The sequence below is a fragment of the Aeromonas lacus genome (assembly GCF_000764665.1).
In the GTDB taxonomy this organism is placed as follows: Bacteria; Pseudomonadota; Gammaproteobacteria; order Enterobacterales; family Aeromonadaceae; genus Aeromonas; species Aeromonas lacus.
Genome location: NZ_JRGM01000021.1, coordinates 1 through 57,671 on the forward strand (window position 1 = coordinate 1; position 57,671 = coordinate 57,671).

Below are 57,671 nucleotides of genomic sequence, written 5' to 3' on the forward strand. Positions count from 1 at the left end.
AAACAGATAGGATATTGCGGTTTATTGCAGGAGATTAGCCTCGACTCACAACGGGAAGAGTTCCGCCAGGAAGGGGGGACAATCAACAATCCCAACGAGTTGCAACGATTTGGCCACGAACAAGAGCCCATGCCTTTCGAGATCGAGCTGCTGCAATATGTTCAGCTACGCAAAGAACAACGCTACATCCACAAAACGGAGATAACCATCAGCCACAATGGCAGATCCTGGCAGGGCTTAACCCGCGATATCTCCGCCCATGGTATGCAAATTGAGCTGGAAGAGGCCTTTATCGGTGAGAAAAACGATGTTGTGACCATTGCCCTGCCCCGTCTACAGGAACTGGCCAAAACAATGGACTTGCTGCATCTGCCTTACCGGTTGGTCAGCCTCAACATGACCCGCACGGTATTGCACCTTTGCATTGAAGGGGATACCGCCCGCCATATTGGCCGACAGTTCTTCACTCTGCTTATCGAAAGTAACCAGAAAAAGTTGAAAACAGCCCCGGAGCACCGCCGCTATCGCGGACTTGCCAGGGCTCTACGCAATATTTACACCAGCCATCTTTTCAACACCCCACTCTATGTCAACAAGCTCAATGGGAGTCCGAAGCCGGCATCTATTGGCAAATCTATCAAACCACGTTCATTGCAAAGAGTGCTCACTGTTTGTACTGCAAATCCGGAGCATGGCAACCTCTATCCACTGTTTCAGGGAGACTTGCTGAAAGAAGTGCTGATGACCCCGCTGCGTCATCAGGAACGAGATGACAAACCAAAGCAGGAAGAAGTCTACGTATCGTACGTGCAAACAAACTCAGGTTGGCCCCAAATCAAGAGCTGCCTCGCCAACTCGTTCAGCAATGTGCAAGAAAAGCGGCAATTTATCGAGCAGGCATTACAGCAGGGGGAGTTTTATTCAGTGCTGGTTGGCATATCCCGTACTGGCCGACCAGACATCAACTTCGTCGCCAACGAACTGGATACCATCGCTAAATTTGCTATCCACAAGGCAAAGAAGCTGGAGGAGGATCTTTGGAGCGTGCTCGGGGTCAGTGAACTGACTGATACGACAGAAGCAACTCTATTCCGACTTGGTATCACGCAACAATTAACCTAATAACCTAACGCCCCCTGTCCAAGAGGCCAAGGTGCTGTCGAACCAACAGAAGCCAGGGTTTCGCAACAGCTTCACGGGCCGTCAGCTTGTCTCGGGTATGCAGGGATTTTTTGATCTCTTTACGACTACCACAGGGGGCGTGGTGATTTTCCGGTAATACCAGATGCCGTGGGGACTGAGCCAGAGATTCATCAATGAGCTCCTCATCGTCCACACAAAGTGGATGACCAAGGGCTCTTGAAAGGTAACTTATTGAATTGCAGAAACAAGTGGTGGCCCTACCAGCCACATCCCGGCACTCAAGTCCCCCGCCTTGGCTGCTACCTTCCGGTCCTGACCAGGTCGACGGGTTATCAATGCGAGAGGACCAATAGGACCACCGGCGAGGAGAATAGGCAAACTGGGCGTTCAATGCAACGGCTTTCTGCCTTCCAACAGATCGTTTGCCTTATTTTTCAACAAACTGGCCAATGGTTCAGCTAAACAGCATGAATTTCGCCCCCACCAGCAGCATCAGCAGGGCAAATGCCTGCTTGAGTCGCTGGGGGGAGAGTCTGTGTGCCAGTTTGGCCCCCACCCGGGCAAACTGGGTGCTGGTGAGCACAATACCAATCAGGGCTGGCAGATAGATGTAGCCCACACTCCACTCGGGCAGATCCGCATGCCCCCATCCTGCATAGAGATAGCTCAGGCTACCCGCCAGCGCGATCGGCATGCTACAGGCGGCTGAAGCTGCTACCGCGTTGCGCATCGGTACGCTGTTCCAGCTCAGATAAGGCACGGTGAGCGAGCCACCGCCTATACCAAACAGTGCCGACATCCAGCCAATAACAGTACCTGCGATGCCAGTACCGAGCGCTCCCGGCAGATGACGTTCCGCTTTGGGCTTGAAGTTGAGCCCCATCTGCAGTGCCATGGTCCAGGCAAAGCAGCCAATGATGATGTTGAGGGTACTGGCACTAAGCAGATTGGCAGTCATGCCGCCGAGCCAGGCGCCAAGCAGCATGCCAGCCCCGAGCCTGCGGATCATCACCCAGTCGACCGCTCCCGCCTCCTGATGAGCCCGCAGCGAACTGAAACCGGTGAAAATCATGGTCGGCAGCGAGGTGCCAAGCGCCAGATGGGTGATGATATCGGGATCGACCCCCTGCGCATGAAAGCTCACCACCAGCACCGGCACTATGATAAGGCCGCCGCCGATCCCGAACAGTCCGGCCAGGATGCCGGCGAAAGCCCCCAGCAGCAGATAACCCATAAACAGCATAAAAATTCCTTCCGAGGCAACGCCGACAACTGTGACGCGGACGGCGTGTAAAAGAAGAGATGGCCCTTGGGCCATCTCTTGTCTCTGTCAGTTCAGGGGGATGGTGCCGTCCATCACCTTGTAGAAGGCCAGCACGGCACAGCCGAGCAAGGCCGCCGTCATCCCCTGCTCCAGCCGGTTGAGGCCGCGCAGACCGTGGTGTTGACGCGCCTTCCAGTAGATAAAGATACCCGGGCTGTAGAGCAGCGCCACCAGCAGCAGATACTCGACGCCGGCCGCATAAACCAGCCAGCAGCCATAGATGGTCGCCATCAGTGCCAGCAGCAGATCACGCTTGCGCTGATGAGGTTGACCCTGATAGGTCTCCCCTTTCAGTGCCAGCTTGAGACCATAGGCGCCTGAGAAGACATAGGGTACCAGCGCCGCCGAGGTGGCGATGTTGACCAACGCCAGATAGGTGCTGTTCTGGAAGTAGATGATGATAAGGAAAGTTTGCACCAGACAGGTGGAGCACCAGAGCGATACCTGCGGTGAGCCGTTCTTGTTCTCCTTGGCAAACCAGGCCGGGAATACCCCGGTCTTGCCCGCAATGTAGGGCACTTCAGCCGCCAACACGGTCCAGCTCAGCAGAGCCCCCATCACGGAGATGACCAGACCGATGTTGATGAGCCAGGCGCCCCAAGGGCCGACTACCGCTTCCAGGATCATCGCGGTAGAGGGGTTCTTGAGCTGAGCCAGTTCAGGCTGGGTCATCACCCCCAGCGAGAAGAGGGTCACCATCACGTAGAGCGCCAATGCCCCCAGCAGAGCCAGCACAGTCGCACGGCCGACATCCTTGCGATGGCGGGCACGGGCAGAGACCACCACAGCCCCTTCAATACCGATGAAGACCCAGAGGGTAACCTTCATGGTGGACTTGACCTGATCCATCACGGAACCAAGATCGCTGTTGCCATGACCCCAGAAGTCCAGAGTGAAGGTTTTCATGTTGAAGGCAAGCAGGATGGCCACGCTGAAAACGATGAGCGGCACCATCTTGGCGATGGTGGTCACGATGTTAACCAAAGCTGCCACCTGCACCCCGCGCAGTACCAGCGAGTGTACCGACCAGATCAGGATGGAGGCCAGCGTGATGGCCACCGGCGTATTGCCGTCGCCGAAGATGACGTGATCCGGCGTATCGAAGAAGTAGCTTAACGCGCTGAACACCACGATGGCGTAGGAGACGTTGGCCAGCAGTTGGCAGAGCCAGTAACCCCAGGCAGCGTTGAAGCCGATGAAGTCACCAAAACCGGCCTTGGCGTAGCTGAAGATACCGCCATCGAGATCCGGGCGACGCATGGAGAGGTTTTGATAGACCAGCGCGAGGCAGATCATGCCGACCCCGGTGATGGCCCATCCAAGAGCGACCGCCCCGGCGCTGGCATGTGCAGCAATATTCTGTGGGAGACTGAAGACCCCGGCGCCGACCATGGAGCCGATCACCAGCGAAATGAGGGCGCCAAGCCCTAGTTTCTTGTCCATCTCAATCCTGTTTAATTAGGCGGCGGCAGAGCGTCCGTATTCATACTGCGCGCGATATGGGAGGGGCTGAAAATCCGGACCCCATGAAAAAGGCGGCAACTATATTGCATGACTATTCCGACCGCAATCCCTCGCATCGTCAAACATGCACCACCTTGACCGCGCGCAATTTTACAGCACTGACCTCAAGGGCCTGTGAGCTGGTTCAAATTAACTGAGACCCATTGATATTTCTCATATTTCTGCCGCCATAGAGCGACCCGGATGGTGCCCATGCATCGCCATTCAGTACCTTGGTAACTCAAAAGAGTGCATAAAAAAGCCCTGACCACGAGGTCAGGGCTCAATGTAAATCTTGGTAAAGGTCTACAGACGCAGACCGCCGTCAAGCTCGATCATCCGGCCATTGAGGTAATCGTTGGCAAAGATGAAGGCAACGGTGTCGGCCAGCTGCTGCGCCTCACCCAGTTTGCCGACCGGAATAGCCTGCTGCATCCGGGTCATCGCCTCCGGCTTCATCGCAGCCGTCATATCGGTGGCGAATACCCCGGGGGCGATCCCCATTACCCGGATACCGTGGCGGGCAAGCTCCCGCCCCCAGGTCACCACCAGCGAGGCTACCCCCGCCTTGCTGGCGGCATAGTTGCTCTGGCCGATATTACCGGCACGGGCGATGGAGGAGATATTGATGATGACGCCCCCCTCCCCGCCGGTTGCCATCAGCGCGGCCCCCTCACGCCCGCACAGGAAGGTGCCGGTGAGGTTGACGTCGATGACGCTCTGCCACTGGGCCAGGCTCATCTTCTCTGCAACCTCCCCCTCTTTCACCTTGATCAACATGCCATCGCGCAGAATGCCGGCGCAGTTGATCAACCCATGCAACCGACCAAAGTGCGTCTTGATCGCGACAAAGGTGGTCTCTACCTCCGGTTCACTTGCCACGTTGCAGACGAAGATGGCCCCTCGCCCGCCACGGCTTTGTACCTCGGCCTGCGTCACGGCCAGATCGCTGGCATTCAGGTCGATCAACGCCAGCTCGGCCCCCTGAGCGGCAAGATTGAGGGCTATGGCCCGCCCCAGCCCTCGCCCGGCACCGGTAATGGCAATGACTTTCTGCTTGATATCCATTCTCTCTCCTTGTGATGCCAGCGGTAACGATAGTCTGACCCCATCAAGCCGCAAGATGGCGCCCGGCGACCACTACCCCTCTCTGCCTTTTTCCAGATAAAGCCGGACGATACTGGAAAAATCCAGCTCTCCCTCTCCGTTCGCCGCATGCAGATTGAACAGGTTGCGCGCAAGTGCCCCCATGGGCACAGCGCTGTGAGCATGCTCGGCCAGCGCCATGGCGAGGCCGAGGTCTTTCACCATCAGCCGGGTCATAAAACCCCCTTGATAGTTACGGGCAGCCGGTACGTTCTCCATCACCCCGGGCCAGGGGTTGTAACGCTCCAGACTCCAGTTGTTGCCCGAGCTCTTGCCCATGATGGTGGAGAGCACAGTCGGATCCAGCCCCTCCTTCACTCCGAGCGCCAGCGCCTCGGCGGTGCCCGCCATATGGATCGCAAGCAGCATGTTGTTGCACATCTTGGCGATCTGCCCGGCGCCAAGGGGGCCGGCGTGAAACAGATTCTGCCCCATGCAGGCCAGTACGGGCTTGGCCGCATCAAAGTCGGCTGGCTCGCCGCCAACGATAAAGGTGAGTGAGCCTGCCGCAGCCCCTGCGACCCCGCCCGACACGGGGGCATCGATAAAGCGCAAGCCGCGTGTACGGGCTGCGCTCCCCACCTGACGGGCAGAGGCCACATCGATGGTGGAGCAGTCGATCACCAGCACACCGGCAGGCAATGCTGCCAGCAGATCCTGCCCGCCCCGCTCACCATTGCTCTCGCCCAACCAGAGGGAGCGCACATGCTCACCGGCAGGCAACATGCTGATGACGACATCACTGCCGGTCACCGCTTCGCGGGCATCACCTGCCGCAATGCAGCCTGCGGCAATGGCGCGCTCGACACTGTGGGCAACCAGATCAAACACCTGCACCGTATGCCCAGCCTTGGCCAGATTGGCTGCCATGGGTCCCCCCATGTTGCCCAGCCCGATAAATCCGATCCTTGTCATTCTGCTTGCTCCTTGCGTTCTTGATAGCGCTGCGGCTGCCAGACCAAGACCTATATGCTGGCCAGCGGGTTGCGCCCATGGGGCCAGCGATAGAATTCGTCCAGCCAGTTACCCTCGGCAGGCTGATCCTGCCAGTGGGGATCCCTGTCCTTGTCGATAAGCAGCGCCCGCACCCCTTCCACAAAATCGCCCTTGAGCACGCAGTTGACCGAGAGGGTCAATTCGTCAGCAAATACCTCGGCAAGAGATTGACGGCGAGCCTGCCAATATTGGCGCCAGAGGATGGCACGGCTGATGGAGCTGCCGCTACGGCAGCTCTCCTGCGCCTGGGCCAACCCCCTCTCTCCCGCCGTTTCGTCAAATCGGGCAGCAAACAGCCTTGCCAAAACTCCAGCCAACGTTCGCCCTGCCAGCAGGTCATCGATTTTTGGTTGATGGGGCAGCAGGATGGGCGCAGGCAACTGCGCTGCAACGCCGCGATGAAGACTGCACAGCAGCTGATCGATCTGCTCACGGGACTCGCAACCGACTGACCAGTCGAGTGCCGCCAATCGGTGTAGCAGCTCGGCTCGCTCGCTGCTGGCTATAGCGTGATCCGCCAGCCCAAGGCCGATGGCATCGCTCCCGTTGAAACGGGCACCGGTGAGACCAAGCCAGAGACCGAGTCGCCCCGGCATCCGGCTTAAAAACCAGCTGGCCCCCACATCGGGGTAGAGGCCGATTGTCACCTCCGGCATGGCGAACAGGCTCTTCTCGGTCACCACCCGAAAATCGGCGCCGGCAAACAGACCTATCCCACCGCCCATGCAAATGCCATCCGCTACGCAGACAAGGGGCTTGCGGTAACAGTGGATGTGGTGATCGAGCCGGTACTCCTGCTCGAAAAAGTCGCGTGCATATCCGAACAGTTCCGATTCGCTCGCCTCCTGCTTGCGGTAATAGAAGGAGCGAATATCACCACCGGCACAGAACGCCTTCTCGCCCGCCCCCTGCAGCAGTACGCAGACGATGGCGGGATCCTGCTCCCAGCGGGTCAGTGTCTGTTGCAGGATCTGGATCATCGGCAGGCTCAATGCGTTGAGAGACGCAGGGCTGTCGAGAGTCAACACCCCGATCTGGTGGCCATCAGCCGTTGGATAGGTTGCGATACTGACTGGCTCACTCATGGGTTGCACCATCCGGCTTTTGGTACTGCCAGTGCGGGGCGCGCTTTTCGAGAAACGCTGCCACCCCTTCCCGCTGGTTGGCATCGTAAAACAGTTCGAGGAAGAGGCTTCGCTCGAGCGGCAAAGCCGCATCACGCGGGCCGCAGCGCCCCTGATTGATCAACATTTTGCAGGCGCGCAGGGCACTCGGGCTCTGGCGCTCCACCAGATGAGCCATCTGATAGGCGGCCTCCCACGCCTGCCCGGTTTTCACCACCTCCTCCACCAGCCCGATCTCATAGGCAAGGGCGGCACTCACCTTCTCGCCGCAGAGGATCATCCGCTTCGCCCAGCCAGGCCCCACCAGCTCGGTCAGACGCTGGGTACCCCCCGCGCAGGGTAACAGCCCCACCGAAGCTTCCGGCAACCCCAGCAGCGCCTGCTGCTCGGCGATGCGGATATCGCACGCCAGCGCCACTTCCAGCCCACCGCCCATGGCGTAACCGTTGATGGCCGCAATGGTAACGCCGTGAAAACGAGCCAGCGCTTCGAATGCACGACCAAAAGCGTCGGCTACATCGCGAGCCTGTTCGACATTGCCATCAGCAAACAGGTTGAGATCGGCACCGGCGCAGAAGAACTTCTCGCCAGCCCCGCGGATCACCAGCGCAACCACATCGGGGCGACTGTCGAGCTCCTCCATCATCCGCAGGAAAGCTTGCAGGCTGGCAAGCGTCCAGGTATTGGCTGGCGGATGGTCAAGGGTGATGTAGGCCACGTGGCCGTTATATTCGAGCCTGATCCTTGTCATTGCGTTTGTCCTTGTCAGTAGAGCGATAACCATGATGGCAGAGTTGCATGAAACCAACCTGTGACTGGCTCACAAAGCTGGCGCCATTGATAGGTCATCCGACACTACATCAGCGCCAATCCCTGCTCGGCCAGCAGCCGACGCGCGATGATGAGTCGCATCACCTCGTTGGTTCCCTCCAGAATGCGATGCACCCGGGTATCGCGCAGGTAGCGCTCAAGGGGATAGTCGCGGGTATAACCATAGCCACCAAAGAGTTGCAGAGCCTCATCACAGATCCGATAACCGACGTCGGTGGCAAACCGTTTGGCCATGGCGCACCAGGCACTCTTGTCGGGATCCCCGCGATCCAGCTTGTCTGCCGCTTGACGCACCAGCAGACGGGCGGCAGCCAGCTCGGTCGCCATATCGGCCAGGCGAAACTGCACGCTCTGGAATTCGCTGATCGGGTGACCAAATTGCTGGCGCTGCTGCACATAGGTCAGCGCATCGTCCAGCGCCTGCTGGGCGGTACCTACCGAGCAGGTAGCGATATTGATACGCCCCCCATCAAGGGCCTGCATGGCGAACTTGAATCCTTCCCCCTCTTCGCCCAACCGATAGCAGGCAGGAATGCGAACCCGATTAAAGACAACCTCCCGGGTCGGCTGGCTGTTCCAGCCCATCTTCTCTTCTGCCTTGCCATAGCTCACGCCGGAGGCATTAGCCGGCACCATAAAGGCAGAGATCCCCTTCGCACCTTCACCACCGGTGCGCGCCATCACCACCAGCACGTCGGTACTGCCCGCTCCCGAGATAAAGACCTTGGTTCCCTCAATGAGATAATTGTCGCCCTCGCGAATGGCTCGGGTCTTGAGCGCCGCCGCATCGGAACCTGCACCCGGCTCGGTCAGGCAATATGATCCCAGCAGCTCGCCGCTGGCCAGTTTGGGCACCCACTCCTCAGCAACCTCGGTGGGCAGCCAGCTGCCCAGCATCCAGCTCACCATGTTGTGGATGGTCAGATACGCCGTGGTCGAGGTACAGCCCATGGCGAGACGCTCGAAGATGAGGCTCGCATCGAGGCGCGGCAGCCCCAATCCGCCAAACTGCTCCGGGGTATAGAGACCGCAAAACCCGAGCTCTGCCGCCTGCTTGATGGTCGGAATAGGAAACTCGTGTTCTTTATCCCAGCGCGCGGCATGGGGTTTCAGCGCGTCGTCGGCAAAGGCGGCGGCCGCCTCCACATACGCCTGTTGATCATCGGTCAGGGTAAAGTCCATCTTGTCGTTCGCTCCCTTGTTGCCCCGCGCTTATTGTCCCGCGCTTATTTTCCCGCGTTAGCGCTTTATGACGCGGCGCCCAAACACTGGTCATTCGGATCTGCCACTATGGCGCTGTTGTCGTGGTAGCTGATGACGCTCTCACAACCACCTCTCTATCGACACACAACAGATTAACAATTGATTTACGTTTACGCTAACGTAAACTTGTGGCAGAAGTGAAGTACAAAATGGACCGACCACTGCCAGCCGTGACGCCGAGTCAGCCGGTCGAGCCAACCTTCCTACCCGACTGTCATATCCGCAAGGAGAGCATGGATGCAGATGGATGAGACCCTGAATGCCCTGACCGAACAGGTTGCGGCCTTCTGCCAGAAAGTGATCGCCCCGCGCGCCAGCGAGATTGATCAAAGCAACGCCTTTCCCCGTGATCTCTGGCCCCGGATGGGTGAGCTGGGTCTGCACGGTATCACGGTGGCAGAGGAGTATGACGGAGTGAACCTCGGCTATCTGGCCCATGTGCTGGTAATGGAGCAGGTGAGCCGCGCCAGCGCCTCGGTCGGCCTCTCCTACGGCGCCCACTCCAACCTCTGCATCAACCAGATCCACCGCCACGGCACACCGGAGCAAAAAGCCCGCTACCTGCCTCCGCTGGTGAGCGGCGAGCATGTGGGGGCGCTTGCCATGAGTGAACCCGGGGCGGGCTCCGACGTGGTGAGCATGCGCCTCACCGCAGTGCGCGAGGGGGATCACTTCGTGCTCAACGGCAACAAGATGTGGATCACCAACGGTCCGGATGCCGACACCTTCGTCATCTATGCCAAGACCGATGCCGCTGTCGGCCCCAAAGGAATTTCTGCCTTTATCGTCGAGGCGGGGACTCCCGGTTTTTCTACCGCCCAGAAGCTCGACAAGCTGGGGATGCGCGGATCCAGCACCTGCGAGCTGGTGTTCGACAACTGCCGGGTACCACAGGAGAACCTGCTGGGCACCTTGCATGGCGGAGTCAAGGTACTGATGAGCGGGCTCGACTACGAGCGGGTGGTACTGGCGGCCGGCCCCCTTGGCATCATGCAGGCCTGCATGGACGTGGTACTGCCCTATGTGCGCGAGCGCAAACAGTTCGGCCAGGCCATCGGCGAGTTCCAGCTGGTGCAGGGCAAGCTCGCCGACATGTATACCCGCCTCGCCAGCAGCCGGGCGCTGGTCTACTCGGTGGCGAGCGCCTGCGACGCTGGCCACACCAGCCGCAAGGATTGCGCCGCCGCTATCCTGTTTGCCGCCGAAAATGCCACCCAGATGGCGCTCGATGCCATCCAGCTGCTGGGAGGCAACGGCTACATCAACGAATACCCCACCGGTCGTCTGCTGCGGGACGCCAAGCTCTATGAAATTGGTGCCGGTACCTCGGAGATCCGCCGCTGGCTCATCGGCCGCGAGCTGATGGGAGAGAACGCATGAGCAAGATCCACTCCCGTCTCGACACGGCGAGCCCGGAATATGCGGCCAATCTGGCCGCCATGCAGGGGCTGGTCGACGATCTCCACGCCCGCATTGCCGAGCTCGCGCAAGGGGGCGGCGCGGCCAACAACGCCCGCCATCAGGCTCGCGGCAAGCTGCTGCCCCGCGAGCGCATCAACCAGCTGCTGGACCCGGGCTCCCCCTTTCTCGAACTCTCGGCGCTGGCTGGCTGGCAGGTCTATGACGAGCCGGTGCCCGCCGCTGGCATCATCACCGGCATCGGTCGGGTCTCGGGCAAGCTCTGCATGCTGGTGGTGAACGACGCGACCGTGAAGGGGGGCACCTACTACCCGCTCACGGTAAAAAAACACCTGCGCGCCCAGGCCATCGCCGAGCGGTTGCGCCTCCCCTGCCTCTATCTGGTGGATTCCGGCGGCGCCTTCCTGCCGATGCAGGATGAGGTGTTCCCCGATCGGGAGCACTTTGGCCGCATCTTCTACAACCAGGCCCGCATGTCGGCCCAGAACATCCCCCAGCTGGCGGTGGTGATGGGGCTCTGTACCGCAGGCGGCGCCTACGTCCCCGCCATGGCGGATGAATCCATCATGGTCAGGGAACAGGCCACCATCTTTCTGGCGGGCCCACCGCTGGTCAAGGCCGCCACCGGCGAGGAGATCAGCGCCGAAGCCCTGGGTGGCGCCGAGGTGCACTGCGCCCACTCAGGGGTGGCTGATCATATGGCCCGCGACGATGGCCACGCGCTGGCCATCGCACGTACCCTGCTCACCCATCTGGGCAGTGACCATGATCCGATCTCGGGCTTGGCATCGACCTACGATGAGCCAACCTACCCGATAGAGGAGCTCTACGGTCTGGTGGGCACCAGTCTCAAACGCCCTTACGACGCGCGGGAGCTGATTGCCCGACTGGTGGATGGCTCTGACTTTGACGAATTCAAGGCGCTGTTCGGCACCACGCTGGTGACCGGCTTTGCCCGTATTTGCGGTATGGAGGTGGGGATCCTCGCCAACAATGGTGTGCTGCACAGTGACAGCGCCCAGAAGGGGGCCCACTTTATCCAGCTCTGTAACCGGCGCGCCATCCCGCTGCTCTTCTTGCAGAACATCACCGGCTTTATGGTAGGGAGCAGCGCAGAAAAAGAGGGGATCGCCAAGCACGGTGCCAAGCTGGTCACCGCCGTGGCCTGCAGCCGGGTGCCCAAGATCACCCTGATCGTCGGCGGCAGCTTTGGTGCCGGCAACTACGGCATGTGCGGCCGCGCCTATGAACCCGATTTTCTCTTTAGCTGGCCCAACAGCCGCATCTCTGTTATGGGGGGCGAGCAAGCTGCCGGAGTGCTGGTGCAGGTGCGTCGGGACAAGCTGGCAGCCGAAGGTAAGAACCTGAGCGAGCAGGAGGCAGCAGCCATCCGCGCGCCGGTGATAGGGCAGTATGAGCGCCAGGGCCACCCCTACTACGCAAGCGCTCGCCTGTGGGATGACGGCGTCATCGACCCGGCCCAGAGCCGCACCGTACTGGCATTGGCACTGGCGGCCTGTCAGGGTGCCCGCATTGAACCCGAGCAGTACGGCATCTTCCGGATGTAAGGAGCAAACCTATGTCAGATCCACTTACTTACTCCCAGAACCCGTTTCGGCTGGAGCGGCACGGCCCGCTGGCCGAGCTGGTGCTGTCGCGCCCGGCCCGTCACAACGCCTTTGATGCCGACCTGATGCTGGGGCTGCTCGACTGCCTCGATGACCTGGCCCATCTCCATGGTCATGATCTCGCCGAACGTCCTCATGCTTTGCTGCTGCGGGCCGAGGGCAAACACTTTTGCGCGGGCGCCGACCTCAACTGGATGCGTAATCTGGCCCACGCCGATTTCGAGCACAATCGCGAAGACGCCCGGGTACTGGCGCGGCTGATGCAGACCCTCGACGAGCTCCCCTTCCCTACGGTGGCACTGGTACAAGGGGCTGCCTATGGCGGGGCGCTGGGGCTGATCTGTGCCTGCGATATTGTGCTGGCCAGCGATGATGCCCGCTTCTGCCTCTCCGAGGTGAGCCTGGGTCTGGTGCCTGCGGTGATCAGCCCCTACGTGGTGCGCACTATGGGGATGCGTCAGGCGCGCCGCTACATGCTCAGTGCCGAGCCGTTCGATGCCATTACCGCCTGTCGGCTCAATGTGGCACACCAACTCTGCAAACCGGATCAACTGCTGGCGGAGGGGCGGGCGCAGGCCCTTCGTCTGTGCCGCAACGGGCCGGAGGCGATGAAAGAGACCAAACGGCTGCTGGCGGCGATAGAAGCCCATCCTTCCCGCCTGCACGAAGAAAAAACCGTCGAGACCATCGCCCGGGTTCGGGTGGGGCTCGAAGCCCAGGAGGGGATGCAGGCCTTCTTCGACAAACGCCCTCCCACCTGGCGTCCCCGTTTCAAGGATGAGACATGACCCATCACACTCAAATTAAGCGCCTGCTGATTGCCAATCGCGGCGAAATCGCCGTGCGCATCATCAAGACAGCGAAACGCCTCGGCATTCACACCATCGCGATCTACTCCGATGCCGACGCCCATGCCATGCACACCCGTCTGGCCGATGAGGCCTGGCATTTGGGGCCCGCACCGGCCAGAGAGAGCTATCTCGACACCGGTAAGGCGCTGAAGATTGCCAAAGAGGCGCGCGCCGATGCCATCCATCCCGGTTACGGCTTTCTGTCGGAAAACAGCGATTTTGCCACCGCCTGCGAACAGCGCGGCCTGCGCTTTGTCGGCCCAAGCGGCGCCGCCATTCTCGCCATGGGCGACAAATCGGGCGCCAAGGCGCTGATGCAGGCTGCCGGTGTACCTGTACTGCCTGGCTATCACGGCACGGATCAACGGCCGGACTTCTTGCGCGATCAGGCGAGCCAGATTGGCTTCCCGCTACTTATCAAGGCAGCCAGTGGCGGCGGTGGCAAGGGGATGCGCCGGGTCGATCAGCTGGCTGACTTTGACGAGTCGCTGGCGGCAGTCAAACGTGAAGCCAAGGCCGCCTTTGGCGACGATCTGGTGCTGCTGGAGCGCTATCTGCCCCAGGCTCGCCATGTGGAGGTGCAGGTCTTTGCCGACAGCCTCGGCAACGCCATCTATCTGGGGGACAGGGACTGCTCCTTGCAGCGACGCCATCAGAAGGTGATCGAAGAGGCGCCCGCCCCCGACATCCCTCCGGCTCTGCGCCGCGCCATGGGGGAGGCAGCCGTGGCCGCAGCCAAAGCCATCCATTATCAGGGGGCTGGCACCATCGAGTTCCTGCTCTGCAAGGATGAGTTCTTCTTTATGGAGATGAACACCCGGCTGCAGGTGGAGCATCCGGTCACCGAAGCGGTGACCGGGCAGGATCTGGTGGCTTGGCAACTGGCCGTGGCCGAGGGCAAGCAACTGCCACTCACCCAGGATGAGGTGGTGCTGCGCGGCCATGCGGTGGAGGCGCGCCTCTACGCCGAGGATGTGGCGGCCGGTTTTCTGCCTGCCAGCGGGCCTATCCACTGGCTCCACTGGCCAGATGGCGTGCGTATCGACACCGGCGTCACCGCTGGCGATGAGGTGAGCCCCTATTACGATCCCATGATCGCCAAGCTGATCGCCCACGGCCAGAACCGCGCCGAGGCGTTCGCCAAACTGGCAGATGCGCTGGCGGCACTGGATCTCGGGCCGCTGGTGCACAACGGCCCGCTGCTGCTGCGCCTGTGTGAAGAGCCTGACGTCCTGGCCATGGGCCACCATACCCAGTGGCCCATACCCACCACAGCACGGCCCATTCCTGAGCTCGCCTGGCCGCTGGCCACCCTCTGGCTGGCGAGCCGCCCTGCGGGCACCTCCCCCTGGCAGCAAGCCTGCGGATTTCGGCTGGGGCCGGATCGCTGCTGGACTGCAGCGGTACGCATCGGTGATGAGCACCGGGTATTGACCCTTAACGATCATGGCGGCCAGTTTGAGTGGCAAGGGGAGACTCATTGCTACCAAAGAGGTGACGATCATATCCGGCTACAACAGGGTGGCGGCTGGCAACAGATCCCCATTCAGACGGCCGCAGGCTCGGAGGCAACCTTCATCATGACCCTGGGGGGCCAGCGCATCCGTTTCGCAGCCGATGATCAGCTGCACAGTCACCACCATGATCAGGCAAACGAGAAGGCGCAGGGCGCCATCGCCCCCATGCACGGCATAGTGGTAGCCGTGTTGGTCGAACCCGGCCAAAAGGTCAGCAAGGGACACCCCCTGCTGGTGCTGGAGGCGATGAAGATGGAACACCAGTTGCGTGCAGAGCGGGATGGTGTAATTGAAACCCTGCAGTGCAAACTGGGCGAACAGGTAAGCCAGGGAGCCGTGCTGGTGCGCTTTGCCGAAGAGACTGCTTCACAGGAGGAACACCCATGAACCGATCACAGGACGTCCGTGACGACAGGGTCAGTCTGGTGGAGATGGGGCCGCGAGATGGCCTGCAAAATGAAGCTGCGCCCCTCTCCCTGGTACAGCGGCTGGAGCTGATCCAGCGCCTTACCGACAGCGGCCTGCAACGCATCGAGGTGGGTGCCTTTGTCTCTGCCAAAAAAGTGCCGCAGATGGCGGACTCCGCAGCGCTGTTCGAGGCACTGCCGCGCAAGGGCTCAACCCGTTACGGCGCCCTGGTGCCCAATCTGCAAGGCTTGCAGGCTGCCATTGCCGCCCGCGCCGACGAAATTGGCCTCTTCACCGCCTGCTCCGACGGTTTTACCCGCGCCAATATCGGTATCAGCGTGGAGGAGTCGCTGGTGCGCTTCGCCCCGCTGGTGCAGGAGGCGCGCCGCCTCGGCATCAAGGTGCGCGGCTACCTCTCCACCGTCATCGCCTGCCCGTTCGATGGCCCGACCCGCCCGAAACGGGTCGCCGCCATGGCCGAGCAACTGCTGGATCTCGGTTGCCACGAAATTTCGCTGGGGGACACCATAGGCGTCGGCACCCCGGGCACGGTGGCCCCCATGCTGGATGCGGTGCTGCACGAGATCCCGGCGGGTCGACTCGCGGTCCATTTCCACGACACCTACGGTCAGGGCTTGGCCAACCTGCTACCCGCGCTGGAGCGTGGCATTCGCACCATCGACTGCTCAGTGGCGGGGCTTGGCGGCTGCCCCTATGCGCCGGGCGCCTCCGGCAATGTGGCGTCAGAAGAGGTGGTCTACCTGCTGCACGGCCTTGGCATGACGACCGGGGTGGATCTCGACAAACTGGCGGCCACCGGCCAGTGGGTGAGTGAGCTGCTCGCTCGCCCCAACGGCTCGCGGGTCGGTCAGGCCCTGCACGCCAATGCCGAGCGGCTGCGTGCGCGCCTCTGCCAGCCACACGCCCAGCAACAGGAGTCATGATCATGTCCCGTTCCCTGCCCGGCAAGGAGATCACCTACAGCATTTCGGAGCTGGCCCACGAGTTCGATGTCACGCCGCGCACCATCCGCTACTACGAGGATGAGGGGCTGCTCACCCCGCTGCGGGAGGGGCAAACCCGCATCTACAGCCACCGGGACAAGATCCGGCTCAAATTGACCCTGCGCGGCAAACGGCTGGGGTTTAGCCTGGCCGAGATCCGCGAGCTGTTCGATATGTACGACACCGACAAATCGAGCAAAACCCAGCTCCACTCCATGATCCAGCTGATCGAGACAAAACGCGGCGTGCTGCGCCAACAACTGGAGGATATCCAGATGGTGATGGCCGAGCTGGAAGCCGCCGAACAGCGCTGTGTTAATTCCCTTAACAGCTTGAAAACTGGCGCAGATTAACCGAATCTGGGAGCAAGCTATTGCCTTGGGGATCCCATGAGATATTGGTGCTGGTTTTTGCTCTTGTTCAGCCTCTCTGGCTGGAGCCATCCCCTCATCAAGGTTGGTGGATACCCCTATGCCCCCTTTGTGGTCAAACTCCCCGATTCCCGCTATGAAGGGCTGACGCTGGATCTCATCGCCAAGCTAAACGAGATCCAGCAAGAGGTAAGATTCGTGTTTGTTCCCACCTCGGCCGCCAACCGTTACAAGGCGCTCGATCTGGGCCGTTTCTCGCTGATGCTGTTTGAAGACAGCAAGTGGGGCTGGCAAACCGACAAGTTCAAGATGACCTCCCCCTTTCTTGGCGGTGGTGAAGTGTATGTTGCCCTCAAGGCCCCCGGGCGAGACCAGCGTTTTTTCGAGGATCCCTCCCTGCACCACCTTATCGGTGTAACCGGTTATCACTACGGTATCGGCCAGTTCAATGCAGATCCGGTCTATTTGCACAGCCATCTCGACATCACGCTGTTCAAGGACAACGTCAGTGCCCTGCAAGCCCTGCTCAAGGGACGCGGTGATATCGCCATCCTCAATATCTCCTATTTGAACCAGTATCTGCTCAGCAACCCCGAGGTAAAGGCGCAGCTGCTTGTGTCGCAAAAGTGGGACCAGCGCTACCAGCACCGCGCTATCTTTGATCCCGAGGCCAGCATTACCCCTGCCCAGCTGGAGCTGTGGCTGGCCAAGCTGCGCCAAACAGGTGATCTGGATCGACTTTGGACAAAGTACGGCGTATCAGAGTACGCAACCCCATGATTACTATCTGACTTTTCGGTACCATGACGGGAACCGAATGGGAGTGCATCAAATGGAGACCACCATGCCCGCATCCCCCCGAGCTCGCCGGTTGCGCTACCTGGTCTACGCACTCCTGCTACTCCTTATCCTCGTTTCCCTGTTGCTGTGGCAAACTCCGCGGCTGATCCAGCGCTACCTGCCCGGCTGGCTGGCCGATCGCTACGGCATTCACCTCACTCTGGGCGAGATCGATGTCAGCTTGCGTCACCCCGCTCTGACAATCGGCTTCAGTTCACTGCTCGATGACAAACAGCAGCCCATCGTCAACTTTGACCATCTACAGATTATCCCGGAACTGAAAACAAGCTGGCAGCAAAAACGCGTGGTACTCAGCGACGTCACGCTGACCAGGCCGGTGGTGCTGGTGCAGCGACTGAGCGACAAAAAGGGGGACGTTCGGCTCAACCTGACCGATGCGCTGGCAACTCTGCTTGCACCTACCCCCGTAGCCCAAGCAGAACCGGAAACTGCCCCTGTTATCGTTGATATTGGCCGTATTGCGCTGACCGATGGACAACTCGCCTACCTGGATAAACGCAAGGCGAGCGAACCCGGCTGGGTGCCCTCAGTCAAGCTCGATAAACTGGCGCTGCAACTGGAGGGGCTGAGTACATCCGAAGAACACCTCACCGCCTACCAGCTGGCTGCCACCCTCAACGGCAAGAGCACGTTGAGTGCCCAAGGCAAGCTGGATATCACCAGCGGCATGGGTCAGGGCAAGGCAAGCCTCAAGCAACTCGACATCAAACCCTTTGCCCCACTCTGGGCCCCCTATCTCAAACTGGCACTGACCCAGGGTAATGCCGGGGCAGAGGTGGAATATCAGCTGAAAAACGGCAAGAAAGGGATCGAGTGGCAATTGTCAAAAGGCAAGCTGACGCTCGATAACTGGCAAATGAAGCACGACAAGGGTGAGGAATTTGCCCGCTTCAGCCAGCTGGCCATCGCTGAACTTGCTGTGGATGGCAACAAACAATCCCTGCATATCGGCAAAATCACCCTGCAACAGCCACACCTCAAGGCCACAATCAATGAACGGCAGGAGCTGGATCTGGCCGAACTATTGCTCGATCAACCATCAGCCAAGCCGAGCAAAGAGAAAAAAGAGAAACCGGCCCCCGCCAGCAAACCATGGCAGTGGCAGATCAACCAGATCGCCATCAACAAGGGGGATATCACCCTCACCGAAGCGAGCAGTGGCAAACCACTGGCACGACAGCTATCCGACCTGCAGCTGTCATTAGGCCCGCTTGGCAGCAAGAGCGAACAGCAGAGCAAAGTGACGCTCTCGACCCGTTTCAACCAGAAGAGTCCCCTCGCCTTTGATGGCCAGCTGACCATGACCCCCTTTACCCTCAGTGGTGAGATAACCCAGCAGGCACTTCCTCTTGTGTTGGCCCAGCCCTATCTGAACGATCTGCTGCGGATCAAGGTGAAAGAGGGCGAGCTCAGCAGTAAAACCAAGCTGGCGCTGGCAACCACAGAGCAAGGGGAACTGAACAAGCTGACGCTGCAAGGGGGGCTCGATATCCATACCCTCAAGGTGGTCGATCGGGCCGATAACCAGAGACTGCTCGAAATCAACGACCTGAAGCTGACCGGCCTCGATTACGACGGCATCAGCCAGAAGATGAAGATCAAGGATGTGGCGCTGACCAAGCCTTTCGCCCGCATCGAGATCAACGAAAATGGCGTCACCAATATCCAGCAACTGCTGCTGACCGCCCCAGCGTCGGCCAAGGGTAAAGCCGAAGTCTCCCAGAGCAAGAACAACAAAGCAGCACCCGCGTTTCAATTCACCATCGATGAGCTGCGCACCGAGCAGGGCAACCTCCGCTTTGCCGACCGCAGCCTGAGCCAGGATTTCGTGGCCGATATTGCTTCGCTGGGCGGCCAGAGCCGCCACATCAGCAACATCCCGGGCCAGCGCTCCGAACTCTCCTTGAATGGCAAGGTGGATCGCTACGCCCCGGTAACCATCCGCGGCGGCACCAACCTACTGGTCGCCGATCCGGTGCTCGACATTGCGGTCGCCTTCAACAATCTGGAGTTGACCACCTTTACCCCTTACTCGGGCACCTATGCCGGTTACGCAATCGACAAGGGGCAGCTCTCGGTGAAGCTGCACTACAAGCTGGAAGGCAAACGGCTGGAAGGGGACAACGACATCACCATCAAGAAATTGCAACTGGGTGAGAAGATCAAGAGTGAGCAAGCAAAGGATCTGCCACTCGGTCTGGCCATCGCGCTGTTGAGTGATGCCAACGGCGTCATCCAGATGAACCTCAAGGTGAAGGGCAATCTTGACCAGCCCGACTTCAGCCTCGGCAATATCTTCTGGGATGTGCTTGGCAACACCCTGAGCAAGGCGATCACCTCCCCCTTCTCGTTGCTCGCCTCTCTGGCTGGCGGCAGTGAAGATCTCGACGAAATCACCTTTCTGCCGGGCGATCCGGATCTCACCCAGACCCAGCAAGAGAAGCTGACCAAGCTGGCGCAAGCTCTCAAAGATCGCCCCAAGCTCAGCATGAATATCCGTGGTAAGGTCAACTTCAATGAAGAGCGCCCCATCCTGCAGAGGCAAAAACTGGAGCGGGCCCTCGCCAAACTCACCGGCAATCAGGTCGATCTCGATCTGCTGGAGCAGGATAAGGATATGCAAGATGCCCTGGCACAGGCCTATGAAGATCGCTTCGGGGAAGATCTGGGAGATCTCGCCGACCGCCTGCATCTTGATGAAAAGAGCGCGGCGCTGCGGGCTCAGGCGGTTGCCCTGCTGCAGGAGCAACAGCTCATCACCGCCAAGTCCCTGCGCAATCTCGCCATGCGCCGGGCACAAAACACCAAGGAGTTTTTGGTGGATGCCCAGGGGATCACGCCAGAGCGGCTGTTTGTGCTGGACAGTCAGGTCAAGGAAGAGGACAAGGAGGCCAAAGTGGTACTGACACTGGATGAGTGAGCTTCTCCTCATCCGGTTCGCCTGCGCGTAATAAAAATACAACCCCTCAACTATTTTGACACCTTTTGCTCACGAAATCGGCTGGCCTGCTGAACAATTGGGCGTCATTGCAAATAAATACGTAATTTTTTTACGGTTTAGTCCCTTCCCCCCCTTGCGGCAGTTTTACAAGCTGCCTAAAATCGCGCGTCTTTTTGTTAACCCCACCTCTATTTTTGGAGAACGCCACGTGAGCGAAAAATTGGCCAACCCTGCCCCCCTGGGTCTGATGGGTTTCGGTATGACCACCATTCTGCTGAACATCCATAACGCAGGTTTCTTCCCCATCAGTGCCATGATCCTGGCCATGGGCCTGTGCTATGGCGGCATTGCCCAGATCATCGCGGGCATCATGGAGTACAAGCGCGGCAACACCTTCGGTGTAACTGCCTTCACCTCCTATGGCCTGTTCTGGCTGAGCCTGGTTGTCCTGCTCATCATGCCGACCATGGGTCTGGCCGAAGCGACTCCGCACGCCTACATGGGCTGGTACCTGCTGATGTGGGGTGTGTTCACCCTGTTCATGCTGATCGGTACCGTCAACTACCCGCGCGTGAAGCAGTTCGTGTTCGCTTCCCTGACCGTGCTGTTCTTCCTGCTGGCCGCCCGTGACTTCACTGGCAGCACCCTGATCGGCACCATCGCCGGTTTCGAAGGCATCATCTGCGGCGCCAGCGCCATCTATCTGGCCATGGCTACCGTACTGAACGAGCAGTATGGCCGCACCATCCTGCCGATCGGCGATCACAAGAAAGCCGCCGCAGTCCAGCTGAAAGCCGCTGCCTGATTGGCGCACGCTCAAGCTTGAAAAAAGGCACCCTCGGGTGCCTTTTTGCTATCTGCCATGTTGTTAATCCGGATTCACAACAGCATGCCCTCGCCATCCCCGGCCAACAGGCGGGTCGGCGGAAAACGGCGCGCCGGCTCCTGGCCAAACAGCAGTGTCAGTTGGCGGTAAACCTCGGGATAGACACTGCGCAGGCGCAACGGGTCGGTAAAAAAGTGCTCGCAGCAGACCGCGAAGAACTCGGCCGGATGCTCGGCCGCATAGGGGTCGATGGCGGGAGCCTCACCCTGATCGAGTTGCTGGCAGAGCACATCAAAAGCATGCTGGAACACCTGCTGCCACTCCTGCCGGCTCATATGCCCCGGCAGTGGCGGCGCTCCATCCGCCTCGCCCCCCAGCATGTCTATCTTGTGGGCAAGCTCGTGGATCACCAGATTGAAGCCATCCCAGTCACCATCCAGTTGCAGCTCGCTCCAGGCCAATACCAGCGGCCCCTGGGGCCAGGACTCACCGGCATTCTCCTCTTCCACCTCGCTCACCAGCCCAAACTCATCCTGCACCTCCTGCCGTCGGGTCACGGGCTCGGGAATAATGATGATCTCGTGAAAACCGCGATACCAGTCAACGCCAAGATGCAGGATAGGCAGAGCCGCCTGCAGTGCCAGAATGGCTTGCTGGCGCTCGCTTAAGGTAACACCAAGCTGGGTCAGAGTTTTGCGCTTGAGTAGCTGACGGCCCAGACTTATCAGAGTTTGTTGCTCACTCTCGGTAAGCCCCTGCAAGATCGGCACAACAGTAAGCGCACGTAGCCACAGCTCTTCCTCTTCTTCGCTCATTTTCACCGTGCCACGGCCACGAAACCAGTTGAACAATCTCAGCACGCCCACTCCTTCTCATTTTCTCTTTACAACAGTTTGACGAATCGTTTGGGCCGCTCCTGATATGCCTGCGCCAGATAGAAGCGGTGGGCATCTTCGCGCTTGAGGCTGCTGGAAAGCTCCAGCTGACTGCACCCGGCTTCGCGAGCCTGACGCTCGGCCTCACATAATAACGCAGCACCAATGCCCCCTCCCCTTGCACGATCATCGACGACCAGCGCCGAGATCAGGCCCCATGCAGGTGCAACATGCAGTGGTTGCAGCCAGTGCCATACCAGCACGCCGACCACTGTCTCAGCCTGCTCGGCCAGCAAGACGCGGGTGGCAGCATCCTGCCCCAACAGACGTTGCAGCAGCTCATCAACCTCTGCAGCATACCCTAGTTGGGTAAAGAGGTGGGCCATGGCAGTGGCATCCGACGGTAAAGGAGCGCGGATAACGAGTGGAGCAGGGAACATTTGCATGATTGGCCTTTTGTTTGCTTAACGGGATCCTGGCTGCTCCGGCAGACGCAGATCAGCATGGTAGCGGGTATCTCTGGTCACAGAAAATAGCGCATGCCATTATCGCAACGCAGTTGTCAATTCACAAAATTGCAACAACGCAACATTTTTCGCTGGGAAGCGCCGGAACAACTCGATATGTTACAGCCCATGCATGGCGCACTATCGTGCCCTGCCGAACACTTCACCACAGCGCCAACCTGTTAACTCATTTGTTAACAATTGGCGTAACACAATGACAGCGAGCGAGACAGAGATCTCGCCGGAAGTACAACACAAAACAACAAAGGAGTTGTTGTAGATGAATGAGATCGTCAATGCTATCAACGGTGTGATCTGGAGCCCTGCGCTCATCTATCTGTGTCTGGGGGTAGGCCTCTACTTCTCAGTGCGCAGCCGCTTTTTGCAACTGCGCCATATGGCCGAAATGGTCCGGCTGATGTTTGATGGCAAGAGCACGGATGCGGGGGTCTCCTCCTTCCAGGCGCTGGCCATGACCCTCGCCGGTCGCGTCGGCACCGGCAACATTGCCGGTGTTGCCACCGCCATTACCTTCGGTGGCCCGGGCGCCATGTTCTGGATGTGGATGGTAGCCTTCCTCGGCTCCAGCTCCGCCTTCGTGGAGTCCACCCTGGGTCAGGTCTACAAGGAGAAGATCAACGGCGAATACCGCGGCGGGCCGGCCTTCTACATCGAGAAAGGGCTTGGCATGAAGTGGTATGCCTGGACGTTTGCCATCGCCACCATATTCGCATGCGGTGTACTGCTGCCGGGCGTGCAAGCCAACTCCATCGGCGCCAGCCTGCAGACTGCGTTTGATATCGATCCGAACGTGACCGCGGCCGGTCTGGCACTGCTGCTCGGCTTCATCATTTTCGGTGGTGTCAAGCGCATCGCCAACTTTGCCAGTACCGTGGTGCCCTTTATGGCGCTGGGCTACATCATCGTGGCCTGCGTCATCATCGCCCTCAATATCTCTGCCCTGCCGGGCGTGCTGTTGCTGATCTGGAAAAGCGCCTTCGGTTTTGATGCCGGCTTTGGCGCCATTCTGGGTCTGGCCATCATGTGGGGGGTCAAGCGCGGGGTCTACTCCAACGAAGCGGGTCAGGGTACCGGGCCGCACGCCTCCTCTGCTGCCGCAGTGAGTCACCCGGCCAAGCAGGGTCTGGTGCAGGCGTTCTCCGTCTACATCGACACCCTGTTCGTCTGCTCCGCCACCGGCTTTATGCTGCTGATCTCCGGCCTCTATAACGTGCAAGGGCCGGATGGTACTGCCCTCTATACTGGTATTGCTGGTGTGGCGGCAGGCCCTGGGTATGTGCAGACCGCCATGGAGAGCATGATGCCGGGCTTTGGCAGCATGTTCGTGGCCATCGCGCTGTTCTTCTTCGCGTTCACCACCATCGTCGCCTACTACTACATCGCCGAGACCAACATCGCCTACATCAACCGTAAGGTGAACCGTCCCTGGCTGACTTTTGTGCTCAAGCTGACCCTGATGGCCTCTACCGTCTACGGTACCGTCAAGACCGCCGAGCTCGCCTGGGGCATGGGTGATATCGGGGTAGGTCTGATGGCCTGGCTCAACATCATCGCCATCCTGCTGCTGCAAAAGACCGCCTTTGCCTGTCTGCGCGACTATGAAGCGCAGCAAGCCAAAGGGCTGGATCCGGTATTCCACCCGGAGAAGCTCGGCATCAAAAACGCCGACTACTGGGCTGGCCATCGCTCCGAAGACAACCTGGAGCAGGAGAAATCTGGTCACCCCTTCGAGCCGGATCTGGATCGCAAGATCTCCTGAGACAAGCCTCTAACGCGCGTATAAAAAATGGCAGCCTCGGCTGCCATTTTCTTTTCCTGTTGTTCCACCTCAGAGTGCGTTGCGACGCGGCCCAAAGGGCAGCCGCCAACGAAACAGGCTGTTGAAGGTGGCGCGCCACTGATTAGGACGTCCCAAAATCTGCTTTTGCAAACGGGTCTCTTCTTTCAGCATCGCCTCATCACTGCGCGCCCAGGCCTGACTGTAGAGCTGCTTGATCCCCGCCAGCGCATCCGGCGATTTGGTGATGAGGGTGCGGGCAAACTCCCGCGCTTCCACCAACGGATCGGCGCAGACCCGGCTCACCATCCCGAGGGATTTCGCCTCAACCGCATCCAGCTCGCGCCCGCTCATGGCCAGCTCCATGGCGGTATCCAACCCCATCAGGTTGCGCATGGTGACGCTGCCGCTCATGTCGGGGATGATGCCCCACTTGATCTCCATCACCGAGAAGCGGCAATCGGGGGTGCTAAAGCGAAAATCGGCGCCCAGGGCAATCTGCAAGCCACCACCAAAACAGACCCCCTGGGTGACCGCAATCACCGGCACCGGCAGCTGATGCCAGCCATAGGCGACCCGCTGGGCCAGATTGGTCGCCTCGTCTGCCTCGCGTTTGAGAATATCGAGAGCGGCAACCGGTTGGCGCAGCATCGATTTCACATCCAACCCGGCACAAAAGGCCCGCCCCTCCCCGTGCAGAATCACCGCTCGCAATCCCTTCAATTGTGCAAGTTGCGTCAGCGTCTCATCAATGGCGCTGAACATAGCCCTGTCCAGCGCATTGAGTTTCTCTCCCCGCATCAGCATCACTTCGGCGATGCCGTCGTGGACCTCGCACTTGACCCTTGGTTTTTCCATCTCCCCTGTCCTCTCCTTGATCCCGATAATGAACACACTGGTCATACCACAAAGTTATCAGAGTGTGAACAGACGGTACAGCTGAGACTAAAGTCGGCTGGTCGGCGCGGTTCCCCTTTGTCACACTGGGCACAAGGGGTGCCATATCCCGCTAGAGGACGCAGTCATGTCAATTCTGTTCAATTTTGCCAGACCACCGTTTGACCGGCTGGATGCAGAGGCGCGTGAACAGCTCTCCCGCCACCTCTCGCTCTGCTACTTTCGCGCTGGCGATACTCTGCTCAACGCGGGAGATGAACCTCCCGGGCTCTATCTCGTCATCAAGGGGGCGGTGGAAGAGTCGGCTCCCCACCACCAGTTTGGTGACTACGGGGTCGATGACCTGTTCGATGTGCGGGCCCAATTTGACGGCCGCTGCCGCCATACTTTTATTGCGCTGGAAGACACCCTCTGCCAGCTTATCCCCCGCTCGGCCTTTCTTTCTCTCTGCGAACAAGACTCGCAGTTTGCCAGCTACTTCACCGCCAATCTGGCCGAACGCCAGCGCCAGCAGGAGCTGCGCGAACAGCTGGGACAGAAGAATCTGGCAGAATTTATCCTGACCCGCATCGAACCCGGTCATTTGCAAGCGCCGCTTATCGTCGACAGCAGGCTGTCATTGCTGGCAGCCACCGAGGCCATGGTCGCTCAGGGGACAGATTGTCTGCTCTACCCCGCCCACGACGGTTCGCTCACGCTGGCCACCCGCAAGACCCTGCTCCACGCCCTGACCCTCAAGGGACTGCCGCTGGAGGCGCCCCTCTCGGTACTGACCCCTACGCCGCTCATCGGTCTGCCGCTGGAGAGCTATCTGTTTGATGCCTTGCTGCTGATGACCCGCCATCGCATCAAGCGACTGGTGGTGTGGCGTGGCAACGAGGTGGCGGGCATCCTGCAACTGACTCAGGTGTTGGGGCTCTTCTCTACCCACTCCCACGTACTGACGTTGCGTATCGCCCGCGCCGACACTCTGCCCGCGCTGGAGGCGGTCGCCCGCGAACAGCAACAGCTGACCCGCTCGCTGTTTGCCCAAGGGATCCACACCGCCTTTTTGATGAAGCTCATCGCCACCATCAACGAGCAGCTGATCGCCAAGGCCTTTGCGCTGATGATCCCGCCCGAGGTGCAAGAGAAGGTCTGTTTGCTGATGCTGGGCTCGGAGGGTCGTGGCGAGCAGATCCTCAAAACCGATCAGGATAATGCCCTGATCCTGCCAGAAGCGCTGGCGTGGCCCACCCAGGGCGCCGATCTGGCCGCATTCAGTGCGCTGCTGGAGCGCCTCGGCTACCCCCTCTGCCCCGGCCAAGTAATGGTGAACAATCCGGCATGGGTAAAAACGGGTGAGGAGTGGCAAAGCGCCATTGCCAGCGCCTGCACCACGGCCAGTGAGGAGGAGCTGCTCTGGCTGGCCACGCTGGCTGATGCCCACCCCATCGCCGGAAATCGCCAGCTCCATCTGCCTGTTGCCAGAGCGCTGCGCGAGCAGCTGGCCGAGCGGCGGGATCTGCTGGCAGAGATGGTGCGACCGGCGGTGGCCTTTCACGCCCCCCTCACCCTGTTTGGCCGGCTTGAGCAGCGTCCCGAAGGGCTTGATCTCAAGCGCGGCGGCCTGTTCCCGCTGGTCCATGGCATCCGCATGCTGGCCCTTGAAGCGGGTATTCTGGAGACCTCGACCCTGGGGCGTATCGATGCGTTGGTAACCGCAGAGCGGCTCAGCGCCAGCTTTGGCACCAACCTGGCCGAAGCGTTTCGGCTCTTTATCCGGTTGCGACTGCGCAGCCAGCTCAAGGGGGGCAACAGCCGGGTACAGGTCAGCGAGCTCAGCCATAGCGAACGGGATCTGCTGCGTCAGGCACTGCATCAGGTGAAGAAATTCCAGCAGTGGCTCACCTTGCACTTTCGTCTGAGGCAATAGCCATGTTGAGCCATCTTCGCCGCATCTGGTATGGCCGGGACTTCCGGCAAGGGGAGTTCGCCCGGTTATTCCAGCCTCCTCCCGATGATGAGCTGGTCGCCCTCGATTTCGAGACCACCAGCCTTGATCCCGAGCAAGCCGAGATCGTCTCTATCGGTGCGGTGCGCATCCAGGGCAATCGACTGCTGACCGGCGAGGCGCTCACCATCAAGGTGCAAGCGCCCGCCACACTTAGCGAACAGTCGGTGGTGATCCACGGTCTGCGCCATCAGGATCTGCAACAGGGTATGACGCTGGAAGCCGCGCTGCGCCTGCTGCTCGACTTTATCGGCCCACGCGAACTGGTGGGTTATCACATCGCCTATGACCTGCGTATTCTCAACCTGGCTTGCCTGAAATTGTGGGGATTGACCCTCCCACAACGAGGCATAGAGGTGAGCCAGCTCTATCACGATCACCTCTATCGTCGTTATCCCGATGCCGTTATCGATCTTCATCTGGAGGCGATCTGCCGCCATCTGGCGCTGCCTGCCCTGCCCGCTCACGATGCGCTGGCCGATGCCACCACGGCAGCACTTGTCTATCTCTGCCTGACCCGGGGCTCTGCGCTGACTTATCCCAAAGTCTAATTGTCGAGCAATAACATTTAATTCACATTTTGCTTACATGAGCAGATTACCTGCTCGTCGGGGTTACCCCATCCACCGCTGACACTCATATGTCATGGAGAACTGCAATGGAACAGCAAAGCTATCTGAGGATCCAGCAAGATCCCACCTTCCAGGAGCTGGTCGCCAAGCGCCAGCGTTTTGCCTGGGCCCTCTCGGCTATGATGCTGGGACTCTACCTGGCCTTTATCCTGCTCATCGCCTTTGATCCCGGTTGGCTCGGCACCCCGCTCAGCGAGGGGTCGACCATTACCCGCGGCATCCCGGTCGGAGTGGGGTTGATCCTCTCCTCTTTCGTGCTGACCGGTGTCTATGTGTTTCGTGCCAACGGCGAGTTTGACGAGCTGAACCAGAAGATCCTCAAGGGAGTGAAAAAATGAAAGGCAAACTCTTGCTGCTGGCCTCACTGGCCTCTTCACCCCTGCTGGCCGCCGATGCGATAAGTGGCGAGGTGCATCGCCAGCCCCTCAACATCTCGGCCATTCTGATGTTCGTAGTCTTCGTGGCCGCCACCCTGTTCATCACCTACTGGGCCTCCAAACGCAACCGCTCGGCCTCTGACTACTATGCAGCGGGTGGCCGCATCACCGGCTTCCAGAATGGCCTGGCCATCGCTGGCGACTACATGTCCGCCGCCTCCTTCCTCGGGATCTCGGCGCTGGTCTACACCTCTGGCTACGATGGCCTCATCTACTCCATCGGCTTTCTGGTGGGCTGGCCCATCATTCTGTTCCTGATCGCAGAGCGGCTGCGCAACCTCGGTAAATATACCTTCGCCGATGTCGCCTCCTACCGCCTCAAGCAGACCGAGGTGCGTACCCTCTCCGCCTGCGGCTCGCTGGTGGTGGTCGCCCTCTATCTCATCGCCCAGATGGTCGGTGCCGGCAAACTCATCGAGCTGTTGTTCGGCCTCCAATATCATGTTGCCGTGGTACTGGTCGGTATCCTGATGGTGCTCTACGTGCTGTTTGGCGGCATGCTGGCCACCACATGGGTGCAGATCATCAAGGCAGTGATGCTGCTCTCCGGTGCCAGCTTCATGGCCATCATGGTGATGAAATCGGTCAACTTCGACATCGGCACCCTCTTTAGCGAAGCGGTGAAGGTACACGAGAAAGGGATCGCCATCATGAGCCCGGGTGGTCTGGTCGCTGACCCCATCTCCGCCATCTCGCTCGGTCTGGCACTGATGTTCGGCACCGCCGGCCTGCCTCACATCCTGATGCGTTTCTTCACCGTGAGCGATGCCAAGGAAGCGCGCAAGAGCGTCTTCTACGCCACCGGCTTTATCGGTTACTTCTACATCCTCACCTTTATCATCGGCTTTGGCGCCATCCTGCTGGTCAGCACCAATCCGGCCTTCAAGGATGCCACTGGCGCCCTGCTGGGCGGCACCAACATGGCGGCGATACACTTGGCCGATGCAGTCGGTGGCAGCCTGTTCCTCGGCTTCATCTCTGCGGTCGCCTTCGCTACCATTCTGGCGGTGGTCTCCGGGCTGACCCTGGCGGGTGCATCAGCGGTCTCCCATGACCTCTATGCCAGTGTCATCAAGAAGGGCAAGGCCAACGAAGCTGACGAGCTGCGGGTCTCCAAGCTCACTACCGTGGTACTGGGTGTCGTCGCCATCGGTCTTGGCATCCTGTTCGAGAAGCAGAACATCGCCTTCATGGTGGGTCTGGCCTTCTCCATCGCCGCCAGCTGTAACTTCCCGGTGTTGTTCCTCTCCATGTTCTGGTCACGCCTGACCACTCGTGGCGCCGTCTACGGTGGTTGGCTGGGGCTGGTGAGCGCGGTGACCCTGATGATCCTGGGCCCGACCGTGTGGGTGAAAGTGCTGGGCCATGCCCAGGCCATCTTCCCCTACGAGTACCCGGCGCTCTTCTCCATGGGGCTGGCGTTTGTCGGGATCTGGTTCTTCTCCATCACCGACAGCTCCCAGAGCGCGGCTGACGAGCATGCCAAGTTCCTGCCGCAATTCGTTCGCTCCCAAACCGGGCTGGGTGCCTCTGGCGCCACCTCCCACTGATGATTGGATGACACAACCAAGCCGGCCTCGTGCCGGCTTTTTTCATACTGGATCCCTCAACGGCCAAATACGCTTCTGACCGATCCAGATCACAGTTCTTGCTAAAACTTTTGGGGGATCTGTGCCATAATGCGCGCCATTTGACAGACCAACCGGGACACTCATTTTGTTAAGCAGCAATAACATCACCATGCAATTCGGCGCCAAGCCGCTGTTTGAGAATATCAACGTCAAGTTTGGCGGCGGCAACCGCTATGGCCTTATTGGCGCCAACGGCTGTGGCAAGTCCACCTTCATGAAGATCCTCGGCGGCGATCTGGAGCCCACTGGCGGTAATGTGAGCCTGGACGTCAATGAGCGGATCGGTAAGCTGCGTCAGGATCAGTTCGCCTACGAAGAGATGCGCGTACTGGACGTGGTCATGATGGGTCACACCGAGCTGTGGGCTGCCATCGCCGAGCGCGATGCCATCTACGCCAACCTCGAAGCGACCGACGATGACTACATGAAGGCTGCCGAGCTGGAAGGTCTGGTCGCCGAGTATGACGGCTATACCGCAGAATCCCGCGCAGGCGAGCTGCTGCTGGGTGCCGGTATTCCTATCGAGCAGCACAACGGCCCGATGAGCGAAGTCGCACCAGGCTGGAAACTGCGGGTGCTGCTGGCACAGGCGCTGTTCTCCAACCCCGATATCCTGCTGCTGGACGAACCGACCAACAACCTGGACATCAACACCATTCGCTGGCTGGAACAGGTGCTCAACGATCGTGAAAGCACCATGATCATCATCTCTCACGACCGTCACTTCCTGAACTCCGTCTGTACCCACATGGCGGATCTGGATTACGGCGAGCTGCGCGTCTATCCGGGCAACTACGATGACTACATGCTGGCCGCCACCCAGGCGCGCGAGCGTCTGCTGGCTGACAACGCCAAGAAGAAGGCCCAGATCGCCGATCTGCAATCCTTCGTCTCCCGTTTCAGTGCCAACGCTTCCAAGTCCAGTCAGGCGACCTCCCGCCTCAAGCAGATCGACAAGATCAAGATTGAGGAAGTGAAGGTCTCCAGCCGTCAGAACCCCTTCATCCGCTTCGAGCAGGAGAAGAAGCTCTACCGCAACATTCTGGAGATCGAAGGCCTGTCCAAAGGTTATGGCGACGGTCCCCTGTTCAAGGGCCTCAACATGATGCTGGAAGTGGGTGAGAAGGTCGCTATTCTGGGTACCAACGGTATCGGTAAATCGACCCTGATCAAGACACTGGTCGGGGATTTGGCACCGGATACCGGCACCATCAAGTGGTCCGAGAACGCCCAGATCGGTTACTACGCCCAGGATCACGCCGAAGATTTCGACACCGACCTCAATGTATTCGACTGGATGGCCCAGTGGAAACAGGAGAACGAAGACGAACAGGCTGTGCGCTCCGTGCTGGGTCGCCTACTGTTCTCCCAAGACGACATCAAGAAGCCGGTCAAAGTACTCTCCGGTGGTGAACAGGGTCGCATGCTGTTCGGCAAGCTGATGATGCAGCGCCCCAACATCCTGATCATGGATGAGCCGACCAACCACCTGGACATGGAATCTATCGAATCCTTGAACCTGGCTCTCGAGATGTACAAGGGCACCCTGATCTTCGTCTCCCACGACCGCGAATTCGTCTCCTCTCTCGCGACCCGCATTCTGGAGCTGAGCGAAGATGGCATCCGCGACTTCGGCGGTACCTACGAGGATTACCTGCGTACTCAGGGCGTGGTGTAACCCCTGCGCAGCACAAGCTCGCAATGAAAAACCGGCACACATGTGCCGGTTTTTTTATGTCCCATGTTTATGGCGACTGATATGGCTTACGGCTGTACAGCGATCACAGAGAGCTGGGAGCTGGGTTAAGTATCTCCCTCACCCACAGATAAAAAAACGGCTCCATCAAGGAGCCGTTTTCACTGGATTGAACTGACGATTACTCGACAGTCGCTTCCACGCTGGTGAAGTACTCGATCTTGGCCACTTTGCGCAGCTCGTCGATCAGAGACTTGTAATCCACCTGTGCTTTGCCCTGACCCAGCTGACCTTGCAGCATGGCAACCATCTTGGAAGGCTCGGCAGGTACGTTCACCTTGTCCAACGCAACCACGACGCGGTCACCGTTGCTCTCGGCAACCAGCGCCACGCTCGGCTTGCCATCCTTGGGATGGGGCAGCGTGAAGGCTTCGGTAACCAGATTCTGATCCATCTCGCGATCGAAGCGGGATACCCCTTTGTGGGTTTGCACCTTCAGACCCAGCGCAGCCAGATCGCCATCGATGCTCTTGCCAGCCTTGAGCTTGTCCAGCAGGCCCTGGGCCTTGCCACGAGCCACTTCACCGGCCTTGTCGTGCTTGATGGCGGCAATCACCTGCTCTTTGACCTCGGCCAGCGGCTTGACCGCTTTGGGCTTGTGACCGGTGATGTGCAGCACCAGCGCCTTGCCGTCAGCCAGCTCGATCACGTCGGAGTTGGTGTTGTCATCGCGCAGCTGCTCGGAGAACGCCACGGAGAGAACCTTGGGATCGTTAAGCGGAGCAGGTGCAGAACCCTGGCTGAAGTAGTCGGAGGATTGCACCTTCAGACCCATGGCCTCGGCGGTCATGTCCAGCGAATCGGGGTTTTCGAAGCTGTTGTCAGCCATCTTCTGCTGCTCGGCAAAGAAGCGCTCTTTGGCCTTGTCGCTCTGCAGACGGTTGATAGTCTCTTCCTTCACGTCAGCAAACGGCTTGGTTTGAGCAGGCTCAACCCCCAGCAGCTTGATGATATGGAAACCGAACGGGCTCTTGACGACGGCGGAGAGATCGCCCGCCTTGTTCAGGGCAAAGGCAGCCTTCTCGAAGGACGGATCCATCACCCCTTTTTCGAACCAGTCCAGCTCGCCGCCTTTTTTGGCGGAGAAGGTATCGGAGGAGTCAGCCTTGGCCAGCGCGGCGAAATCATCGCCCTCCTTGGCTTTGGCCAACACGGCTTCTGCTTTCTGCTCGGCCGCTTTCTCATCCTTGCCAAACGGGATCAGGATGTGAGCAACATGACGACGCTCGGGACGCTGGAACAGATCCTGATGCTGGTCGTAGTAATCCTGGGCATCCTGTTCGGTGACCTTGATATCCTTGGCGAGGTTGGTCGCATCCAGCAGCAGGTAGTCTACTTTCACCTGCTCGTCATTCATGAAGTGGGCGCCATTGGCCTTGTAGTACTGCTCCAGCTCGTTGTCGGAAACCTGTACGTCAGCCACGTAGTTGGCGGCCGCCAGACGCACCAGACGCAGATCGCGAGTCTGGTTGTAGAGCTTGTCGAGCTGTTCGGCTTCACCCTTGAGGGAGAACTCGGTACCCAGCAGGGCACTCATCAGCTGTTGACGCACCATGTCCTGACGCAGGGAGTCGCGGAACATTTCGGGAGTCATGCCGGCACGACGGATCAGCTGCAGGTAGCGATCATTGTTGAACTTGCCGTTCTCGGCAAACTCGGGCATGGCGACGATGGCCTGCTTGATCTGCTCATCACTGACGCGCAGACCCAGCTCGCGAGCCTTGCTGTCCAGCAACGCCTGATCGATCAGGCGATCCAGCACACCGCGGCGGAACTGTTTCATGTAATCGGGGTTCGCGGCCAGCTGGCTGAATGCCTCTCCCATCTGGGATTCCATGCGGGCGCGCTCGTTGCGGTAGGCGTTCTCCAGCGCGGCTGCACTGATATCTGTGCCGTTGACAGTGGCGGGGGCGGTACGGGCCGGACCATTCAGGTAACTACCTACACCAGCCAAAGCAAAGGAGAGGATGATCAGGCCCAAGATAACCTTGGCTACCTTGCCTTGCGCCCCTTCGCGTAGTTTATCCAACATCATGTTTGTACTTATGCTCCCGAACTCGATGGGCGTAAATAATGAAAAGGCGCACCGATTGCGATGCGCCTTGGTCAATCAGTATGAGAGAGGACTCTCTAACCTGTCTGGTCTGCGACCAAGGACGGTAGCCGACATATCATCGGCACCCGACTTAGTTGACCGCGTCTTTCAGGGCCTTACCGGCTTTGAAGGCAGGAACTTTACCAGCAGCGATTTCGATGGTCGCGCCAGTTTGCGGGTTACGGCCAGAACGGGCAGCACGCTCGCGTACAGCGAAAGTACCGAAACCAACCAGAGCAACCTGGTCACCCTCTTTCAGAGCTTCACCCACAGCGTCAATGAAGGCATCCAACGCACGGCCGGCTGCAGCCTTGGAGATATCAGCACCGTCTGCAATCTTGTCAATCAGTTGAGATTTATTCACTCTTATATTCCCCTTTTATCGAACACCGCTGCGGCGCTGATTTCCCTGGCCACAACAAGTGGAGGTTTTATAGCAAGCCTCCTGACCAGTTGCAAGTGACAATCTGGCGCAAACCCGCGCCACACAACGCATTGCGACTTATCACGAGAACCCGATCGGTGGTCAAGGCTACTTCCGTTATGGGATGCATGCAAGCCTTAACCACCCCCCGAATGCGCCAAATTTGCGGCGCATCAAAATTTACACGACAGAAACGCGCTCAAACCCTTGTGGATTGTCCTGCAACGCCAGTTCCAGCACTTCGTCTATCCAGCGAACGGGATAGATTTCAAGGTCTTGTTTGACGTTTGCCGGGATCTCCTCAAGGTCACGTTCGTTCTCTTTCGGGATCAGCACACGCTTGATACCACCACGGTGAGCGGCCAGCAGTTTCTCTTTGAGACCACCGATGGGCAGCACTTCACCACGCAAGGTGATTTCACCTGTCATGGCCACATCAGCACGAACCGGATTACCGGTCAAGCTGGAAACCAGCGCAGTACACATGGCGATACCGGCGCTCGGGCCATCTTTCGGGGTTGCCCCTTCCGGTACGTGCACATGAATGTCACGCTTCTCATAGAAGTCGGCGTTGATACGCAGCTTCTCGGCACGGGCTCGAACGACGGTCATGGCAGCCTGGATAGACTCCTGCATCACATCACCCAAAGAACCGGTGTAAGTGAGCTTGCCCTTGCCCGGCATGTTGGTGGTCTCGATGGTGAGCAGGTCGCCCCCCACCTCGGTCCACGCCAGACCACATACCTGACCAATCTGGTTCTGGTCGGTGGCCTTGCCGTAATCGAAGCGCTGCACCCCGAGGAACTCCTTGAGGTTCTCCTGATTGACCTGAACATGCTTGATGCTCTTGTCCAGCAGAATGCGCTTGACCGCTTTGCGACAAATCTTGGAGATTTCGCGCTCCAGACTCCGCACCCCGGCTTCACGGGTGTAGTAACGGATCACCCCGACCAGTGCCGAGTCCTCGATGGTAATCTCGGAGGCTTTCAGGCCGTTGCGCTGGATCTGCTTGGCAACCAGATGCTGCTTGGCAATGTTGAGCTTCTCATCTTCGGTGTAACCGGAGAGACGGATCACTTCCATCCGATCCAGCAACGGACCCGGGATGTTCATGGAGTTGGAGGTGGCCACGAACATGACGTCCGACAGGTCATAATCCACTTCCAGGTAGTGATCGTTGAAGCTGTTGTTCTGCTCGGGATCCAGTACCTCCAGTAGAGCGGAAGCGGGATCACCACGCATGTCCGAGCTCATCTTGTCTATTTCGTCGAGCAGGAACAGCGGGTTCTTCACACCAACTTTCGCCATCTTCTGGATGAGCTTGCCGGGCATGGAACCGATGTAGGTACGACGATGACCGCGGATCTCCGCCTCGTCACGCACTCCACCCAAGGCCATCCGCACATATTTGCGGCCAGTCGCCTTGGCGATGGACTGGCCCAGCGAGGTCTTGCCGACACCGGGAGGGCCAACCAGACAGAGGATGGGGCCCTTGAGCTTGTTCACCCGCGCCTGTACCGCCAGATATTCGAGGATGCGATCCTTGACCTTCTCAAGGCCATAGTGATCGGCATCCAGCACCTCTTGCGCCTTGCCCAGGTCTTTCTTGACCTTGGAGCGCGCCTTCCACGGCACCTGTACCATCCAGTCCACATAGCTGCGAACCACGGTAGCCTCGGCAGACATGGGAGACATCATCTTCAGCTTGGCAAGCTCGGCCTGGGCCTTTTCACGGGCCTCTTCCGGCATGCCCGCCTCTTCAATCTTGCGATTGAGGGCTTCGAACTCATCCGGGCTATCTTCCAGCTCACCCAGCTCTTTCTGGATGGCCTTCATCTGCTCGTTGAGGTAATACTCGCGCTGGCTCTTCTCCATCTGCTTCTTGACGCGAGTACGGATACGTTTCTCGACCTGCAGCAGGTCGATCTCCGACTCCATCATCGCCATCAGGAATTCGATGCGCTCGGAGACAGAGACAATCTCCAGCACCTTCTGCTTGTCTTCCAGCTTGAGCGGCATGTGAGCGGCCATGGTATCGGCCAGACGCGCAGCATCGTCGATCGCCGAAATCGAGGTGAGCACCTCGGGCGGGATCTTCTTGTTGAGCTTGATGTAACCTTCAAACTGGCCGATGGCGGAGCGAACCAGAACTTCCTGATCCTTGTCGTCAATGGCCTTGGAGGAGATGTACTGGGCCTCGCAGACAAAGAAGTCCTTGTCGTCGATCATCCGCTCCAGGCGAGCACGCTGCCCACCTTCTACCAGCACCTTGACGGTGCCATCCGGCAGTTTGAGCATCTGCAGAATATTGGCCACTGTCCCGACGGTGAAGATCTCCTCCACAGTCGGCTCATCGGTTGACGCATCCTTCTGGGCCACCAGCAGAACTTTCTTGTCCTGCTCCATGGCCGCTTCCAGACAGCGAATGGATTTTTCCCGCCCCACAAAGAGTGGAATGACCATGTGGGGATAAACCACCACGTCACGAAGAGGCAGGACGGGAATCTCGATGCGTTCTGAACGCTCTAGGTTCATATATGTCCTCTCGGCTTGTTATACCGTTGGCAAAGCGCTTGGCTGAGTATATGGGGGCGCTCCAACGAGATTCAATCGTCTAAACCGCAAAAAGCATGAAAGGGGCAAAAAGCCCCTTCCATTTGATTAAAAATCAGACTGTTACTCTGATGCGGCAGCTTGAGTCTCAGGATTTTCGTAGATCATCAAGGGCGCTGAGTCCCCTTTGATCACTGTCTCGTCGATCACCACCTTGCTGACCCCTTCCAGAGAAGGCAGGTCATACATGGTATCGAGCAGCACAGCTTCTACGATGGAACGCAGACCACGAGCACCGGTTTTACGCTCCATCGCCTTGCGGGCAATGGCGTGCAGCGCATCTTCACGGAACTCCAGCTCAACCCCTTCCAGATCGAACAGCGCGGCATACTGCTTGGTCAGCGCATTTTTCGGCTCTTGCAGGATCTGGATGAGGGCAGCCTCGTCCAGTTCGGTCAGGGTAGCCACCACCGGCAGACGGCCGATGAACTCGGGGATCAGACCGTACTTGATCAGATCTTCCGGCTCCACCTTGGCGAAGGTTTCGCTCAAGGAGGCCTTGGCATCCTTGGACTTCACCTCGGCGCCAAAACCGATACCGGTTCCCTTGACGGAACGCTGCTCGATCACCTTGTCCAGACCGGCAAAGGCACCACCACAGATGAAGAGGATCTTGGAGGTATCAACCTGCAAGAACTCCTGCTGCGGATGCTTGCGACCACCTTGCGGCGGTACAGAAGCGATGGTCCCTTCGATCAGCTTGAGCAGGGCCTGCTGCACCCCTTCCCCGGAGACATCGCGGGTAATGGAAGGGTTGTCCGACTTGCGGGAGATCTTGTCGATCTCGTCGATGTAGACGATGCCACGCTGGGCCTTCTCCACATCGTAGTCGCACTTTTGCAGCAGCTTCTGGATGATGTTCTCCACGTCCTCGCCCACATAACCGGCTTCGGTCAGGGTGGTCGCATCGGCCATGGTGAACGGCACATCCAGCAGGCGAGCCAGAGTCTCGGCCAGCAGGGTCTTGCCGCTACCGGTCGGGCCAATCAGCAGAATGTTGGACTTGCCCAGTTCCACACCACTGTTTTCGCCGCTGTTACGCAGGCGCTTGTAGTGGTTGTAGACGGCAACGGCCAACACCTTCTTGGCGTACTCCTGCCCGATCACATAGTCATCGAGATGAGCGCGGATCTGATGAGGGGTCGGCAGCTCGTTACCATCACGCTTGGGAGAGATCTCGCGGATCTCCTCGCGGATGATGTCGTTGCACAGCTCGACACACTCATCACATATGTAGACGGAAGGGCCAGCGATCAGCTTACGCACTTCATGCTGGCTTTTGCCGCAAAAAGAGCAGTAGAGCAGCTTATCACCCTCACCCTTGCGTTTTTCTGTCATTCAGCAACCTCGTTTTATCAATAGAGGATGGGTCGGCCTGTTGAGTTTACAACAGACCGGGACACCCTGCTCAGCCGCGCTGAGTCAAGACACCGTCGACCAGACCGTAAGCGACTGCCTGCTCGGCAGACATGAAGTTGTCGCGGTCGGTGTCGCGTTCGATGGTAGCCATATCCTGACCGGTATGGAAAGCCAAACGCTCGTTCAGGGTATTTTTGATCTTCAGGATCTCTTGAGCGTGGATCTGGATATCAGATGCCTGACCCTGGAAACCGCCCAACGGCTGGTGGATCATCACGCGGGCATTGGGCAGGCAGAAACGCTTGCCCTTGGCACCGCCAGCCAGCAGGAAGGCGCCCATGGAGCAGGCCTGCCCCATGCAGACGGTGCTCACGTCCGGCTTGATGAACTGCATGGTGTCATAGATGGACATGCCGGCAGTCACTGAGCCGCCCGGAGAGTTGATGTAGATGTAGATATCCTTGTCCGGATTCTCGGACTCGAGGAACAGCAACTGGGCAACCACCAGATTGGCCATGTGATCTTCAACCTGACCGGTCAGGAAGATCACCCGCTCTTTCAGCAGACGGGAGTAAATATCGTAGGAACGCTCACCCTTGGCAGTCTGTTCGACCACGATGGGGACCAGCGCATTGCTGGGAGAATCGGTCACATCGTTATAGTTCTTGTACATAAGGCATTGTCCCTAAAATAAAATGGCCCGAGTGGAGATCACACGAGCCATTATACTTAACAGTCTTGACCTTAAGTCAAATGTTCTTAGGCAGCGGCGCCAGACTTGTTGATCACTTCGTCAAAGGCAACTTCTTTTTCGGTCACTTGCGCTTTGGAGAGGATCAGGTCGATAGCTTGATCTTCGATGGCCAGGTTACGAACGCCGTTCAGCATCTGTTCGTTCTTCTGGTAGTACTCGATCACTTCTTTCGGATCTTCGTACGCAGTGGCCATGGATTCGATGATGCTGGTCACGCGAGCATCGTCAGCCTTGAGTTCGTTGGTGCGGATCACGTCGCCCAGCAGCAGACCTACGCGTACACGACGCTCGGCCTGAGCCTGGAACAGCTCAGCCGGCAGCTCCGGAGCGTTACCGCCCTGGAAACCACCGAAGCGCTGCAGAGCCTGCTGACGCAGAGCGTCGATCTCTTGTGCGACGGCAGCTTTCGGCAGATCGATTTGGTTGGCTTCAACCAGACCGTTCAGAACCTGCTCTTTCACGCTGTTTTTCAGGGCTTGAGCCAGTTCGCGCTCCATGTTCTTGCGCACTTCGGCTTTCAGCTCTTCAACAGAACCGCTCTCGATGCCGAAACGCTTGACGAACTCTTCGGTCAGCTCAGGCAGGATCTGCTCTTCAACCTTATTCAGCTTGGAAGCGAACTTGGCCGCTTTGCCTTTCAGGTTTTCAGCGTGGTAGTCAGCCGGGAAGGTCACTTCGATGGTGAACTCGTCGCCCGCTTTCTTGCCCAGGATGGCATCTTCGAAGCCCGGGATCATGCGGCCAGCGCCCAGCACCAGGTTGAAACCTTCAGCCTTGCCACCTTCGAACTCTTCACCGTCGATGGAACCGACGAAGTCCATGGTCACACGCATGCCGTTGGCAGCAGCCACGTCAGCTTCAGCCCAGGTAGCGTGCTGCTTGCGCAGGGTGTCGATCATGTTGGCCAGATCTTCGTCCTTCACGGTAGCAACCGGCTTCTCAACCTTGATGCTCTCCAGACCGGCAACTTCGAACTCCGGGTACACTTCGAAAGTGGCGGTGAATTCGAAATCTTCGCCTTCTTTGATCTCTTTCGGATCCATGGTCGGCGCGCCAGCCGGGCTCAGTTTGTTTTCGATGATGGCTTTGATGAAGTTGTTCTGCATCATTTCATCGGCAACACGGGCGTGAGCCATGGCACCAAACATCTTCTTGATGATGGCAACCGGAGCCTTGCCAGGACGGAAACCGTCGATGCGACGGGTTTTGGCCAGGCCGTTCAATTCTTTGCGCACAGCGGCGTCTACGGTAGCAGCCGGTACAGTGATGGTAAGACGGCGTTCCAGACCCTGGGTTGTCTCTACAGAAACTTGCATTCTTCTACCTCGTTCAACTCAGCACTGTGTGCTGACCCTTTATTGCCTCCGGGCAAAGCCGGAGTCTTCCTGTTTATAAAGACAACAATATGTCTTTGTGATGAGAAAATATGACGCGGCATTATAGCGGCGCACTCTGGTCGAGTCGAGCCACACAACCCCCACATTGGGCGCCGCAGAGGCACAATTCGTGCAAAAGTGCCTTTTATATGGGGAGTTGCAGCCCGAACTTCAACAGGCATCGCGCGATATTTTTGCGCTTGCTCACCTTTTTCTGCGCAAATTTGCCTAAAACACCGATCTATTGGTCAATATCCGGCAACTGAATACCTGCTGCCCATATGTGGTATCACGACCCGAGTTGACCGGCCCGGTAAATCCGGGCCAATCAATCGTTGCGTCCCCTGCCCTGCCTCGTTATGGTGGCAACCAACTTGATAAATCTGGAGTATCCAACATGGCCTTTTTCCGCTTCTTGTTCAATCTGCTCTGGTTTGTACTGGGAGGTGTCTTTATGGGCCTGGCCTGGTGGCTGGCCGGTATGCTCTGCTTTATCTCGCTGGTCGGCATCCCCTGGGGACGTGCCTGCTTCGTTATTGGCACCTTCACCTTCTTCCCCTTCGGCAAGCAGGCAGTCAGTCGCAAGGCGATGACGGGTCAAGGTGATATCGGCACCGGCACCCTCGGGCTGATTGGCAACATCATCTGGTTCGTGCTGATCGGGATCTGGCTGGCCATAGGCCACATTGCCTCTGCTCTGGCCTGTTTCATCACCATCGTCGGCATCCCGTTTGGTATCCAGCACCTCAAGCTGGCCATCATCAGTCTGGCTCCCATCGGCCAGATGATCGTGACCAATCAGGAAGCCGAATCAGGCCGCTATATCCGCTGAGTGGGTTAAAAATCGGATGACAGGCGGTGCCTGCGTTGCAAAAAAAGGGCAGACTAGGGTCTGCCCTTTTTTATTGCATCTATTCGAGGCATTCCATGCTCCCCAGCCACTTTTTTGCCAATCTCGCCCGCATGAAACTCATCTATCGCTGGCCCTTGATGCGCAACATCCAGCCGGAAAACATCGCCGAACACAGCCTGCAGGTCGCCATGGTGGCCCATGCCCTCGGCATCATCAAAAACCGGCTGTTTGGCGGCAGCGTGAATGCCGACCGCGCCGCAGTGATGGCCCTCTATCACGACAGCAGCGAGGTACTGACCGGCGATCTGCCCACCCCGGTCAAATACTTCAATCCCGAGATTGCCCGCGAATACAAGAAGATTGAACTGGCCGCCGAGCAGCGCCTGCTTGGCATGCTGCCAGCGGAACTGGTGGAGGATTTTCGCCCGCTGCTCGACTCGGCAGCACAGGATGGCGAGCTGGCCAGGCTGGTCAAGGATGCCGACACTCTCTGCGCCTATACCAAGTGTCTGGAGGAGATCAACGCGGGCAACCGGGAGTTTGAACCGGCTCGCAAACGCCTCGAAGCCATGCTGGAAGCGCGGATGAGCGATGAGATGCGCTACTTTATCGACACCTTCGTTGCGAGCTTCTCTCTGCCGCTGGATGAGCTGAACGCCCACTAGAGCAACTCGGATCACAGCAAAAGAGAAGAGCCCGCCGGTTTAACACTGGCGGGCTCTTTATTTAGTGCTGATTTTTTATCGATGTGCTTTTTCGCTACGGAGTAGCAGGCAATCAGTGACCGAGCTCTCGAGACGGAACCAGACCGCTCGCCCGCCAGGCGGGATAGAGGGTCGCCAGCAGACTCATCAGGATGGCAGCCCCCGTTACGATAACCAGATCCTGCATATGCAGCTCGGTCGGCAGGAAGTCGATGAAGTAGATATCCGGATTGAGGAAGCGGTGGCCAATGAGCTTCTCGATGACACCCAGGATCTGGGTCAGCTTACTGGAGAGCAGGCCCCCCAGCAGCGCGCCGAGCAGGGCACCAGCCACGCCGTTGACCATCCCCTGAATGACGAAGGTGAGCCGGATCTGGCCCGGACTCGCCCCCATGGTCTTGAGGATGGCGATCTCGCTGCGCTTCTCGTTCACCGCCATCACCAGGGTTGAGACGATATTGAAGCAAGCCACTGCCACCACCATCAGCATCACCACATACATGACGGTACGCACCATCTGGATGTCCTGATAGAGATAGCCCTGGCTGTTCATCCAGCTGCGGATATAGACGTGATGGGGGAAGCGCTGGGCCGCCGCGACCGTAATGGACTGCGCCTTGAGCACATCACTCACCCGCAGGCTGAAACCCTCCACATCGCTGCCCATACCGGTGATCGCTTGCGCATCGGTCAGGTGCATGAAACCGAGCAGGCCATCGAGCTGACCGCCGATCTCCAGCAACCCGACCACGGTCAGGGTTTCCCGGCGGGGATTCTTGATCCCCGTCTGATCACCCCCTTGCGGCAACAGCAGAGCAAGGGTGTCGCCAACCTTCACCCCCAGCTTGTCGGCGATGGTCTTGCCGAGGATAACTCCCCGCTCGCCGGGCTGAAGTTCACGCAGACCACGGCCCGTCATGTATTTGCCTGCATCTGAGAGATTGGCTTCCAGATCGGGCAGCACGGCGCGCAGCTGAACTCCCTTGAGGGCCGAGCCATGCTCCAGCAGGCCGTTGAGACGAATGACGGGGGCCGCAGCTTCCACCCCGGGCTGCGCCAGCAGGTAGTCGCGCAGACGCGGCCAATCTGGCAGCGGCCTCTCGACAGCATCCAGCTCCCCTTGCGGCACCACGGAGAGCACCCTGTCTTTCAGTTCACGCTCGAAGCCGTTCATGGCGGAGAGACCCAGGATCAGCGCCATCACCCCGAGGGCGATCCCGATCAGGGAAGAGGCGGAGATAAAGGCGATAAACCCGTTGCGACGACGGGAGCGGCTATAGCGCAGGCCCAGAAAGAGGGGCAGCGGTTTGAACATCAGGCAACCTCCGCCATCACGCCGCTCACCAGCGTGACCCGGCGATGGAGCTTGGCCGCCAGACTCAGATCGTGGGTGACCACCACAAATGCAGTGCCCAGCTCGCGGTTGAGCTCACACAGCAGCTCGTACACCGCGGTAGCACTGGCGTGATCCAGGTTACCGGTCGGCTCGTCCGCCAGCACCAGACTCGGTTCGTTGACCAGCGCACGGGCAATCGCCACTCGCTGGCGTTCACCACCGGAGAGTTCAGACGGTCTGTGGTTGAGACGATGGGAGAGCCCTACCCGCCCCAGCATCCGGGTCGCCTTCTCGGTAGCGACCGCCACCGATTCACCGGCGATCAGCAGCGGCATGGCGGCATTTTCCAGCGCACTGAACTCGGAGAGCAGGTGGTGGAACTGATAGACGAAACCCAGCTCCTGATTGCGAAAACGGGCCTGGGTACGGCTATCCCAATGGTGAATATCCTCCCCCTTGAACAGCACGGCGCCGCTGGAGGGGTTATCAAGCGCCCCCATCAGGTGCAGCAGGGTGGTCTTGCCGGAGCCCGAGCTCCCCACTACCGCCAGCATCTCGCCCGGTGCGACGCTCAAATCGATCCCCTTGAGTACCTGGGTCTCCAGCTCACCTTCTTTGTAGACATGGTTGAGGGCCTGGCAACGCAGCAGAGGCTCACGGGATACAGCTTCATTCATAAAGGGGGCTCCACTTGCTCCAGTAATCGCACCAGAGGTAACAACAGAAGATGAATTATTCATAACGCAGCGCCTCCGCCGGCTTCACCCGCGCCGCGCGGGCTGCTGGATAAAGGGTGGCGCTGAAGCTGAGCAGCACGGCGCCCAGCAAAATGGTGACGACCTGAGTTGGCTCGACGATGACCGGCAAACCGCTCCCGCCCGCAGCCATATAGAGGTTGAGCCCCACCGCATTGAGCAGCGGGTTGAGACCCTGGGTCAGGCCAAGCCCTGCCAGCGCACCAAACAGGGAGCCAATCACCCCGCTGGAGGCACCGAGCACCATGAAAATTTTGACGATCCCCGACTCGCTCATGCCCATGGTGCGCAGGATGGCCACTTCGCCCTCCTTGTCAGTCACCACCATCACCAGCGCAGAGAGGATGTTGAAGGTCGCAACGGCGATGATCAGCACCAGCATCAGCCCCATCATCCGCTTCTCCATGGCGACCGCCTGGAACAGCTCGCCCCGCTCACGGCGCCAATCCTGCCACAGCAGCCCGTCCGGCAGCGGCGTTTTGATCACCTGATCAGCGGCAAACGGATCATCGAGCCAGAGGCGAATGCCACCGACGGTTTCTGTCGGCAGACGGAGCAGACGTTGGGCATCCCCCAGCGCAATGAATGCAATCTGGTTATCCACATCGGCACCCACCCCGAAGATACCGGAGACGGTAAAGAGGCGCTGGGCCGGCACCCGGCCAAAGGGGGTAAAGCGGGAACCTTCGGTCAGGATCAGGCGAACCTGATCACCGATGGTGACATTGAGGCGGCGTGCCACCCCCTGCCCCAGCACGATGCGGTAGTGACCGGCCTGCAAGGTATCGAGGCGCCCCCCCAGCATCTGGGAGTGCAGGATGTCATCCTTGGGCCAGAGGGCAGGATCGATCCCCTGCACGCTGACGCCGGTGAGCTGGCCGGGGCTTTGCAGCATCCCTTCGCTGTCGAGCATGGGGGCCGTGGCCACCACATGAGGCAGCCTGGCCAGGTCCGGCAGCCCTTGCGGCGCGGCATCAATGCGGCCAGCCTCGTTGGTGACCACCACATGGGGGATCACCCCGAGGATGCGCCCCTTGAGCTGGCCTTCGAAACCGTTCATCACCGAAATGACCACCATCAGGGCCGCAACCCCGATAGCAATGCCGAAGGTGGAGAACAGGGAGATAAATGAGACGAAGCGGTTGCTGCGCTTCGAGCCTGCATAACGCAGGCCGATGGCCAGCGAAAGGGGCTGAAAAAGTCCGGTCTTCAAGGATATCTACGTTGCCAACAAAATAAGATACCGGATAATAAAGGGAAACCGTCCATGACAACAAGGGATAGCCTCCATGCAGGAACAGTTCTTCAGCGTTACTCATGCCATGCCGGTCAATGTGATCCCCATGCCGGCAGACTTCCATCTCCCTTCGCTCACGGAGCTGGACGCTGAGCTGCCGGAGCCTTTTCGCATCTCCTCGGCCATCACCTCCATCGACATGGTGACCAGCCGGCTGCTGCGCAATCAGAACGAATCGATGCACGACCTGGTCGAGATCGTCAATCAGCAGTCGCGCAAGATCGACATGATCATGGGCTATGTGCTCTCCATGCAGGATCACCCCGAGCAGCGCTTCCACACCCTGCGCTTTGGCGCTGGCGAGCTCACCTACCTGCACCCCTATCATGGCCACGGGGATGCGCCGCATCCGCACCAGATAGTGCGCCTCAAGATCTTCCTGCGCGAAGAGGCTGCCGCCATCTACTGCTATGGCCAGGTCAGGGAGGTCACCCCGGGCGAGCATGGCACCCATGTAGTGCTCGACTATGTGCGGATCCGTGAAGATGACCGTGAACTGCTGGTACGCGCCAGCCTCCATGTGCAATCCAAACAGCTCAAACTGCGTGCCCAAGAGCGCCAACAACGTTAAAAGAATCGAACGATGCCAATGACACTCCCCGCCTTGCCCGCCAAAGCGGGCCAAAAGATCACGCTCGGCCAACTGGTCGGCAGCAGCCTCTCGCTCATCGCTGCTCGCCTTATTACACAAAACAAGGGGCCCGTGCTGCTGCTCACCGCAGACACCCCGAGTGCCCTTCGCCTCGAGCAGGAACTCCAATACCTGCTGGCCGACAAGGGCTGCTCGGTACTGCTGTTCCCGGATTGGGAGACCCTGCCCTACGACACCTTCTCCCCCCATCAGGACATCATCTCCCAGCGGCTCGAGACCCTCTACAAGCTGCCGCAGATGAGCAGTGGCGTACTGATCGTCCCCGTCTCGACCCTGATGCTGCGTTGTGCGCCGCGCGCCTATCTCGACAAATACAGCCTGATGGTGAAAAGCGGCCAGCGCCTCAACCTGCAACAGCTGCGCGGGCGCCTCGCCGAAGCGGGTTACGTGGCGGTGGATCAGGTACTGGAACACGGCGAGTTTGCCGCCCGTGGCTCCCTGCTTGACCTCTTCCCCATGGGCAGCAGCAGCCCCTATCGCATCGACTTCTTCGACGATGAAGTGGACTCCATCCGTCCGTTCGATCCGGAAACCCAGCGCTCCAGCGAGCCGGTCAAGAGCGTCAGCCTGCTGCCTGCCCGGGAGTTTCCGACCGATGAGGGGGCCATCGAGCTGTTTCGCGGCCACTATCGCGAGCAGTTCGAGATCTCCCGCGCCGAGGGCTCCGTCTATCAGGAGGTGAGCAAGGGACGCTGGCCTGCCGGCATCGAGTATTATCTGCCGCTCTTCTTCGACCAGACTGCCTGCCTGTTTGACTACCTGCCGGCAGAGACCCTGCTGCTCACCGTGGGGGATATCTACCCCGCCGCCCAGCGCTTCTGGAACGATATCGAGCAACGCTACGAGGACAGGCGCTGGGACAATACCCGTCCCCTGCTCCCCCCGGCCCAGCTCTACCTGCCGGTGGAGCAGCTCTTTGCCGCTCTTGGCCACTACGGCGCCGTCAGGTTGCAGGAGGGGCCGACCGCCGGCGATGCGGGGCAACACGATATGCCGGCCAGCACACTGCCGGACCTGCAACTCGACCACAGCAAGGAGCAGCCGCTGCTGGCGCTCAACCAGTTCCTGCAAGGCTTTGCCGGGCGCACCCTGTTTGCGGTGGAGTCCGAGGGTCGGCGTGAAGTGCTGGGCGAGCTGCTGGCGCGCATCGCGCTGCAACCCAAGGAGTTCCCCTCCCTCGACGACTTTATGGCGAGCCAGGATCGCCACGGCCTGCTGGTTGCACCACTCGAGCGCGGTTTCCTGTGGCAGGAAGCCGGAGCTGATGCCAGTAATCAGCCACTGGCCCTGATCACCGAAACCGAGCTGCTGGGCGGCAAGGTACGCAGCAAGCGGGCACGGGAGAAGAGCAAAAACTTAAGCTCCGATGCGGTGATCAGAAACCTCGGCGAGCTGACCCAGGGCCAGCCGGTGGTACACCTCGATCACGGGGTCGGCCGCTATCTGGGGCTTGAAACCATCGACGCCGGTGGCCTGCCCACCGAGTTTTTGACCCTCGAATATGCCGGCGGCGACAAGCTGTTTGTGCCGGTTACCAGTCTGCACCTTATCAGCCGCTACACCGGCTCTGACAACCCGCCCAGCCACAAGCTCGGCGGCGAGGCCTGGAGCAAGGCGCGGCGCAAGGCGGCGGAAAAAGTGCGCGACGTGGCGGCCGAGCTGCTCGATGTCTACGCTCACCGTGCCGCTCGCGCCGGCTTTGCCTTCAAACACGACCGCGAAGCCTATCGCCAGTTTGCCGCCGGCTTCCCGTTCGAGGAGACCGAGGATCAGCTCAACGCCATCAATGCGGTGCTGGGGGACATGTGTCAGGCCAAGAGCATGGATCGGCTGGTGTGCGGCGATGTGGGCTTCGGCAAGACCGAAGTGGCGATGCGGGCGGCGTTTGTGGCCGTTCATGGCGGCAAACAGGTCGCCGTGCTGGTGCCCACCACCCTGCTCGCCCAGCAGCACTACGACAACTTCCGCGACCGCTTCGCCAACTGGCCGGTGCGGGTCGAGGTGCTGAGCCGCTTCCGCTCCGCCAAGGAGCAAAACAGCGTCATGCAGGAGCTGGCCGAGGGCAAGGTGGACATCATCATCGGCACTCACAAGTTGCTCGGATCCGAACTCACCTTCAAGGATCTGGGACTGCTCATCGTCGATGAGGAGCACAGATTCGGGGTGCGCCAGAAGGAGAAGATCAAGGCGCTGCGCGCTGACGTGGATATTCTCACCCTCACAGCCACCCCCATTCCGCGCACCCTCAACATGGCAATGTCCGGCATGCGGGATCTCTCCATCATCGCCACCCCACCCGCCAAGCGACTCGCCATCAAGACCTTTGTGCGCCAGCACGAACCGGCGGTGGTGCGCGAAGCGGTACTGCGGGAACTCAAACGCGGTGGGCAGGTTTACTACCTGCACAACGATGTAGAGAGCATCGAGAAGTGCGCCGCCGATCTGGCGGAATTGGTGCCGGAGGCACGCATCGGTATCGCCCACGGCCAGATGCGCGAGCGCGACCTTGAGCGGATCATGTCCGACTTCTACCACCAGCGCTTCAACCTGCTGGTCTGCACCACCATTATCGAGACCGGCATCGACGTGCCGAGCGCCAACACCATCATCATGGATCGGGCGGATCATCTCGGTCTGGCCCAGCTGCACCAGCTGCGGGGCCGGGTTGGCCGCTCCCACCATCAGGCCTATGCCTATCTGCTCACCCCCCATCCCAAGCTGATGACCAAGGATGCAGCCAAACGGCTGGAGGCGATCGCCTCGCTCGAAGATCTCGGTGCCGGCTTTGCGCTGGCGACCCACGATCTGGAGATCCGTGGCGCGGGCGAACTACTCGGTGACGATCAGAGCGGCCAGATCGAATCGGTCGGCTTCACCCTCTATATGGAGATGCTGGAGCAGGCGGTCGAGGCACTGAAAAATGGCAAGGAGCCCTCGCTGGAGCAACTGATGAGCCAGCACACCGAGGTGGAGCTGCGCCTGCCTGCCCTGTTGCCGGACGACTACATCCCGGACGTCAACATGCGCCTCTCCATGTACAAGCGGATCGCCAGCGCTGCTGACGAGCAAGAGCTACGTGAGCTCAAAGTGGAGCTGATCGACCGCTTCGGCCTCTTGCCGGAGGCGACCAAAACCCTGCTGGAGCTGGCGGCCTTCCGCCAGCGCGCTACCGCTCTTGGCATTCGCCGGGTAGAGATGAGCGAGCGCGGTGGCTATCTGGACTTCACCCAGGAGACCAAGGTCAATCCGACCTATCTGGTCAAGCTGCTCTCCGAGCAGCCGCGCATCTACAAGATGGACGGGCCGACCCGTCTACGCTTCCAGGTGCCGACCCAGGATCGTGCGATGCGCCTGAAATTGGTGGATGGTTTGCTGGCGGATCTGGCCAGTCACAGCCAGTAACGGCTGCAAATGCCAAAACAAAACGGGAGCCGCAAGGGCTCCCGTTTTTTATTCACTCGCGATAAATCAAAGGATTACCCCTGACTGGCTGGATCCTCGTGGGAGGAGAATTCGCGCATGAAGGCCTCTGCCCGCTCCACCATCTTGGTCGAACCGACAAAGTAGGGGGTGCGCTGGTGCAGCGCGGTGGGCTGGAGATCCATGATCCGGTTGAAGCCGTCAGAGGCCTTGCCGCCCGCCTGTTCCACCAGAAACGCCATCGGGTTGCACTCATAGAGCAGGCGCAGCTTGCCGTTAGGCGAGTTGGTGCCGGACGGATAGATGTAGATGCCGCCCTTGAGCAGGTTGCGATGGAAATCGGAAACCAAGGATCCGATATAGCGGGAGGTGTAGGGTCTGTGAGTCGCTTCATCCCGCTCTTGGCAATATTTGAGGTACTTCTTCACCCCGTCCGGGAACTTGATGTAGTTGCCCTCGTTGATGGAGTAGATCTTGCCCTCTTCCGGAATACGAATGTTTTCGTGGGAGAGGCAGAAGCAGCCGATGGAGGGGTCATAGGTAAAACCGTTGACGCCAAAACCGGTGGTATAGACCAGCATGGTAGAGGAGCCGTAAACCACGTAACCGGCCGCGACCTGACGATTGCCCGGCTGCAGGAAATCCTCGAGGGTGACGGGGGAACCCTGCGGGCTGACCCGGCGATAGATGGAGAAGATGGTCCCGACCGAGACGTTTACGTCGATATTGGAAGAGCCGTCGAGGGGATCTATCAGCACCACGTATTTGGAGTTTTTGGAAAGCGGCGAGTCAAAGGCGACGAAGTCTTCTTCCTCTTCCGAGGCCATACCACACACCTCACCGCGCGCCTCCAACGCCGCCTTGAAGCGCTCATTGGCGTAGACGTCCAGCTTCTGCTGCACCTCGCCTTGCACGTTTTCAGCCCCCATGGAGCCGATGATATCGGCCAGCCCGGCCTTGTTGATCTCCCGGTTCACCACCTTGGCGGCAAGGCGGATTGAGCTCAGCAGCGAGGTCAGTTCGCCGGTCGCGGTAGGGTAATCAGCCTGCTTTTTGACGATGAACTCGCCCATGGTGATCATGTTTCGCATTTTTGGTCCTTTAAGATCGTTTCCGTTGGCATTGAAAACGTTTGCAAGCATCGACAAAAAAAGAGCCGATCCTCGGCCGTGTTGTTTTGTAACTTAATGTAACGTCTGTTTTTTGTTTTTGCAGCGAATTAAGCGGGCTAATAAAACGACGATTTGAACCTGATTTGTACTCTTCCCGGTCATAAAAAGGGGGCCATACGGTAACTTTCAGACTCTTATTTTGCGCCAAAAAGCGGCGCCAAACAGCGACCTTGCTGACGTTTACCTCTCTTTCACCACTCATCTGGCCCACTAGATACGAGTGACCTCTCCCCTATTGAGTTCCAAACGCCAATCACGCACACTCGTTTTCCGTTGGAAGCAAAAACATAAGGATTATCAATGAACAAGACTATCATTGCCGGCACGGTAGCCGGATTGCTCTCCCTGCCCGTCTGGGCTGCCGAAGTGCCGGCCGGCACCAGGCTGCTGCCCCCGGATCAACAAACCTTTGTCACCAATATCGGCACCGAACCCACCACCATAGATCCGCAACTGGTGGAAGAGAGCGCCGGCAGCGCCGTCGTCAACGATCTGTTCGAAGGTCTCTATGTGCTGGATGCCAGCGGCAAGACCCAGCCAGCTGGCGCGCTCAGCTATGAACTCGACCCCACAGGCACCGTCTACACCTTCAAACTGAGGCCGGAGGCCAAGTGGTCGAACGGCGAGCCAGTGACCGCCGCCGACTATGTCTACGGCTGGCAGCGGGCGGCCAATCCCAAGACCGCCTCTAACTACGCCTGGTTTATCGAATTGATGGGTATCGCCAATGCCAGCGAGGTGATTCAGGGCAAGAAGAGCCCCGATGCACTGGGGGTCAAGGCGCTGGATGAACATACCCTGCAGGTGACCCTGAAAAACCCGGTTCCCTTCTTCCTGAAGACGCTGGCGCACTACACCACCTTCCCCGCCCCCAAAGCCACCATCGAGAAATATGGCAAGGAGTGGGTCAAACCCGGCAATATCGTCTCCAACGGCGCCTTTGTGCTCAAGGAGTGGACCCCCAACGAGCGGCTGACCGCCGAGCGCAACCCGCACTACTGGGACAACCGGCACACCGTGCTGAACAAGGTGATCTATCTGGAGGTGGTGTCGGAGACCTCCGCCTACAACCGCTACCGCACCGGCGAGTTGCACTACACCACCTATCCGCTGGAACAGTACCAGCACATCAAGAGCCAGAGTCCGGAGGAGCTGGTCAGTGCCCCCATGCTGGCCACCTACTACTACGTCTTCAACATACATCGCAAACCGTTCGACAACCCGAAGGTGCGCAAAGCGCTGTCGCTGGCCATCGATCGGGAGACCATCACCGACAAGATCCTGGGTCAGGGACAACTGCCCGCCTTCAGCCTGACGCCACCGAGTGTGGACGGCTTTGATCTGAAAAAACCGGCCAGCCAGCTGCAGACCAAAGAGGAGCGGATCAAGCAGGCCAAGGCGCTGCTCGCCGAAGCGGGTTATGGCCCCGGCAAGCCACTTGATGTGGATATCCTCTACAACACCAACGAGAGCCACAGGAAGATCGCCCTGGCCATCTCCTCCATGTGGAAACACAATCTGGGGGTCACCGCCAAGCTCAACAACATGGAGTGGAAGACCATGGTCTCCACCCTCAACGAGGGGGATTTCGGGGTAAGCCGCTACTCGTGGAATGGTGACTACAACGATGCCTCCACCTTCCTCGACATCCTGACCTCCAGCAGCAGCGCCAACAGCGGCCGCTGGTTCAACAAGGAGTACGACGCCCTGCTGGCCAAGGCTCACGATGCGCAGAATGCTGACGAACGCAACCGGCTCTATCAGCAGGCTGAAGCGCTGATCGATGCCGAGGCGCCCATTGCCCCCGTCTACTTCTACGTCAAGTCGCGCCTGCTCAAGCCTTTCGTCAAGGGTTACCCCTATCAGAACCCGCAAGACATCGTCTACAGCCGCGATCTCTATCTGGTTGCCCCGTAGCGCTGACCAGTAGTGTTCTGACCATAAAGAGCCGCCATCAAAAAAGCGCCTGCATTGCTGCAGGCGCTTTCATTTTCGCTCTGGCGATAGGCGCGCTCACTCATCCTGACAGATGGCCATCTCCTGCCGGGCACTGCGTCTCAATACCACCGGCTGCACCAGCAGCTGGGCCAGCAGCACCCCGAGCAGGGTCAGGCCACCGCCGATGAGATGGTAGGCGGTCAGCCGCTCCCCGAGCAGTGAAATGGCAAGCCCTGCCGTCATCACCGGCAACAGGTTCATGAAGATGGCGGTGCGGTTGGCTCCGATCAGGGTGATCCCCTGCATCCAGAGCCAGGGGCAGAGCGCCGATGCGGGGATCCCCGCATAGAAGATGAGCCAGAGCGCGCGCGCCTCGGGCAGTTGACCATCCACCAGCAGATAGAAGGGGGTCAGCAGCACCACGCTGCAGAGCACCTGACTGTAGAGCAGCGACCAGTTGTCGAGCCCAAGGTCCCACTTCTTGAGCAGTACGCTGTAGAGCGCATAGGTGCCGGCCGAGAGCAGCATGTAGACCGAGCCAATCTGGATGCCATGGGTAAAGAGCCGAGTCGGATCCCCCTGCCCCAGCAAAATGGCCAGTCCCATGATGGAGAGCAGTGCCCCCAGGATGGCGCCCCAGGTGGGACGTTCACGCAGCAACCAGATGCTGAATAACACGGTGAGCAGCGGCGTCAACCCCATCATCAGCCCCATCTCGGTGGCGCCCATGGCTTGCGCCGCGTAGTAGCCGAAGGTCTGGTTTAGCACCATGCCAAGCAGCGCCAGTGAGGCGATCTGCCAGATACCGGCACGCAGACGGGCCCGCTCGCGCCATACCCGGCGAGCCAGAAAAGGGGTCAATACCAGCGCAGCCACCACCCAGCGGGACCAGGCGAACGCGGCGGGCGAGAGAACTCCCACCGCCAGTTTGCTGACGACGCCATTGCCAGCCCAGATGGCAATGCAGGAGAGAGGGAACAGAAAGGCAAGGGGCATCAACGGCTCCGGCATCCCGAACGAGAATTGAGCGAGGCAGTATAGGGGGCAACGGGTGAGAAACAAAGCTGCCATCAAGGCGGACACGAGAGAGAAAACCGGATCGACAAAAACAAATATGCCCGCATAACGCGGGCATATCCGTGCAGAAACACTCTCAGAAGATTATCACGCCGCATCCATGTGCAGTCTGGAGATCAGCTCATTGACCTCGGTGACTGTCTGACGGTGGGGAATGTCCGCCTGGCTCGGCATGAGCAACAAACCGGACTGAAAATCAAACCGCCCCCGACCATGGATATAGATCCGACCTTTGAAGAAGGTTTTGACGTGTTTTGCCACCATCAGTGGCAGATACTTCTTGAACACTCTCATCGTTTGCAACCTCTTGCAGTTGTATCCGTATGACAGCAGCTTCTGCGAATTAATTCCGTAAAATAATCATAAAAATCCGGAAAACTCGCCCATCTCTTCCCAAAAAATTCAATCTATAACTTTTTATTAACTTTTAGCCTATTGTATGCGGCCCTTCGAGCCAGAGCAAGGAACCTTTGCCATTGTACCACTCGATGCAGGCAATGCCCGAGGTGGCAAACATGGGCGCTCCGGCGGCCGGACAGAGGCTCTGCACCAGATATCCCACCAGCGGCAGATGGCTGACCAGCATGATCTGCTGATGCTGTTCTGCCAGCGCGGTCAGGTAGCTGGAGACAAAGGCGGGATCACCATAAGGGGTAATATCACCGCTCTCCTCCACCACAACGGCGTCAGGTAATTCCTTGCATATGGTCTGCCAGGTTTGGCGGGCGCGCAGATAGTTGCTGTGGATCACCCGATCGATACGACCGGTCAGCTGAGGCGCCAACCAGCGGGCCATCAGAAGGGACTCTTCAATGCCCTGCTCGGTCAATGGACGCTGTTCATCAGTTTTCGCATTCATGCCAGCCTGGCCATGACGCATGATATAGATCTTCATTACAACCTCGCCCAACGGGCCTGTTTTGATAGCCGGGGGATCTTACCCCGCCACGGGTGTTGAAACAATTGCGCTACCTCTCAGAAAAGGGTTTGCCTCACCGGATAGCGGGGTCGATAATCATGTTTAAATTCAAATAAATCCAACGTGAGTCGCCCACCAATGAGCCCATATGCCAGTCCCAATGACCATCGGCAATACCACTATCTGGAGCTGGCAAACCGGCTCAGGGTCTTGTTGATTTGCGATCCCGATACCGACAAATCCGCCGCTTCTCTGGCGGTCAATACCGGCCATTTTGACGATCCGGCCGACCGACAGGGGATGGCTCACTTTCTCGAACACATGCTCTTTCTCGGTACCGCAACCTACCCCAAGCCGGGTGAATACCAGCAATTTATGAGCCGTCATGGCGGCAGCAACAACGCCTGGACCGGCACCGAGTTCACCAACTTCTTTTTCGAGATCGACAACGGCTTCTTCGAGGCGGGTCTCGACCGGTTCGCCCAGTTTTTTATCTGCCCCACGTTCGATCCGGAGTGGGTCGACAAGGAGCGCAACGCAGTCGACTCCGAATACCGCCTCAAGTTGCAGGATGATGTGCGCCGCAGCTATCAGGTCCACAAGGAGACGGTCAATCCCGCTCACCCCTTTGCCAAGTTTTCAGTCGGCAACCTCGATACCCTGGCCGATCTGCCGGGACGGGATCTGCGCTCCGACCTCATCAACTTCTACGAGAGCCACTACAGCGCGGATCGCATGGCGCTGGTGATGATGTCGCCCGCCGACATAGACACCCAACTGCAGTGGTGCTGTCGCTATTTCGCTCCCATTTTGAATCGCAATTTGGGAACGCCGACTCTCGATATGCCACTCTACCGGCTCGACGACCTCGGCATCCGCATCCAGATCAAACCGGTGAAAGAGACCCGCAAACTGGCGCTCACCTTCCCGCTGCCCAATGTGGACGCCTTTTATGACAAAAAGCCCCTCACCTTCCTGAGCCACCTTATCGGCTACGAAGGGGATGGCAGCCTGCTCTCACTGCTTAAAGCGAAAGGCTGGGTCAACCAGCTCTCGGCAGGCGGCGGCATCAGTGGCGCCAACTTCAAGGATTTTGGCGTCAACTTCGGCCTCACCCCGCTCGGCCTTGAACATGTGGACGAGATCGTGGCCTTCCTGTTTGGCTACCTCAAGCTTATCGACCGTGCAGGGCTGGAGGCCTGGCGCTACGACGAGAAGCGCACCGTGCTCGAATCGGCGTTCCGTTTTCAGGAGCGCGGCCGCCCGCTCGATACGGTCTCGGGGCTGGTGCTCAACCTCTTTAGCTACCAGCCAGAGGATCTGCTGTACGGCGACTACATGATGCGGGAGTATGACGAGGCGCTGATCCGCCGCTTCCTCGCCAAGCTCACCCCGCACAACCTGCGCATGACCATCACGGCGCCGGAGGTAACCACCGACCGGCTGGCCCGCTGGTATCAGACCCCCTACAGCGTGGCGACCATCACCGAGGCGGAGAAGATCCGCTGGCAGCAGAGCGCACCGGACAAGGCGCTGGCACTGCCCAAGCCCAACCCCTTTATCAGCAGCCGGCTCGATCCGCGCACGCCGGAGATCGCGGCCGAGATGCCAGCCTGTCTTATCGATCGCCCCGGCTTTCGCCTCTGGCACCTCCACGAGCACCTCTTTAGCGTGCCCAAGGGCAATCTCTACATCTCCATCGACAGCGAGCACGCGGTCAAAAGCCCGCGCCACATCGCCATGGCGCGCCTTGCGGTGGAGCTCCTGGCCGACCACCTCAACGCCCTCACCTATCCGGCGGAGCTGGCGGGGCTGGGCTACCAGATCTATGCCCATCAGGGGGGCTTTACCATCAACCTGAGCGGCTTTGCCGACAAGCAGCCGCTCTTGCTCGACATGATCCTCGGCAACCGCACCCTGGGTTATCCCGATCCGGGCCGCTTTAGCGAAATCAAGGAGGCGCTCATTCGCAACTGGGACAACCAGTCCAAGGCGCGCCCCATCTCCCAGCTGTTCAACCAGCTCACCAGTTTGCTGCAACCCAATAACCCGCCGTTCGAGCAGTTGCTGCGCCACCTGCGCACCGTCGAGCTCTCCGAGATGCCTGACTTCGTGGCGAGCCTCTTTGCCGAGGTGCATATCGAGACGCTGGTGCACGGCGACTGGACGGCGGCCGAGGCGCTGGAGCTGGCGGCACTGATGGAGCGTCACCTGAGCGACATCAATGGCACCAGCAGCAAGCCCAGTGGCGAGACCCGCCGCCCGCTTATCTCGATTCAGGACAGGGGCACCCTGATCCGCGAACAAGGCTGCGAGCACGAAGATTCGGCGCTCTTGGTCTACTACCAGTCCCGCACCACCCGGGCGCGGGATCTCGCCTGCTTTACCCTGGCCAACCACATCATGTCCTCCACCTTCTTCCACGAACTGCGCACCCGCCAGCAGCTCGGTTATGTGGTGGGGGCAGGCAATTTGCCGCTCAATCGCCACCCGGGTCTGATTTTCTATATCCAGTCGCCGGTGGCGGGGCCCCAACATCTGCTCGATGCGGTGGAGGAGTTTATCGACCTCTTCCCGCTCGCCATGCTCGAATTTACCGAGCAGCAGTGGCAGGAGAGCAAGGCCGGGCTGCAGGCCCAGCTCAGCGAACGCGACGCCAATCTACGCAGCCGCGGCCAGCGACTGTGGGTCAGCATCGGCAACAAGGATCTGGGGTTCGATCAACGGGAACGGGTCTGCGAGGAGGTCGGCAAACTGACGCGCGCCGATCTGGTGCGCTTTATCACCCAGCTGCGTTCACGCACCTCCGATCGGCTGATCCTCTGCAGCTACGGGCAGGGCCACGAGCACGAGGAGCGGATCACCGGCCAGTTTATCGACGACCCGCGGGCCTTCCGGCTCAATGCCGCCACCTTCGAGGCCTGATCAGGCCTCGCATCCCCCCGTTTTTCCTGCCCACGGCAAATCGCAGCCAATAAAAAGCCGACCCACGAGGGTCGGCTGGAAAAACCATAACAATTGCGACAAAGCCGCCAAAAGTGAACATGAGCGTGAAAATCAGACACTGAGTTGATGACAGGCAAGCAGGAAACCCCTTGAACTCGCCGTACAATGCCAACAGTGATTGAGAAACAGCCACATCTTAGGCACTCCCCCCGAAAACCACGTTGATCTACGTCAAAGGAGGTAGCGAAGAGTCCACCTGACGACTCATTTGCCCTGCCGGATCACTCTTTGCAGCCCACC

Annotated in this window: 45 protein-coding genes and 1 other RNA gene; 22 read left to right on the top strand and 24 right to left on the bottom strand. The window is 59.2% G+C overall.

From position 1 onward, the window contains the following. On the top strand, positions 1-1,122 hold a 1,122-nt coding region (locus LG31_RS0103380), incomplete at its 5' end, for a PilZ domain-containing protein (protein ID WP_033113097.1). A 276-nt stretch (positions 1,123-1,398) separates the two neighbouring features. Here the strand turns inward: LG31_RS0103380 and ffs are convergent. The 8 genes from ffs to LG31_RS0103415 all read right to left on the bottom strand — a co-directional run bounded on the left by ffs (position 1,399) and on the right by LG31_RS0103415 (position 9,249). Beyond that, an RNA gene (ffs, locus tag LG31_RS20250) (signal recognition particle sRNA small type) lies at positions 1,399-1,495 on the bottom strand. A 102-nt stretch (positions 1,496-1,597) separates the two neighbouring features. Further along, positions 1,598-2,386 carry a sulfite exporter TauE/SafE family protein gene (locus LG31_RS0103385; RefSeq protein WP_033113098.1) on the bottom strand — a complete coding sequence of 263 codons (789 nt, stop codon included), beginning with the start codon at positions 2,384-2,386 and terminating at the stop codon, positions 1,598-1,600. Positions 2,387-2,473: 87 nt separating this feature from the next. Then, complete coding sequence (gene arcD, locus LG31_RS0103390) at positions 2,474-3,910, bottom strand: arginine-ornithine antiporter (RefSeq protein WP_033113099.1); 1,437 nt, start codon at positions 3,908-3,910, stop codon at positions 2,474-2,476. Between the two features lie 366 nt (positions 3,911-4,276). Beyond that, entirely contained in the window at positions 4,277-5,038 is a 762-nt protein-coding gene (locus tag LG31_RS0103395; protein WP_033113100.1) for an SDR family oxidoreductase, read from the bottom strand. 72 nt (positions 5,039-5,110) lie between these two features. Next, positions 5,111-6,031, bottom strand: coding sequence for a 3-hydroxyisobutyrate dehydrogenase (gene mmsB / locus LG31_RS0103400; protein ID WP_033113101.1), 921 nt, complete (start codon positions 6,029-6,031; stop codon positions 5,111-5,113). Positions 6,032-6,081: 50 nt separating this feature from the next. Beyond that, complete coding sequence (locus tag LG31_RS0103405) at positions 6,082-7,197, bottom strand: enoyl-CoA hydratase/isomerase family protein (RefSeq protein WP_033113102.1); 1,116 nt, start codon at positions 7,195-7,197, stop codon at positions 6,082-6,084. Next, the gene (locus LG31_RS0103410; protein WP_033113103.1) at positions 7,190-7,987 is read right to left on the bottom strand and encodes an enoyl-CoA hydratase; all 798 of its coding nucleotides are present in this window, start codon (positions 7,985-7,987) and stop codon (positions 7,190-7,192) included. Before LG31_RS0103410 ends, LG31_RS0103405 begins: the two co-directional genes overlap by 8 nt. 104 nt (positions 7,988-8,091) lie before the next feature. After that, positions 8,092-9,249, bottom strand: coding sequence for an acyl-CoA dehydrogenase family protein (locus LG31_RS0103415; protein WP_033113104.1), 1,158 nt, complete (start codon positions 9,247-9,249; stop codon positions 8,092-8,094). A 318-nt stretch (positions 9,250-9,567) separates the two neighbouring features. On the opposite strand from LG31_RS0103415, the gene LG31_RS0103420 reads away from it, so the two are divergent. From LG31_RS0103420 to LG31_RS0103460, 9 genes are all read left to right on the top strand, one after another. After that, the gene (locus LG31_RS0103420; RefSeq protein ID WP_033113105.1) at positions 9,568-10,710 is read left to right on the top strand and encodes an isovaleryl-CoA dehydrogenase; all 1,143 of its coding nucleotides are present in this window, start codon (positions 9,568-9,570) and stop codon (positions 10,708-10,710) included. After that, on the top strand, positions 10,707-12,317 hold the full coding sequence (locus LG31_RS0103425) for a carboxyl transferase domain-containing protein (protein ID WP_033113106.1): 1,611 nt from the start codon (positions 10,707-10,709) through the stop codon (positions 12,315-12,317). Before LG31_RS0103420 ends, LG31_RS0103425 begins: the two co-directional genes overlap by 4 nt. An 11-nt stretch (positions 12,318-12,328) precedes the next feature. Beyond that, positions 12,329-13,165: an enoyl-CoA hydratase-related protein gene (locus LG31_RS0103430; RefSeq protein ID WP_033113107.1), complete on the top strand. Its 837-nt coding sequence runs from the start codon at positions 12,329-12,331 to the stop codon at positions 13,163-13,165. Further along, positions 13,162-15,132, top strand: a complete 1,971-nt coding sequence (locus tag LG31_RS0103435) for an acetyl/propionyl/methylcrotonyl-CoA carboxylase subunit alpha (RefSeq protein WP_033113108.1) — start codon at positions 13,162-13,164, stop codon at positions 15,130-15,132. The genes LG31_RS0103430 and LG31_RS0103435 overlap by 4 nt, the downstream gene beginning before the upstream one ends. After that, complete coding sequence (locus tag LG31_RS0103440) at positions 15,129-16,097, top strand: hydroxymethylglutaryl-CoA lyase (RefSeq protein WP_033113109.1); 969 nt, start codon at positions 15,129-15,131, stop codon at positions 16,095-16,097. The genes LG31_RS0103435 and LG31_RS0103440 overlap by 4 nt, the downstream gene beginning before the upstream one ends. A 2-nt stretch (positions 16,098-16,099) precedes the next feature. Continuing rightward, the gene (locus LG31_RS0103445; protein WP_031227613.1) at positions 16,100-16,510 is read left to right on the top strand and encodes a MerR family transcriptional regulator; all 411 of its coding nucleotides are present in this window, start codon (positions 16,100-16,102) and stop codon (positions 16,508-16,510) included. A gap of 36 nt (positions 16,511-16,546) precedes the next feature. Further along, the gene (locus LG31_RS0103450; protein ID WP_033113110.1) at positions 16,547-17,308 is read left to right on the top strand and encodes a substrate-binding periplasmic protein; all 762 of its coding nucleotides are present in this window, start codon (positions 16,547-16,549) and stop codon (positions 17,306-17,308) included. Positions 17,309-17,360: 52 nt separating this feature from the next. Then, positions 17,361-20,309: a DUF748 domain-containing protein gene (locus LG31_RS0103455; protein WP_084059520.1), complete on the top strand. Its 2,949-nt coding sequence runs from the start codon at positions 17,361-17,363 to the stop codon at positions 20,307-20,309. 229 nt (positions 20,310-20,538) lie between these two features. After that, the gene (locus tag LG31_RS0103460) at positions 20,539-21,135 is read left to right on the top strand and encodes an acetate uptake transporter (protein ID WP_033113111.1); all 597 of its coding nucleotides are present in this window, start codon (positions 20,539-20,541) and stop codon (positions 21,133-21,135) included. 74 nt (positions 21,136-21,209) lie between these two features. Here LG31_RS0103460 and LG31_RS0103465 read toward each other — a convergent pair whose 3' ends face one another. Both LG31_RS0103465 and LG31_RS0103470 read right to left on the bottom strand, forming a co-directional pair. Continuing rightward, positions 21,210-22,007: a M90 family metallopeptidase gene (locus LG31_RS0103465; RefSeq protein WP_274518908.1), complete on the bottom strand. Its 798-nt coding sequence runs from the start codon at positions 22,005-22,007 to the stop codon at positions 21,210-21,212. A gap of 32 nt (positions 22,008-22,039) precedes the next feature. After that, on the bottom strand, positions 22,040-22,477 hold the full coding sequence (locus tag LG31_RS0103470) for a GNAT family N-acetyltransferase (RefSeq protein WP_033113113.1): 438 nt from the start codon (positions 22,475-22,477) through the stop codon (positions 22,040-22,042). Between the two features lie 340 nt (positions 22,478-22,817). Here LG31_RS0103470 and LG31_RS0103475 point away from each other — a divergent pair, with 340 nt between their 5' ends. Then, positions 22,818-24,317, top strand: a complete 1,500-nt coding sequence (locus LG31_RS0103475) for an alanine/glycine:cation symporter family protein (RefSeq protein ID WP_033113114.1) — start codon at positions 22,818-22,820, stop codon at positions 24,315-24,317. Positions 24,318-24,386: 69 nt separating this feature from the next. Here LG31_RS0103475 and LG31_RS0103480 read toward each other — a convergent pair whose 3' ends face one another. Then, the gene (locus tag LG31_RS0103480; protein WP_033113115.1) at positions 24,387-25,193 is read right to left on the bottom strand and encodes a crotonase/enoyl-CoA hydratase family protein; all 807 of its coding nucleotides are present in this window, start codon (positions 25,191-25,193) and stop codon (positions 24,387-24,389) included. A 166-nt stretch (positions 25,194-25,359) separates the two neighbouring features. On the opposite strand from LG31_RS0103480, the gene LG31_RS0103485 reads away from it, so the two are divergent. From LG31_RS0103485 to LG31_RS0103505, 5 genes are all read left to right on the top strand, one after another. Further along, positions 25,360-27,147 carry a putative nucleotidyltransferase substrate binding domain-containing protein gene (locus LG31_RS0103485; protein WP_033113116.1) on the top strand — a complete coding sequence of 596 codons (1,788 nt, stop codon included), beginning with the start codon at positions 25,360-25,362 and terminating at the stop codon, positions 27,145-27,147. 2 nt (positions 27,148-27,149) lie between these two features. Next, the gene (locus LG31_RS0103490; protein WP_033113117.1) at positions 27,150-27,776 is read left to right on the top strand and encodes a 3'-5' exonuclease; all 627 of its coding nucleotides are present in this window, start codon (positions 27,150-27,152) and stop codon (positions 27,774-27,776) included. Positions 27,777-27,883: 107 nt separating this feature from the next. Further along, positions 27,884-28,195, top strand: coding sequence for a DUF485 domain-containing protein (locus LG31_RS0103495; RefSeq protein WP_033113118.1), 312 nt, complete (start codon positions 27,884-27,886; stop codon positions 28,193-28,195). Further along, positions 28,192-29,844, top strand: a complete 1,653-nt coding sequence (locus LG31_RS0103500) for a cation acetate symporter (RefSeq protein WP_033113119.1) — start codon at positions 28,192-28,194, stop codon at positions 29,842-29,844. Before LG31_RS0103495 ends, LG31_RS0103500 begins: the two co-directional genes overlap by 4 nt. A gap of 166 nt (positions 29,845-30,010) precedes the next feature. Beyond that, positions 30,011-31,603, top strand: a complete 1,593-nt coding sequence (locus LG31_RS0103505) for an ABC-F family ATPase (protein ID WP_033113120.1) — start codon at positions 30,011-30,013, stop codon at positions 31,601-31,603. A 199-nt stretch (positions 31,604-31,802) separates the two neighbouring features. On the opposite strand, the gene ppiD is transcribed toward LG31_RS0103505, so the two are convergent. From ppiD to tig, 6 genes are all read right to left on the bottom strand, one after another. Then, positions 31,803-33,716 (bottom strand): peptidylprolyl isomerase, encoded by a 1,914-nt coding sequence (ppiD, locus tag LG31_RS0103510; RefSeq protein ID WP_033113121.1) that lies wholly within the window; start codon positions 33,714-33,716, stop codon positions 31,803-31,805. A 151-nt stretch (positions 33,717-33,867) separates the two neighbouring features. Next, complete coding sequence (gene hupB, locus LG31_RS0103515; RefSeq protein WP_005315375.1) at positions 33,868-34,140, bottom strand: nucleoid-associated protein HU-beta; 273 nt, start codon at positions 34,138-34,140, stop codon at positions 33,868-33,870. 240 nt (positions 34,141-34,380) lie between these two features. After that, positions 34,381-36,735 carry an endopeptidase La gene (lon, locus tag LG31_RS0103520; RefSeq protein ID WP_033113122.1) on the bottom strand — a complete coding sequence of 785 codons (2,355 nt, stop codon included), beginning with the start codon at positions 36,733-36,735 and terminating at the stop codon, positions 34,381-34,383. 141 nt (positions 36,736-36,876) lie between these two features. Further along, positions 36,877-38,151, bottom strand: coding sequence for an ATP-dependent protease ATP-binding subunit ClpX (gene clpX / locus LG31_RS0103525; RefSeq protein ID WP_033113123.1), 1,275 nt, complete (start codon positions 38,149-38,151; stop codon positions 36,877-36,879). 70 nt (positions 38,152-38,221) lie between these two features. Continuing rightward, positions 38,222-38,845: an ATP-dependent Clp endopeptidase proteolytic subunit ClpP gene (clpP, locus tag LG31_RS0103530; protein WP_033113124.1), complete on the bottom strand. Its 624-nt coding sequence runs from the start codon at positions 38,843-38,845 to the stop codon at positions 38,222-38,224. Positions 38,846-38,931: 86 nt separating this feature from the next. Then, positions 38,932-40,242: a trigger factor gene (gene tig, locus LG31_RS0103535; RefSeq protein WP_033113125.1), complete on the bottom strand. Its 1,311-nt coding sequence runs from the start codon at positions 40,240-40,242 to the stop codon at positions 38,932-38,934. Between the two features lie 457 nt (positions 40,243-40,699). Here tig and LG31_RS0103540 point away from each other — a divergent pair, with 457 nt between their 5' ends. Then, positions 40,700-41,134, top strand: coding sequence for a YccF domain-containing protein (locus LG31_RS0103540; protein ID WP_033113126.1), 435 nt, complete (start codon positions 40,700-40,702; stop codon positions 41,132-41,134). A gap of 95 nt (positions 41,135-41,229) precedes the next feature. After that, the gene (gene yfbR, locus LG31_RS0103545; protein ID WP_033113127.1) at positions 41,230-41,820 is read left to right on the top strand and encodes a 5'-deoxynucleotidase; all 591 of its coding nucleotides are present in this window, start codon (positions 41,230-41,232) and stop codon (positions 41,818-41,820) included. A 112-nt stretch (positions 41,821-41,932) separates the two neighbouring features. Here yfbR and lolE read toward each other — a convergent pair whose 3' ends face one another. From lolE to LG31_RS0103560, 3 genes are read right to left on the bottom strand one after another with little or no spacing between them, the layout of a single operon-like run. Continuing rightward, positions 41,933-43,174, bottom strand: coding sequence for a lipoprotein-releasing ABC transporter permease subunit LolE (lolE, locus tag LG31_RS0103550; protein WP_033113128.1), 1,242 nt, complete (start codon positions 43,172-43,174; stop codon positions 41,933-41,935). Then, positions 43,174-43,872, bottom strand: a complete 699-nt coding sequence (lolD, locus tag LG31_RS0103555) for a lipoprotein-releasing ABC transporter ATP-binding protein LolD (protein WP_033113129.1) — start codon at positions 43,870-43,872, stop codon at positions 43,174-43,176. Before lolD ends, lolE begins: the two co-directional genes overlap by 1 nt. A 55-nt stretch (positions 43,873-43,927) precedes the next feature. After that, positions 43,928-45,163 (bottom strand): lipoprotein-releasing ABC transporter permease subunit, encoded by a 1,236-nt coding sequence (locus tag LG31_RS0103560; RefSeq protein ID WP_033113130.1) that lies wholly within the window; start codon positions 45,161-45,163, stop codon positions 43,928-43,930. A 76-nt stretch (positions 45,164-45,239) separates the two neighbouring features. Here LG31_RS0103560 and LG31_RS0103565 point away from each other — a divergent pair, with 76 nt between their 5' ends. Both LG31_RS0103565 and mfd read left to right on the top strand, forming a co-directional pair. Beyond that, entirely contained in the window at positions 45,240-45,818 is a 579-nt protein-coding gene (locus LG31_RS0103565) for a PilZ domain-containing protein (RefSeq protein ID WP_033113131.1), read from the top strand. An 18-nt stretch (positions 45,819-45,836) separates the two neighbouring features. Then, positions 45,837-49,301, top strand: a complete 3,465-nt coding sequence (gene mfd, locus LG31_RS0103570; RefSeq protein WP_033113132.1) for a transcription-repair coupling factor — start codon at positions 45,837-45,839, stop codon at positions 49,299-49,301. A 74-nt stretch (positions 49,302-49,375) separates the two neighbouring features. Here the strand turns inward: mfd and fbp are convergent, their stop codons facing one another. Next, positions 49,376-50,410, bottom strand: a complete 1,035-nt coding sequence (gene fbp, locus LG31_RS0103575; protein WP_033113133.1) for a class 1 fructose-bisphosphatase — start codon at positions 50,408-50,410, stop codon at positions 49,376-49,378. A gap of 381 nt (positions 50,411-50,791) precedes the next feature. Here fbp and LG31_RS0103580 point away from each other — a divergent pair, with 381 nt between their 5' ends. After that, positions 50,792-52,408: a peptide ABC transporter substrate-binding protein gene (locus LG31_RS0103580; RefSeq protein WP_033113134.1), complete on the top strand. Its 1,617-nt coding sequence runs from the start codon at positions 50,792-50,794 to the stop codon at positions 52,406-52,408. Between the two features lie 96 nt (positions 52,409-52,504). Here LG31_RS0103580 and LG31_RS0103585 read toward each other — a convergent pair whose 3' ends face one another. The 3 genes from LG31_RS0103585 to sixA all read right to left on the bottom strand — a co-directional run bounded on the left by LG31_RS0103585 (position 52,505) and on the right by sixA (position 54,401). Further along, on the bottom strand, positions 52,505-53,425 hold the full coding sequence (locus LG31_RS0103585; protein WP_033113135.1) for a DMT family transporter: 921 nt from the start codon (positions 53,423-53,425) through the stop codon (positions 52,505-52,507). Positions 53,426-53,593: 168 nt separating this feature from the next. Beyond that, the gene (locus LG31_RS0103590) at positions 53,594-53,800 is read right to left on the bottom strand and encodes a DUF1107 domain-containing protein (protein WP_026457339.1); all 207 of its coding nucleotides are present in this window, start codon (positions 53,798-53,800) and stop codon (positions 53,594-53,596) included. 133 nt (positions 53,801-53,933) lie between these two features. Next, positions 53,934-54,401 (bottom strand): phosphohistidine phosphatase SixA, encoded by a 468-nt coding sequence (sixA, locus tag LG31_RS0103595; protein ID WP_033113136.1) that lies wholly within the window; start codon positions 54,399-54,401, stop codon positions 53,934-53,936. A 162-nt stretch (positions 54,402-54,563) separates the two neighbouring features. Here sixA and LG31_RS0103600 point away from each other — a divergent pair, with 162 nt between their 5' ends. Continuing rightward, a complete protein-coding gene (locus tag LG31_RS0103600) occupies positions 54,564-57,350 on the top strand; it encodes an insulinase family protein (protein WP_033113137.1) in 2,787 nt (928 codons plus the stop codon). Positions 57,351-57,671 lie beyond the last annotated feature (321 nt).

Bases quoted from the DNA above. Each gene is read 5' to 3' on its own strand.
- LG31_RS0103410 (WP_033113103.1), bottom strand. From the start codon at position 7,987: ATGACAAGGATCAGGCTCGAATATAACGGCCACGTGGCCTACATCACC.
- LG31_RS0103425 (WP_033113106.1), top strand. From the start codon at position 10,707: ATGAGCAAGATCCACTCCCGTCTCGACACGGCGAGCCCGGAATATGCG.
- yfbR (WP_033113127.1), top strand. From the start codon at position 41,230: ATGCTCCCCAGCCACTTTTTTGCCAATCTCGCCCGCATGAAACTCATC.
- LG31_RS0103420 (WP_033113105.1), top strand. From the start codon at position 9,568: ATGCAGATGGATGAGACCCTGAATGCCCTGACCGAACAGGTTGCGGCC.
- LG31_RS0103470 (WP_033113113.1), bottom strand. From the start codon at position 22,477: ATGCAAATGTTCCCTGCTCCACTCGTTATCCGCGCTCCTTTACCGTCG.
- lolD (WP_033113129.1), bottom strand. From the start codon at position 43,872: ATGAATGAAGCTGTATCCCGTGAGCCTCTGCTGCGTTGCCAGGCCCTC.
- LG31_RS0103405 (WP_033113102.1), bottom strand. From the start codon at position 7,197: ATGAGTGAGCCAGTCAGTATCGCAACCTATCCAACGGCTGATGGCCAC.
- arcD (WP_033113099.1), bottom strand. From the start codon at position 3,910: ATGGACAAGAAACTAGGGCTTGGCGCCCTCATTTCGCTGGTGATCGGC.
- ppiD (WP_033113121.1), bottom strand. From the start codon at position 33,716: ATGATGTTGGATAAACTACGCGAAGGGGCGCAAGGCAAGGTAGCCAAG.
- LG31_RS0103495 (WP_033113118.1), top strand. From the start codon at position 27,884: ATGGAACAGCAAAGCTATCTGAGGATCCAGCAAGATCCCACCTTCCAG.
- fbp (WP_033113133.1), bottom strand. From the start codon at position 50,410: ATGCGAAACATGATCACCATGGGCGAGTTCATCGTCAAAAAGCAGGCT.
- LG31_RS0103415 (WP_033113104.1), bottom strand. From the start codon at position 9,249: ATGGACTTTACCCTGACCGATGATCAACAGGCGTATGTGGAGGCGGCC.
- LG31_RS0103490 (WP_033113117.1), top strand. From the start codon at position 27,150: ATGTTGAGCCATCTTCGCCGCATCTGGTATGGCCGGGACTTCCGGCAA.
- mfd (WP_033113132.1), top strand. From the start codon at position 45,837: ATGACACTCCCCGCCTTGCCCGCCAAAGCGGGCCAAAAGATCACGCTC.
- LG31_RS0103565 (WP_033113131.1), top strand. From the start codon at position 45,240: ATGCAGGAACAGTTCTTCAGCGTTACTCATGCCATGCCGGTCAATGTG.
- LG31_RS0103395 (WP_033113100.1), bottom strand. From the start codon at position 5,038: ATGGATATCAAGCAGAAAGTCATTGCCATTACCGGTGCCGGGCGAGGG.
- clpX (WP_033113123.1), bottom strand. From the start codon at position 38,151: ATGACAGAAAAACGCAAGGGTGAGGGTGATAAGCTGCTCTACTGCTCT.
- LG31_RS0103540 (WP_033113126.1), top strand. From the start codon at position 40,700: ATGGCCTTTTTCCGCTTCTTGTTCAATCTGCTCTGGTTTGTACTGGGA.
- LG31_RS0103580 (WP_033113134.1), top strand. From the start codon at position 50,792: ATGAACAAGACTATCATTGCCGGCACGGTAGCCGGATTGCTCTCCCTG.
- LG31_RS0103480 (WP_033113115.1), bottom strand. From the start codon at position 25,193: ATGGAAAAACCAAGGGTCAAGTGCGAGGTCCACGACGGCATCGCCGAA.
- LG31_RS0103455 (WP_084059520.1), top strand. From the start codon at position 17,361: ATGGAGACCACCATGCCCGCATCCCCCCGAGCTCGCCGGTTGCGCTAC.
- lolE (WP_033113128.1), bottom strand. From the start codon at position 43,174: ATGTTCAAACCGCTGCCCCTCTTTCTGGGCCTGCGCTATAGCCGCTCC.
- sixA (WP_033113136.1), bottom strand. From the start codon at position 54,401: ATGAAGATCTATATCATGCGTCATGGCCAGGCTGGCATGAATGCGAAA.
- lon (WP_033113122.1), bottom strand. From the start codon at position 36,735: ATGAACCTAGAGCGTTCAGAACGCATCGAGATTCCCGTCCTGCCTCTT.
- LG31_RS0103430 (WP_033113107.1), top strand. From the start codon at position 12,329: ATGTCAGATCCACTTACTTACTCCCAGAACCCGTTTCGGCTGGAGCGG.
- LG31_RS0103500 (WP_033113119.1), top strand. From the start codon at position 28,192: ATGAAAGGCAAACTCTTGCTGCTGGCCTCACTGGCCTCTTCACCCCTG.
- LG31_RS0103440 (WP_033113109.1), top strand. From the start codon at position 15,129: ATGAACCGATCACAGGACGTCCGTGACGACAGGGTCAGTCTGGTGGAG.
- LG31_RS0103385 (WP_033113098.1), bottom strand. From the start codon at position 2,386: ATGCTGTTTATGGGTTATCTGCTGCTGGGGGCTTTCGCCGGCATCCTG.
- LG31_RS0103475 (WP_033113114.1), top strand. From the start codon at position 22,818: ATGAATGAGATCGTCAATGCTATCAACGGTGTGATCTGGAGCCCTGCG.
- LG31_RS0103445 (WP_031227613.1), top strand. From the start codon at position 16,100: ATGTCCCGTTCCCTGCCCGGCAAGGAGATCACCTACAGCATTTCGGAG.
- mmsB (WP_033113101.1), bottom strand. From the start codon at position 6,031: ATGACAAGGATCGGATTTATCGGGCTGGGCAACATGGGGGGACCCATG.
- LG31_RS0103590 (WP_026457339.1), bottom strand. From the start codon at position 53,800: ATGAGAGTGTTCAAGAAGTATCTGCCACTGATGGTGGCAAAACACGTC.
- LG31_RS0103450 (WP_033113110.1), top strand. From the start codon at position 16,547: ATGAGATATTGGTGCTGGTTTTTGCTCTTGTTCAGCCTCTCTGGCTGG.
- LG31_RS0103585 (WP_033113135.1), bottom strand. From the start codon at position 53,425: ATGCCCCTTGCCTTTCTGTTCCCTCTCTCCTGCATTGCCATCTGGGCT.
- LG31_RS0103600 (WP_033113137.1), top strand. From the start codon at position 54,564: ATGAGCCCATATGCCAGTCCCAATGACCATCGGCAATACCACTATCTG.
- clpP (WP_033113124.1), bottom strand. From the start codon at position 38,845: ATGTACAAGAACTATAACGATGTGACCGATTCTCCCAGCAATGCGCTG.
- tig (WP_033113125.1), bottom strand. From the start codon at position 40,242: ATGCAAGTTTCTGTAGAGACAACCCAGGGTCTGGAACGCCGTCTTACC.
- LG31_RS0103435 (WP_033113108.1), top strand. From the start codon at position 13,162: ATGACCCATCACACTCAAATTAAGCGCCTGCTGATTGCCAATCGCGGC.
- LG31_RS0103485 (WP_033113116.1), top strand. From the start codon at position 25,360: ATGTCAATTCTGTTCAATTTTGCCAGACCACCGTTTGACCGGCTGGAT.